The 56,297-nt window shown below is 64.7% G+C and carries 54 protein-coding genes and 4 pseudogenes (2 of these 58 only partly in view); 21 read left to right on the top strand and 37 right to left on the bottom strand.

All coding sequences use genetic code 11. The features are described from left to right. From QP164_RS18410 to QP164_RS18365, 10 genes and pseudogenes are all read right to left on the bottom strand, one after another. Positions 1-2,548, bottom strand: the 5' portion of a protein-coding gene (locus QP164_RS18410; protein WP_333924046.1) for a TonB-dependent receptor. 269 nt of this gene lie to the left of the window's left edge; the window shows 2,548 of its 2,817 coding nt (coding positions 1-2,548); it begins with the start codon at positions 2,546-2,548; its stop codon lies off the left edge, out of view. A gap of 441 nt (positions 2,549-2,989) precedes the next feature. Beyond that, a complete protein-coding gene (locus tag QP164_RS18405) occupies positions 2,990-3,310 on the bottom strand; it encodes a DMT family transporter (protein ID WP_093399741.1) in 321 nt (106 codons plus the stop codon). A 199-nt stretch (positions 3,311-3,509) separates the two neighbouring features. Continuing rightward, positions 3,510-4,082: a F0F1 ATP synthase subunit B family protein gene (locus QP164_RS18400; protein WP_435368373.1), complete on the bottom strand. Its 573-nt coding sequence runs from the start codon at positions 4,080-4,082 to the stop codon at positions 3,510-3,512. A 37-nt stretch (positions 4,083-4,119) separates the two neighbouring features. Further along, positions 4,120-4,614, bottom strand: a complete 495-nt coding sequence (locus QP164_RS18395) for a F0F1 ATP synthase subunit B family protein (protein ID WP_056065115.1) — start codon at positions 4,612-4,614, stop codon at positions 4,120-4,122. Between the two features lie 54 nt (positions 4,615-4,668). Next, a complete protein-coding gene (locus QP164_RS18390) occupies positions 4,669-4,896 on the bottom strand; it encodes a F0F1 ATP synthase subunit C (RefSeq protein ID WP_055873230.1) in 228 nt (75 codons plus the stop codon). Between the two features lie 58 nt (positions 4,897-4,954). After that, positions 4,955-5,711: pseudogene (locus QP164_RS18385) on the bottom strand (F0F1 ATP synthase subunit A). Between the two features lie 70 nt (positions 5,712-5,781). Then, complete coding sequence (locus QP164_RS18380) at positions 5,782-6,108, bottom strand: AtpZ/AtpI family protein (protein WP_056055408.1); 327 nt, start codon at positions 6,106-6,108, stop codon at positions 5,782-5,784. A gap of 286 nt (positions 6,109-6,394) precedes the next feature. Beyond that, positions 6,395-6,775: a YdbL family protein gene (locus QP164_RS18375; protein ID WP_093399745.1), complete on the bottom strand. Its 381-nt coding sequence runs from the start codon at positions 6,773-6,775 to the stop codon at positions 6,395-6,397. Position 6,776: 1 nt separating this feature from the next. Then, positions 6,777-6,953, bottom strand: coding sequence for a YnbE family lipoprotein (locus QP164_RS18370; RefSeq protein WP_132738250.1), 177 nt, complete (start codon positions 6,951-6,953; stop codon positions 6,777-6,779). A gap of 1 nt (position 6,954) precedes the next feature. Further along, positions 6,955-10,179 carry a YdbH domain-containing protein gene (locus QP164_RS18365; RefSeq protein ID WP_333924044.1) on the bottom strand — a complete coding sequence of 1,075 codons (3,225 nt, stop codon included), beginning with the start codon at positions 10,177-10,179 and terminating at the stop codon, positions 6,955-6,957. Positions 10,180-10,265: 86 nt separating this feature from the next. Between QP164_RS18365 and radC the strand changes: the two are divergent. The 3 genes and pseudogenes from radC to QP164_RS18350 all read left to right on the top strand — a co-directional run bounded on the left by radC (position 10,266) and on the right by QP164_RS18350 (position 11,529). Next, a pseudogene (gene radC, locus QP164_RS18360) lies at positions 10,266-10,969 on the top strand (RadC family protein). A 71-nt stretch (positions 10,970-11,040) separates the two neighbouring features. Then, the gene (locus QP164_RS18355) at positions 11,041-11,253 is read left to right on the top strand and encodes a hypothetical protein (protein WP_132737606.1); all 213 of its coding nucleotides are present in this window, start codon (positions 11,041-11,043) and stop codon (positions 11,251-11,253) included. A gap of 150 nt (positions 11,254-11,403) precedes the next feature. Beyond that, positions 11,404-11,529 carry a hypothetical protein gene (locus tag QP164_RS18350; RefSeq protein ID WP_279388895.1) on the top strand — a complete coding sequence of 42 codons (126 nt, stop codon included), beginning with the start codon at positions 11,404-11,406 and terminating at the stop codon, positions 11,527-11,529. A 69-nt stretch (positions 11,530-11,598) separates the two neighbouring features. Here QP164_RS18350 and QP164_RS18345 read toward each other — a convergent pair whose 3' ends face one another. Continuing rightward, complete coding sequence (locus tag QP164_RS18345; RefSeq protein WP_333924043.1) at positions 11,599-12,039, bottom strand: EF-hand domain-containing protein; 441 nt, start codon at positions 12,037-12,039, stop codon at positions 11,599-11,601. Between the two features lie 219 nt (positions 12,040-12,258). On the opposite strand from QP164_RS18345, the gene purB reads away from it, so the two are divergent. Both purB and QP164_RS18335 read left to right on the top strand, forming a co-directional pair. Continuing rightward, positions 12,259-13,557, top strand: a complete 1,299-nt coding sequence (gene purB, locus QP164_RS18340) for an adenylosuccinate lyase (protein ID WP_333924042.1) — start codon at positions 12,259-12,261, stop codon at positions 13,555-13,557. 541 nt (positions 13,558-14,098) lie between these two features. Beyond that, positions 14,099-14,362, top strand: coding sequence for a hypothetical protein (locus QP164_RS18335; protein ID WP_132737596.1), 264 nt, complete (start codon positions 14,099-14,101; stop codon positions 14,360-14,362). A 172-nt stretch (positions 14,363-14,534) separates the two neighbouring features. Here the strand turns inward: QP164_RS18335 and QP164_RS18330 are convergent, their stop codons facing one another. The 3 genes and pseudogenes from QP164_RS18330 to dnaK all read right to left on the bottom strand — a co-directional run bounded on the left by QP164_RS18330 (position 14,535) and on the right by dnaK (position 18,483). Beyond that, positions 14,535-14,990, bottom strand: a complete 456-nt coding sequence (locus tag QP164_RS18330; RefSeq protein ID WP_333924041.1) for a TM2 domain-containing protein — start codon at positions 14,988-14,990, stop codon at positions 14,535-14,537. A 333-nt stretch (positions 14,991-15,323) separates the two neighbouring features. Next, positions 15,324-16,456: pseudogene (gene dnaJ, locus QP164_RS18325) on the bottom strand (molecular chaperone DnaJ). 119 nt (positions 16,457-16,575) lie between these two features. Continuing rightward, positions 16,576-18,483, bottom strand: a complete 1,908-nt coding sequence (gene dnaK, locus QP164_RS18320; RefSeq protein ID WP_056055380.1) for a molecular chaperone DnaK — start codon at positions 18,481-18,483, stop codon at positions 16,576-16,578. 168 nt (positions 18,484-18,651) lie between these two features. Between dnaK and QP164_RS18315 the strand changes: the two genes are divergently transcribed. Together QP164_RS18315 and QP164_RS18310 are read left to right on the top strand one after the other, a co-directional pair. Further along, positions 18,652-19,089, top strand: coding sequence for a copper chaperone PCu(A)C (locus QP164_RS18315; RefSeq protein WP_333924040.1), 438 nt, complete (start codon positions 18,652-18,654; stop codon positions 19,087-19,089). After that, positions 19,086-19,565 carry a vgr related protein gene (locus QP164_RS18310; protein WP_333924039.1) on the top strand — a complete coding sequence of 160 codons (480 nt, stop codon included), beginning with the start codon at positions 19,086-19,088 and terminating at the stop codon, positions 19,563-19,565. Before QP164_RS18315 ends, QP164_RS18310 begins: the two co-directional genes overlap by 4 nt. A 109-nt stretch (positions 19,566-19,674) precedes the next feature. Here QP164_RS18310 and QP164_RS18305 read toward each other — a convergent pair whose 3' ends face one another. The 4 genes from QP164_RS18305 to hrcA all read right to left on the bottom strand — a co-directional run bounded on the left by QP164_RS18305 (position 19,675) and on the right by hrcA (position 23,061). Next, the gene (locus tag QP164_RS18305) at positions 19,675-19,914 is read right to left on the bottom strand and encodes a hypothetical protein (protein WP_093399753.1); all 240 of its coding nucleotides are present in this window, start codon (positions 19,912-19,914) and stop codon (positions 19,675-19,677) included. 106 nt (positions 19,915-20,020) lie between these two features. After that, positions 20,021-21,244 (bottom strand): threonine synthase, encoded by a 1,224-nt coding sequence (locus QP164_RS18300; RefSeq protein ID WP_333924038.1) that lies wholly within the window; start codon positions 21,242-21,244, stop codon positions 20,021-20,023. A gap of 175 nt (positions 21,245-21,419) precedes the next feature. After that, positions 21,420-21,959, bottom strand: a complete 540-nt coding sequence (grpE, locus tag QP164_RS18295; RefSeq protein WP_132896107.1) for a nucleotide exchange factor GrpE — start codon at positions 21,957-21,959, stop codon at positions 21,420-21,422. Positions 21,960-21,984: 25 nt separating this feature from the next. Next, positions 21,985-23,061: a heat-inducible transcriptional repressor HrcA gene (gene hrcA / locus QP164_RS18290; protein WP_333924037.1), complete on the bottom strand. Its 1,077-nt coding sequence runs from the start codon at positions 23,059-23,061 to the stop codon at positions 21,985-21,987. 179 nt (positions 23,062-23,240) lie between these two features. On the opposite strand from hrcA, the gene rph reads away from it, so the two are divergent. Together rph and rdgB are read left to right on the top strand one after the other, a co-directional pair. Continuing rightward, complete coding sequence (rph, locus tag QP164_RS18285; protein ID WP_056055360.1) at positions 23,241-23,957, top strand: ribonuclease PH; 717 nt, start codon at positions 23,241-23,243, stop codon at positions 23,955-23,957. Next, the gene (rdgB, locus tag QP164_RS18280) at positions 23,954-24,589 is read left to right on the top strand and encodes an RdgB/HAM1 family non-canonical purine NTP pyrophosphatase (RefSeq protein ID WP_132896105.1); all 636 of its coding nucleotides are present in this window, start codon (positions 23,954-23,956) and stop codon (positions 24,587-24,589) included. The genes rph and rdgB overlap by 4 nt, the downstream gene beginning before the upstream one ends. A 124-nt stretch (positions 24,590-24,713) precedes the next feature. Here rdgB and QP164_RS18275 read toward each other — a convergent pair whose 3' ends face one another. Then, positions 24,714-25,424, bottom strand: a complete 711-nt coding sequence (locus QP164_RS18275; RefSeq protein ID WP_333924036.1) for an EAL domain-containing protein — start codon at positions 25,422-25,424, stop codon at positions 24,714-24,716. Positions 25,425-25,574: 150 nt separating this feature from the next. Beyond that, positions 25,575-26,132, bottom strand: a complete 558-nt coding sequence (locus QP164_RS18270; RefSeq protein ID WP_132737574.1) for a CAP domain-containing protein — start codon at positions 26,130-26,132, stop codon at positions 25,575-25,577. Positions 26,133-26,175: 43 nt separating this feature from the next. On the opposite strand from QP164_RS18270, the gene hemW reads away from it, so the two are divergent. The 8 genes from hemW (at position 26,176) to QP164_RS18230 (ending at position 35,070) form a co-directional block, all read left to right on the top strand. Further along, a complete protein-coding gene (gene hemW / locus QP164_RS18265) occupies positions 26,176-27,348 on the top strand; it encodes a radical SAM family heme chaperone HemW (RefSeq protein ID WP_333924035.1) in 1,173 nt (390 codons plus the stop codon). Between the two features lie 125 nt (positions 27,349-27,473). After that, positions 27,474-28,214, top strand: a complete 741-nt coding sequence (locus tag QP164_RS18260; protein ID WP_132737569.1) for a peptidylprolyl isomerase — start codon at positions 27,474-27,476, stop codon at positions 28,212-28,214. 7 nt (positions 28,215-28,221) lie between these two features. Further along, a complete protein-coding gene (gene queA / locus QP164_RS18255) occupies positions 28,222-29,247 on the top strand; it encodes a tRNA preQ1(34) S-adenosylmethionine ribosyltransferase-isomerase QueA (RefSeq protein WP_333924034.1) in 1,026 nt (341 codons plus the stop codon). Between the two features lie 8 nt (positions 29,248-29,255). Beyond that, a complete protein-coding gene (locus QP164_RS18250; protein ID WP_333924033.1) occupies positions 29,256-29,711 on the top strand; it encodes an EF-hand domain-containing protein in 456 nt (151 codons plus the stop codon). A gap of 4 nt (positions 29,712-29,715) precedes the next feature. Further along, on the top strand, positions 29,716-30,867 hold the full coding sequence (tgt, locus tag QP164_RS18245; protein ID WP_333924032.1) for a tRNA guanosine(34) transglycosylase Tgt: 1,152 nt from the start codon (positions 29,716-29,718) through the stop codon (positions 30,865-30,867). After that, entirely contained in the window at positions 30,864-31,061 is a 198-nt protein-coding gene (locus QP164_RS18240) for a hypothetical protein (protein WP_197978314.1), read from the top strand. Before tgt ends, QP164_RS18240 begins: the two co-directional genes overlap by 4 nt. Positions 31,062-31,069: 8 nt before the next feature. After that, positions 31,070-33,895, top strand: a complete 2,826-nt coding sequence (locus QP164_RS18235) for a M16 family metallopeptidase (protein ID WP_333924031.1) — start codon at positions 31,070-31,072, stop codon at positions 33,893-33,895. A 212-nt stretch (positions 33,896-34,107) separates the two neighbouring features. Then, positions 34,108-35,070 (top strand): cell wall hydrolase, encoded by a 963-nt coding sequence (locus QP164_RS18230; protein WP_333924030.1) that lies wholly within the window; start codon positions 34,108-34,110, stop codon positions 35,068-35,070. 370 nt (positions 35,071-35,440) lie between these two features. On the opposite strand, the gene QP164_RS18225 is transcribed toward QP164_RS18230, so the two are convergent. The 8 genes from QP164_RS18225 to QP164_RS18190 form a co-directional block, all read right to left on the bottom strand. After that, entirely contained in the window at positions 35,441-35,671 is a 231-nt protein-coding gene (locus QP164_RS18225; protein WP_056060610.1) for a hypothetical protein, read from the bottom strand. A gap of 105 nt (positions 35,672-35,776) precedes the next feature. Then, a complete protein-coding gene (locus tag QP164_RS18220; RefSeq protein WP_031394996.1) occupies positions 35,777-35,989 on the bottom strand; it encodes a cold-shock protein in 213 nt (70 codons plus the stop codon). Between the two features lie 278 nt (positions 35,990-36,267). After that, positions 36,268-36,681, bottom strand: coding sequence for a glycine zipper 2TM domain-containing protein (locus tag QP164_RS18215; RefSeq protein WP_333924029.1), 414 nt, complete (start codon positions 36,679-36,681; stop codon positions 36,268-36,270). Between the two features lie 77 nt (positions 36,682-36,758). Next, a complete protein-coding gene (locus QP164_RS18210) occupies positions 36,759-37,214 on the bottom strand; it encodes a DUF3597 domain-containing protein (protein WP_060524062.1) in 456 nt (151 codons plus the stop codon). Then, positions 37,174-37,983, bottom strand: coding sequence for a hypothetical protein (locus tag QP164_RS18205; protein ID WP_333924028.1), 810 nt, complete (start codon positions 37,981-37,983; stop codon positions 37,174-37,176). Before QP164_RS18205 ends, QP164_RS18210 begins: the two co-directional genes overlap by 41 nt. Continuing rightward, on the bottom strand, positions 37,923-38,702 hold the full coding sequence (locus QP164_RS18200; protein ID WP_333924027.1) for a hypothetical protein: 780 nt from the start codon (positions 38,700-38,702) through the stop codon (positions 37,923-37,925). Before QP164_RS18200 ends, QP164_RS18205 begins: the two co-directional genes overlap by 61 nt. A gap of 26 nt (positions 38,703-38,728) precedes the next feature. Next, complete coding sequence (locus QP164_RS18195) at positions 38,729-38,941, bottom strand: hypothetical protein (RefSeq protein ID WP_333924026.1); 213 nt, start codon at positions 38,939-38,941, stop codon at positions 38,729-38,731. 509 nt (positions 38,942-39,450) lie between these two features. After that, positions 39,451-39,780, bottom strand: a complete 330-nt coding sequence (locus QP164_RS18190; protein ID WP_333924025.1) for a hypothetical protein — start codon at positions 39,778-39,780, stop codon at positions 39,451-39,453. Between the two features lie 317 nt (positions 39,781-40,097). On the opposite strand from QP164_RS18190, the gene QP164_RS19930 reads away from it, so the two are divergent. Then, positions 40,098-40,217, top strand: a complete 120-nt coding sequence (locus QP164_RS19930; RefSeq protein WP_443027462.1) for a hypothetical protein — start codon at positions 40,098-40,100, stop codon at positions 40,215-40,217. Then, entirely contained in the window at positions 40,177-40,473 is a 297-nt protein-coding gene (locus QP164_RS18185; RefSeq protein ID WP_333924024.1) for a BrnA antitoxin family protein, read from the top strand. The genes QP164_RS19930 and QP164_RS18185 overlap by 41 nt, the downstream gene beginning before the upstream one ends. A gap of 523 nt (positions 40,474-40,996) precedes the next feature. Here the strand turns inward: QP164_RS18185 and QP164_RS18180 are convergent. The 3 genes from QP164_RS18180 to uvrA all read right to left on the bottom strand — a co-directional run bounded on the left by QP164_RS18180 (position 40,997) and on the right by uvrA (position 45,148). Then, positions 40,997-41,662 (bottom strand): AIPR family protein, encoded by a 666-nt coding sequence (locus QP164_RS18180; RefSeq protein ID WP_333924023.1) that lies wholly within the window; start codon positions 41,660-41,662, stop codon positions 40,997-40,999. Between the two features lie 149 nt (positions 41,663-41,811). Then, positions 41,812-42,201, bottom strand: coding sequence for a hypothetical protein (locus QP164_RS18175; protein ID WP_333924022.1), 390 nt, complete (start codon positions 42,199-42,201; stop codon positions 41,812-41,814). A gap of 49 nt (positions 42,202-42,250) precedes the next feature. Continuing rightward, positions 42,251-45,148 (bottom strand): excinuclease ABC subunit UvrA, encoded by a 2,898-nt coding sequence (uvrA, locus tag QP164_RS18170; protein WP_333924021.1) that lies wholly within the window; start codon positions 45,146-45,148, stop codon positions 42,251-42,253. Between the two features lie 280 nt (positions 45,149-45,428). On the opposite strand from uvrA, the gene QP164_RS18165 reads away from it, so the two are divergent. Further along, positions 45,429-45,719: a hypothetical protein gene (locus QP164_RS18165; RefSeq protein WP_132737531.1), complete on the top strand. Its 291-nt coding sequence runs from the start codon at positions 45,429-45,431 to the stop codon at positions 45,717-45,719. A gap of 155 nt (positions 45,720-45,874) precedes the next feature. Then, positions 45,875-47,170: a hypothetical protein gene (locus QP164_RS18160; protein ID WP_333924020.1), complete on the top strand. Its 1,296-nt coding sequence runs from the start codon at positions 45,875-45,877 to the stop codon at positions 47,168-47,170. Between the two features lie 827 nt (positions 47,171-47,997). Here the strand turns inward: QP164_RS18160 and QP164_RS18155 are convergent. From QP164_RS18155 to sucD, 6 genes and pseudogenes are all read right to left on the bottom strand, one after another. Further along, positions 47,998-49,143, bottom strand: coding sequence for a GGDEF domain-containing protein (locus tag QP164_RS18155; protein ID WP_333924019.1), 1,146 nt, complete (start codon positions 49,141-49,143; stop codon positions 47,998-48,000). A gap of 772 nt (positions 49,144-49,915) precedes the next feature. After that, positions 49,916-51,310 carry a dihydrolipoyl dehydrogenase gene (gene lpdA, locus QP164_RS18150; protein WP_333924018.1) on the bottom strand — a complete coding sequence of 465 codons (1,395 nt, stop codon included), beginning with the start codon at positions 51,308-51,310 and terminating at the stop codon, positions 49,916-49,918. Then, a complete protein-coding gene (locus QP164_RS18145) occupies positions 51,303-51,563 on the bottom strand; it encodes a DUF433 domain-containing protein (protein ID WP_056050234.1) in 261 nt (86 codons plus the stop codon). The genes lpdA and QP164_RS18145 overlap by 8 nt, the downstream gene beginning before the upstream one ends. Before the next feature lie 178 nt (positions 51,564-51,741). Continuing rightward, positions 51,742-52,998 (bottom strand): 2-oxoglutarate dehydrogenase complex dihydrolipoyllysine-residue succinyltransferase, encoded by a 1,257-nt coding sequence (odhB, locus tag QP164_RS18140; RefSeq protein ID WP_333924017.1) that lies wholly within the window; start codon positions 52,996-52,998, stop codon positions 51,742-51,744. Between the two features lie 126 nt (positions 52,999-53,124). Next, positions 53,125-56,061 carry a 2-oxoglutarate dehydrogenase E1 component gene (locus tag QP164_RS18135; RefSeq protein WP_333924016.1) on the bottom strand — a complete coding sequence of 979 codons (2,937 nt, stop codon included), beginning with the start codon at positions 56,059-56,061 and terminating at the stop codon, positions 53,125-53,127. Positions 56,062-56,218: 157 nt separating this feature from the next. Continuing rightward, positions 56,219-56,297: pseudogene (gene sucD / locus QP164_RS18130) on the bottom strand (succinate--CoA ligase subunit alpha); it runs 805 nt beyond the window's last position.

Genomic DNA, 56,297 nt, shown 5'->3' with positions numbered 1-56,297 from the left:
AGCCCGTGTTGTAGTCGCTCGTCATGCGGCCATCGACGTAGAACAACGCGGTTAGCCCGGTGTGGCCGATATCCGGCGTCCACGCCGTCGACGCGGTCACGGTGTGCTTCGGCGCATTGGACAGGTTGCTGCCCGAGAGCAGGAACAGCGCGGCGTCGAGCGGCTGGCCGCTTTCTGTACCAACCAGATTGTTGCGGAAGCGCGTGTTCGTGTAGGTGTAGCCGAGGTTCACCGAGTAATTCGGCGCCGGGAACAGCCCGGCTTCAAGCTCGAAACCTTGCGAGATCACGCCGTATTTCGTCTTCCCCGTGCAAGCGCCGGTCGTCGAGCTCGCATCCTGGTCCGCACCGTTCAGGCTCGTATCGCAGGTGCTGATGTTCTGGACGATAAAGTTGGTGCCGTTGAAGGTGTTCAGCTGGAAATTCTTGAACTCCTGACGGAAGCCCGCGACGTTGAAGGTGAAATCCTTCGACGTGAACTTCAGGCCGACCTCGTACGCGTTCACGGTCTCGGGATCGAACCGCAAATTGGCGGCGCTGGCGTTGGTCGGCGACGAGAACACGTTGGCCGTCAGATCCGAACGATCGAGATTATAGCCGCCCGCCTTGTAGCCGCGCGAGTAGGACGCATACAGCAACGTGTCGGTACGCGGCTTGTACGAGATCACGCCGGTGCCGGTGAACTCGCCTTCCTTGAAACCGTTGTTGAGATCGAGGCCGTTTAGTGCGGTCGTCGAATTGCCGGTGCAGGTCAGCGTGACGATGCCGCCGACAAGCGTCTTGACCGCCGCCGGGACCGCCGCACTGGCGAGCAGCGGGCTGAGATTGGCTTGCTGGACCGGGCAGACTGCATTGTTGTTGTTGAAGTCGCCGTGGAAATCCTTCGCCTCATGCGTGTAGCGCAGGCCACCGGTGATCGACAGCTTGTCGGTTAGCTTGAAGATATTGTGCGTGAAGAACGCGTAGTTCTCGCTGTCCTGATAATAGGTCGAACGGACGTCGCCGACATTGTTAACGGTGCTGAGGCGATCGATACCGGCGAGCACCGTGTTGGTCAGCGCACCGAAGGCTGGCGTCGTGCCGGGCACCTGGCCCGACAACACCGCGCGACCAGCTGCGCTGAGGCAACCCGGGTTGGCCGGGTTACGCAGTGCCGCAGCAGGATTGATCGTCGCGACGATGCGGCAAGCGGCGAACGCGCCATATTGCGTGCCGAACTTCAGATTGTCGGCAACGACAAGGTCTTCCTTCGAGTAATAGCCACCGACCAGCCAGTCGAGCTTGTCGTTGAACAGCGAGCCGTTCAGGCGGACTTCCTGGCTGAAGGTGTGGAACTGGCGGAAGCTGTTACCGTCGTCGGGGCGATAGGCGATGTCGAGATTGCCGTAGTCGATATCGCCTGCGCCACCCGATTTGTATTCGCGGTATGCCGTGATCGAGGTGAGCGAGGCGCCACCGAGGTTGATGTCGATCTGGCCCGAGCCGCCGTAATCGGTCGTGACGTTCGAATAGGCGCGGCCGGGCGAGTTCGCGATGCGGCGGTTATACGGATCGCCCGCGCTCGGGAAAACCGCACCCATGCTCTGCATGACCTGGACGATGCGGTTGCCCGCGGGATTGATCGCGAAATCGCCGGGGACGCCCGGGGTCGGATCGATCTTTTCCTGCGTGTTGATGTAAACCGCGCCGCAGCACTTCTCGTCGCGGTGCGTGTAGTCGCCGATCAGGCGGACGGTGACGTCGGACGAGGGCTCGAACAGCAGCTGCCCGCGGACGAAATAGCGATTACGATCGTTGTAATCGGTCTTGTTGACGACGTCGTAATAATAGCCGTCGCGCTTGCCGAATACGCCGTCGAGACGAAACGCGAGCTTGTCTGCGATGATCGGACCGGTCAGCCCGCCAGCGATACGGACGTTGTTATAGTTGCCGTAGGTCGCCTCGGCATAGCCACCGAATTTGTACGACGGTAGCTTTGTCAGGATGTTGATCGAACCTGCCGTGGCGTTGCGGCCCGACAACGTACCCTGCGGACCGCGCAGAACCTCGATACGATCGACTTCGCCGAGGTCGTTGAGACCCGAGCCGGTGCGGCTGCGATAGACGCCGTCGATGAATACCGCGACCGAGCTCTCAAGGCCCGGGTTGTCGCCGACGGTGCCGATACCGCGAACGCGGGCGGACGCGTTGGCCTCGCTTCCAGTCGAGGAAATCAGCAGAGAGGGGACAAGCTGGGTGGCCTGACGGATGTCATTCGCGCCGGTATTCTCCAGCGCGGCCGAACCGACCGCGGAAACCGCGATCGGCACGTTCGACAGCCGCTCGGAACGACGGGTGGCGGTGATGACGATGTCGCTGGCGTTACCCGAATAGACTGGCGCCGCGGCGACCGGGGTTTGCCCCGCATCGACCGACCCAGCCGCCGTGCCCGACGTCGTCGTCGCGGTCGCCTGCGCTTCGGGCTGCGAGGTCGGGACGTCCTGCGCGAATGCCGGGGCGACGATCGCCGTGGTTGCTGCGGCGGACAACAGATATGCGATCATACGCATCGGCATTCTCTCCTGAGTGTTCGAATGTTTTCGAACTTATAGTTTGGACGTTAGGTAGAGGCCTTACGCTGTTCGCGTCTAGCAATTTCCGCATACGGAAACCGATTTTTGAACATTGTGTCTCCAAACCGCCACATAGTGGCAGACAGCAAACCCTAGTTTCAAATCGCAACTGTTCAGGTGGATGAGCCGGCATGCGCTGACGGGAAGACCAGGACGTTGATCGCTCTCGAACGGCCGCCCCGGACGAATCTTACGCAGGCCCAGCGCCGAGTCTTGCAGAGAGCATCATCCGACCGCCGCCGCTTCGTTCGGTGGACGCACCTCGTCGAGTCGTGTGGGATAGCCGCAAGGCCGCCTTGCGTACTGCAGTGGCGGCCCCAGACAGATGGACAGGCAGAAGGCCTGTAGGAAGCCCTTCCTGGGCGCTCCCGCGGTGTGTCAGGCCTGCGCGAAAACCTTGGTGCCGACGATGCCGACCACGGTCAGGGCCATGAAGCAGGCTTGGATGCCGCTGACCTTGTCGCCGAACAGGATGACGCCGCCGATGATGACGCCGATCGCGCCCGCGCCGGTCCAGATCGCATAGGCGGTGCCGGCGGGGAGGCCGCGCATGGCAAGCGCGAGCAGGCCCATGTTGACGAAGCTCAGGACGATCGGGACACTGGAGGCCTGCCACGTGGCGATGGTGGCCGCCCATTTGAGGCTGAGCGCCCAACAGATTTCGGTGACGACGGCGACCGCGAGGATGAGCCAGGACATGAATGTTCTCCAACGGGCTCAGATTGGAGACTCGGCCGCCGGAAACCCGGGAAGAGACGGCCGTCAATATTGGAGAGGTTTAGCGCACTAAGCGCTTTTTCCGTTCCCCCGCGGAGGCGGGGTCCAGGATCTCGCAGGATAACGCTTGCAACCCTGGACCCCGCCTTCGCGGGGGAACAGTGTCATGCGTCAGCGGCGCTTAGTTCAGGCGGGCGAGGCCCGAGATCGAGCGGTCGACCATCATGCGGTCGGCGGCGGCATCGTGGTGCTCGGCGATCAAGATGCCGGCAGCCTTCGCCGCAGCATCGGCAGCGCGGGCGCGGACTTCGGCGATCGCGGCGCGTTCGGCGGCGGCGATCTTGTCCTCGGCCATCTTCGCGCGGCGCGTCATCAGGTCTTCTGCGCCCGCTTTCGCCTTGGCGATGATCGCCGCGGCTTCGTGGTGCGCGTGGGCCTTCATGGCTTCGGCTTCGACGTGCGCGGTCTTGGCCTTCGCCTCGTACTCGGTGCGGATCGCTTCGGCTTCGGCACGGAGCGCCTTGGCTTCGTCGAGCTGCGTACGGATGCCGGCGATGCGCGTGTCGAGCATCTTGCCGATCATCCCTGGAACCTTCTTCCAGATCATCAGCAGGATGACGACGATCATCGCCACCGCGACCCAGCCGGTCGAGGTCAGGCCGAGCGCAGTCGGATCTGCGACATGCTCGACGCCGCCGGGCGCGGTCGTGTGACCCTGGAGGCCCTGGTTGTCGATCGCACCTTCGGGCGCCATGCCCTCTTCGTGGATGACCTTTGCGGCCGAATCTGGATTAGCCATGCGCCGTCGTCCTGCGTACCGCGTCGGTCGCCGCGTCCAGGCTGACCTGGAGGCCGGCGACCTTGGCGGCCAATTGCTGTGCTGCTTCGGCGGCGACACCCTGCAAGTTCGAGAGTGCCTCGGCCTTGGCGTTGGCTACCGCCAGATCGTGATGACCCAGACGCTCGGCGAGTTCGGCGTCGGCCGCGTGGACCTGCTGCTCGAACGCGGTCGCCGCACGCTTGGCTGCTGCCGCGGTCTCGGCCTGCGCCGCGACGCGCGCCGCGTCCATTTCGGCCTGCCAGTTCGCCTGGACCGTATCGGCCTGCGTACGAGCAGCGACCGCCGCCGCCAGATCGCCCGCGATTCGGCCTTCGCGCGAGTCCACGTTGGACACTATCTTTGGCACCATTCCCTTGCCGATCCCGAAATACAGGATGCCGAAGGTGAGGAGCAGCCAAAAGATCTGCGAGGCGTAGGTAGCGGCTATCTGGGAAATCTGGGGCATGTCGGTCCTTCGTGAAACGGCCGGGCGCGGTCACCCGGCCAGTTCAGCGAGTTGTTAGGCGACGAACACGAGGATGATCATCGTGACGAATGCGAGCAGACCCAGAAGCTCGGCTGCTGCGAAACCGATGAACAGACGGCCCTGCTGGCTGTCTGCTGCGCCCGGGTTACGGAGGGCGCCGGCGAGGAACTGCGCGAACACGTTGCCCACGCCGAGTGCTGCGAGGCCCATGCCGATCGCTGCGAGGCCGGCACCGATCATCTTTGCTGCTTGTGCGTCCATGGTAAAACTCCCTTGAAAATCAGTTAGGTATTGGAAAACTTGGTGAAGGCTGCCCCACTTAGTGGAGATTGACCGCGTCGTTCAGATAGACCGACGTCAGCAACGCGAACACATAGGCCTGGATCGCGGCGACCAGCAGCTCGAGCAGCGTGATGCCGATCATCAGCAACATGCTCGGCGCGGTCACCAGACCGATATACACGCCGCCCAGATTGAGACCGTTGATCACGAACGCGGCGAGCACCTTGAGCAGGATATGCCCCGCGGTCATCGCCACGAACAGTCGCAGACCGAGCGAGAACGGACGCACCAGGAACGACATCAGCTCGACCACGAAGATCAACGGGATCATCAGTGCGGGCGTGCCGCTCGGCACGAACAGCGAAAAAGTGGAAGCCGTGCTTGCCGAAGCCGACGAGCAGCACGATCGCGAAGCTGATCAGCGCCAACACGCCGGTGACGGTCATGTGGCTGGTCACGGTGAACGGATGCACGCCGGGGACGATGCCGAACGGCAGCAAGCCGATGATGTTCGCGAACAGGATGAACATGAACAGCGAGAAGACATAAGGCACGAAGCGCTTGCCGCCGGGGCCGACATTCTGCTCGAGCATGCCCGAGATGAAGCCGGTGAAGCCTTCGACCGCCATCTGCCAGCGACCGGGCACGAGCTCGCGCTTCATGCCACCGATCATGAACGCCCAAAGTGCGACCAGCGTCACCACCATCCACAATGCGGAGTTGGTGAAGGACAGGTCGTAACCACCTACGATCCAGTGCGAGCCGAACGCCGGCTCGATCAGGAACTGGTGCATCGGATCGATCTTGCCGCCCTGTTCTGCCGCCACGTGGAATCCCTGCCGTCTTGATACGACAAACGCCCGGTTACTCCGGGCGTTCGCCTGAAATTCGAATGATCTGCCTGAACGCGACCGCTATCCCGAGGAACAGCAGCACGATCAGCCCCCAAGGGCCAGTGCCGAACCAATGGTCTATCAACCACCCGATCAGCGCACTGCCGACGAGACTCCCGATCAGAGCGGAAATGACGCGATTGCCTTGCGAGTACCCCCGCTCGGCATCCGCCCCCTTCTGCCCCTTTGCGAGCGTTTCCCGATGCTGCGCCTCTCGCAATCGCTCATCGAGCGCGGAAAGTCGCGGATCTTCAACACCCTGGGGGTCCTGTCCGGGTTCGATCTCCGCCACGCACATTCCTCCACCTGATTTCGCATCGGGGAGGAAGCAAGCAGCGACGAGCGATCCCGCCAAGGCGCGGTCCGTTTAGAAAAGGGGGGTGCAAGTCAACCGGTGTGACACGGGCGTCATTAATGTCGGGTTGGGTTACTGGCGCCAGGTAGCAGGATGGCAACGGATGCCCAGCCCGTCATCCTGACGAAAGTCAGGATCCAGAGCCACAAGCGAACCGTGCTTGGCTCTGGATCCTGGGTCGAGCCCAGGATGACGAACTAGGAAAGCGTCGCACCTTTACCCGAGTTGCTCAAACGCAGCGCGAATCGCGCTCGGGGGCGCCGGCGGTGCGGGTCTTCCAGACACCGTTCGGCGTCTTGTACTTCTCGCCGGGGTTGGTCTGCATGATCAGGTTGCAGCCGCTCGTGAACGCAAGCTGCTCGACCGTCGCACCGCTCGCCTGCGCCTTTGCCGTGTACGCCGACTTGCGCTGGATATTGATGTTGTTGACCAGCGCACGCAGATCGCCGCTCGCCGCACCGACCAGCCCCAGATAGCCGTCGGGCTGCTCGCCGACCTCGCCGCCTGCGCGCGCCGCGGCATAGGCCGGGTCGCGCTGCGCGGTTGCCGCGACAGACAGGCCACCGAGAGCCGCCGCTGCGGCAACCATCATAAGGACCTTGGTCTTCATCTTAGAATATCCCCGGATTCTGCTGGATCAACGATTTCGCCTCGCCATCGAGACGATAGACCACTTCCTGCGTGACGTTGATGTTGAGGTTGATCTCGATCGGCTTGTCGGGCGCCGACACGTTGATGCAGCCCGGCAGGGCGGCCAACAGCCCGATAATCGCGATCGTCCTCGTCATCCTACGCAAGATCGGCCTTTGCTCCGGCTTCTTCAATCCTGTTTCGGTCATGGCACGATCCTGCTTGCGGGGGCTGAATGGTTGGAAGTTTGGGCGTTGGGTTGGGCGGCGGCGGCGCGGCCTGCTGTTGCAGCAAGGCCGGCAGGTTGCGCTGAATCAGCCGCTTCGGATCGTAGAAGCTCTGCGCCGAATCGAGCAGCCCGCGGAACGGCGCCTTGATCCGGATATTGAACACGAACGGGAGTTTCTGAAGCCGCCGGACGATGAAGTTCGACTTCGCCCCCTCGCCCTGGCTGATCCCGGCGAAGCGCACGTCGGTGACCATCTCGCCCGCGAGCGGCCCGTTCATGCCGACGCGCAACGACTGATACCGCAGCGACTTCAGCGCCTGGAACGCGATGTTCGCCCACATGCCGAGATCCTTCTGGCTGAGATCGCCGACATAGGCGAGCGTGCCGCCGCCTTTGCGCACCTGGAGATCGCCACCTTCGATCCTGCCGCCCGTTTCGTCGAAGATCATCGGCAACACGCCGTCGAAGATCCCGGTCGCATCGAGATTCTTGAAATCGAACTGTTGCAGGAACTGGTCGGCGGCCATGTTGACGACGTGGAACGTCATCCGTCGCTCTTTCGGCGCGGAGAAGTCGAGCAAGGTCGGGTCGAGCGTCAGCGATCCGCCCGCGAACGGCCACGACCCGCCCTCGACCTGCACGCGCGCGCCGGGCAGCGTCTGGTAACGGATCGTGCCGTCGGTGACCGGGATGCCGGGGTTGAGCGTGCGGATCGTCGCGATCTGCCCCGGCGCGCTCTGTAGGTTGAGCAGGTCGGTGAAGCGGATCTCGGTGGCGATGCCCGTGACGGGACCAAATGCGGCGGCGAGATCGGTGCCGGCGGTGCGAAATACGCCGGTGCTGGTCACGCCGTCGGGGTTCCAGGCGATGTGCCCCTCGCCGCTGACAGATCCGTTGACGTCGGCGATAACACCGAAGGTCAGTGGGGTCAGTGCGTCGGGTTGCAGACTGTCCTTGGCGAACGCGATCGCGGGGACGGCGAGGTTCGCCTTGCCTGCCCCCGCGCCGAGCGCGTGGGTCAGCGTGACGTCAGCGACCTTGGTGTTGGTGGTCGGCTCGAACAGCGTGCCCGCCGCGGTAATCGTGCCGTTGACGAGCGCGAGCGTAACGCTGCGGGCAGCAAGCGGCTTGAACCGCGGCGTCGGCGCGGCATCGGACACCCCCATCGCGCCGGTGAGGTTGAGCGCGCCTTTGACGAGCGTCCAGTCGCCGGCGGCTTCGCCGAGCAGCAGTGGCACGTTGGCAATATGTCCCGAGCCACCCGTGAACGCGCCCGTCACGCCCTGCCCGGTCATGCTCCCCGTGACGGTGGCGAAATCGAGTCGCGTGACACGTTCCGGCGCGCCGATCCGGGTCTGCACGCCGTCGATCGCAAAGCCGCGATCCGCCAGCCGCACGGTCGCTCCCGCGGTCGCGAGCGTGATCGGGGTCGTGCCGAGTCGCCCACCCAGCTTGGCCGCAGCGATCTTCGCGCCACCGCTGACCCGCGTGCCGTTGATCTGCACCAGTGCACCGTCGAGCGGGCACAAGGTCAACCGCGAAGGATCGAGCACCAACCCGGAGATCGCAAAGCGCTGGACTGCCAAAGGCACGCAACCGGTGTTGACGACCAGCCGCCCGCGACCGTCCCAAAGCGCCGCAACCGGCATCGACAGACCATCGACCCGGTTGGCGGGACCGCCCGCACCGATCGGTCCCGCAACCGTGACGCGCGTCGCGATCGAGGTTGCCCCGCCCGGCGTCGCGCTGAAGGTGACGGGAGTCAGCGCCAGTCGCGCGCCACCGGCCGCATAGGGCGCGATGGTGGCGACGCCGCGGATCGCCGCCCCGGGTTTCGCCTGCGCGAGCGACACTCGTGCCTCGGGCAAGCCGCCGCCGCGCATCGCGAGCACCGTGTCGAGCCGCACCCCGTCATTCGGCCAGCCGAACGCGACGCCGCTCCCGCCGCCGAGCGCCACGCGCGCACCACTGGCGGAGGCCAGCGCGAGACGGGACAGCATCGCCTTGCCGCGTCCGCCATCGATCCGCACGCGAAGGTCGGCGTCCGCGGCAAATCCGCGGCTGGCGTTCTGAATCGCCTGTGTCACCGCACTCACCAACGGCGCTACGGGCGTCGCCGCGGCCGCACCACCGATGCCTGCCAGCCCCGCGAGTCGCTTCTGCGCCACCGCGGCGCCGCTCGCCTGGACGCGCCCGTCGAACGCGATCTGCTGGCCGATCCGGTAGGTGCCCGCGAGCGCAACCCGCCGCGCGCCGCCCTCGGTAGTGCGAACCGTATCAGCGGCGATGTTCGCCTTGCCGCCGGTCGCCGCCGCGCTTCCCGTGAAGTCGATCGTTCCCCCAGCACCGGCCAAAGTCGCACCCGGCGTCCGTGCCGCGCCAGTCTTGAGCGTCGCCTTGCCCTGCCAGCGATCGAGCGCGGCGGAGAGGCCAACGTCGAGATCGGCCACGATCCGCTCCGCCTGCGTCGTACCGCAGGCGAGCCGCGATACGCGCACCGGCCCCGTGACCGTCGGTTTCGCCGCATCGATCCGCAACTTCACCGTCGCCGCGAGCCGATCGATCACGCACCCGCCGACATCGAGCCGCTCGCTGATCGCTGCGAGCGTACCGCGGAACCCGTCGTCGAGCTTGCCGGAGCCGGCCAGCTTCAACCCGACGACCCCTTGTGGAGTCTCCAGCCGCATCCGCCCGTCCGCAACCGCGACGTCAAGCGCGGGCAATGCGAACGGCTTGCCCGACGGCGCTGGCAGCAGCCTGTCGATCGCGCCGAGCGACACTTTCCCGTCCACCAGCCGCCCGCGCAACCGGACCTTCCCTGCGCGTACGCCCTCCAGGTACGGCCCGGACAGCCCGACGCCGGTCCGCGTCTCGACCCAGTCCGCCACGAGATCTGGATGCGCCGGATCGCCGATCACGACATTCGTCAATCGCTGGCCACCCAGTGCGAGGTCGGCGATGTCGTAGCGCGCAGGCACGCCGGCCTTGGCGAGTTCGCGGTCGATGAACCCCTCGGCGATCGGCTTCCGTACCAGCCACAGCACGACCAGCGCGGCGATCAGGAGCAGCGCGATCCCCAGCGCAACGCGGCGGGCAGTCGCAGGACGGCGAGGATGGGCCCCGGGGTCGGCCCCCGTCTCGCTCGTCTCGGTCACCCACTCACTCCGCTACGCTTTCGCGGCCTGCATAGGCGGGAGCGAGGGCGTCATGCAATTGCCCAGGGATGTGCTAGCATCGCAAAATGGCTGATCCGGACGAAGACGCTGACGTCCGGGGGGACGATCTGAAGGGCCACCGCGGCCGCCTCCGCAAACGCCTGTTCGAGGGCGGCAGCGACGCATTGCTCGATCACGAACTCATCGAATATCTGCTCGCGATCGCCATCCCCCGCGGCGACACCAAGGCGCTCGCCAAGGCGCTGATGCGCGAGTTCGGCGGGATCGGCGGCGTGCTGACCGCGGATGCCGAGGCGCTCGGCCGGGTGAAGGGCATGGGCGAGATCTCGACCGCGGCGATCAAGATCGCGCACGCCGCCGCGATCCGTCTGCTGCAATCGCACGTCAGCGACCGCCCGGTGCTCGCCAACTGGCAGGCGCTGCTCGATTATCTCCGGGCCGATATGGCGCACCACGCGATCGAGCGCTTCCGCGTGCTGCATCTCAACACGAAGAACATGCTGATTCGCGACGAGGTGATGAGCAAGGGCTCGATCGACCAAGCCGCGGTGTATGTCCGCGAAGTCATCCGCCGCGCGATCGACCTTGGCTCGGCCTCGATCATCCTCGTCCACAACCACCCGAGCGGAGACCCCTCCCCAGCCGCGCCGACATCGACATCACGCGGACCATTGCCGAGGCGGGCAAGCGGCTCGGCATCACCGTCCATGACCATATCGTGATGGGCACCGGCGGCCATGTCAGCCTGCGTGCCCAGGGATTAATCTGACGCAACTAGATAGTTTCGGGAAAGGCGGGACGTTTCCCCGCGCCTTCGTTGTCCGTCCGAAGGAATTTCATGTGGACAACAAGTTACACGACGAACCCTCGACCGTGACCGCGGAACACGGCCAGGTCCTGGTCGATGGGCCGGACGGCGTTGCGGTATCGCTGACACCTGATGCTGCAGTCGAGACATCCGACCGGCTTCTCGAAGCGGCGGTCGAAGCGCAGGGCCAGATTTTGACGATGACCCTGGCTGACAAGGAACATGCAGCGCGCAAGGCTGGCTGACCGTCGCGTCATCTTCGGGCCAGCGGTCCTATGTCGTACTGAATTACGACATCCAATCCGCTCTGCCATCCTCGTCCAAGGCCAAACAAGGGCCATATCAGTCGGCGTGCGTGGGGATTTTTGTCCAATCAGCCCATTCCCGCTGTCTCGATGGCGCATCGGCGCACGATCGATGCCGTCGATGTCTACGATATCCGGATGCAGCGCCTGATGTCGCGCGCCTCGGATCAGGTCCGCGTGCGGTTCCTGTCGATCATGCGGACCGGCGCGATCTGAGCCCATAAGCGAAAGGCCGCCGGGCGAACCAGGCGGCCTTTTCTATGGCGTAGATCCGGAAGCGAACGATCAGCCCTGCGACAGGAAGCTGGTCAGTTCCGGCTTCGACAGCGACTTGTTCTTGTCGGTATCGGCCTGTGCGAACGCGGCAGCGACCCATTTCTTGGTTTCGGGCGCGGTTGCTTTGGTGGTCGGATCGGTCTTGGTCTTCAGCGCGACCATCCATGCGGCGAACTCAACCGTGCTGAGCTTGCCGTCTTTGTTCGTGTCGTAGGTCGGGAATTCGCTGTCGACGACCTGCGCGACCTGAGTGCCGCTCGCGGGCTGCGTCGCCTCAGCGGTTTGCGCGGGTGCGGAAGTTTGGCTCGGCGCGGTCTGGGCGGGCGACATCGAAGGATCGGCCGAGCCTGGCATGGCGGTCGGCGCAGTCTGCGGCGATGTCGCGGTGGTTTGCGCGAGAGCTGGTGCAGCAATCGTCATCGTCGCTGCGAGCAGAGCATATTTAAGCATTGCCATTCTCCATCGATACTTCGAAGTCTTTACTCGATCATCACCGCCACATCCTCATCGATACTGATCGGATGCTGCAAAACGATGATCGCCGGCAACGGATATAGGCCGAACGCATTGCAGTTTGTACCCCCGTCGATGGCCTGCTAGGCGCTCCGCAGGCGTCTCCCGAGGGGAGCACGCGACGAACCGTGCCATTCACCAGCCCCGAGGAAACCCATGGTCCCCCGCTATTCCCGCCCCGACATGGTCGCGATCTGGACGCCCGAAGCGCGCTTCAAGATCTGGTTCGAGATCGAGGCGCACGCCACCGACGCGCTCGCCGAACTGGGCGTGGTGCCCAAGGAAGCCGCCGCCGCGATCTGGGAAAAGGGCGCGTTCGAGGTCGACCGGATCGACGAGATCGAGCGCGAGACCAAGCACGATGTCATCGCCTTCCTGACCAACGTCGCCGAGCATGTCGGCCCCGAGGCGCGCTTCATGCACCAGGGCATGACCTCGTCGGACGTGCTCGACACCTGCCTCGCGGTACAGCTGGCCAAGGCGAGCGACATCCTGATCGCCGATCTCGACGCGCTGCTGGTGGTGCTCGAACGCCGCGCGCGCGAACACAAGATGACGCCGACGATCGGTCGCAGCCACGGCATCCACGCCGAGCCGGTGACGTTCGGGCTGAAGCTGGCGCAGGCGCATGCCGAGTTCGCGCGCAACCGCGCGCGGCTGGTGTCGGCGCGCGAGGACGTCGCGACCTGCGCGATCTCGGGCGCGGTCGGCACGTTCGCGAACATCGATCCGTTCGTGGAAGAGTATGTTGCAGGCAAGCTCGGCCTGTCGGTCGAGCCGGTCTCGACGCAGGTCATCCCGCGTGATCGCCACGCGATGTTCTTCGCGACGCTGAGCGTGATCGCCAGCTCGATCGAGCGGCTCGCGACCGAAGTGCGCCATCTGCAGCGCACCGAAGTGCTTGAGGCGGAGGAGTTCTTCTCGCCCGGCCAGAAGGGCTCGTCGGCAATGCCGCACAAGCGCAACCCGGTGCTAACCGAGAACCTCACCGGGCTCGCCCGCATGGTCCGCGGCTACGTCACGCCCGCGATGGAGAACGTTGCGCTGTGGCATGAGCGCGACATCTCGCACTCGTCGGTCGAGCGGTACATCGGGCCGGACGCGACGATCACGCTCGACTTCGCGCTCGCACGGCTGACCGGGGTGATGGACAAACTGGTCGTCTATCCCGAGCGGATGTTGAAGAATCTCAACAAGATGGGCGGCCTCGTCCATTCGCAGCGCGTGCTGCTGGCACTGACGCAGGCGGGGGTGAGCCGCGAGGACGCGTATCGCCTCGTCCAGCGCAACGCGATGAAGGTGTGGGACTCGGATGGCGCGCTGTCGCTGCTCGAACTGCTGAAGGCGGATCCCGAAGTAACGCTGTCGGATGCCGAACTCGAGGACAAGTTCGACCTCGGCTATCATCTGAAGCACGTCGACACAATCTTCGCGCGAGTGTTCGGCGCGGCCTGAGGAACACCGGCCTGACCCTAGCCCGTCATCCTGACGAAAGTCAGGATCCAGAGTAATGCAACGTCGTCCTGCTTGGCTCTGGATCCTGACGTTCGTCAGGATGACGAATGAGCTGGACGGTGGGCGACTCCGAGACTGCGCCAACATGCACGCAACGCAATTGCGATTACGTGTTACAAAATTGCGACAACGCGCAACTATAGCCATATCGCCCTTGCCGGATATGTTTCCGGCATCGGAGACCTACCCATGCGCATGTTCGAAACCGTGACCAGCACCATGCTGGCGATCGCGGCTCAAGCGCTGGTGGTCGGGGTGGTCATCACCGCCTTCTGATCCATCGGCCCGCCCGCCCCTAGAGGAGCAGCGCGAGATCCGCCAATATCTGGTGGCCTACCCTGCATTTCGGCTCGCTAGCCTTGTCAGAAATCTGACTATTCCAATTAAATAACGCGATCCCAGGCGCTTAGGTGTTTGGCATCATTAATGCAGTGACACAGTCATGGCGCAGTTCGGCGTCATTTTCTGTGAAAGGCATTCCATGTTCCAGTCCCTCTCGTTCCGCCCTGCCGCTCTTCTGGTAGCGAGCATCGTCATGCTAGGTGGCGCCTCCGCTCCCGCATTCGCGGCCGGTGACAAGCCGATTTCCGTCACCATGCCCGCGAGCGTCTTCAAGGACGACACCAGCCGCGTCTGCATGCCGCGCACTATTCTGGGTCGCAAGGCGGACAAGACGCTGCCCGAGACGATCTGCGAGACCCGGTCCGAGTGGAGCGCACGCGGCGTCGTCATTCGCACCAAGTGATGGCGGCTCTATCGATCCTCCCCCGCACGGGGGAGGTGTCGCCGAAGGTGACGGAGGGGGAGGACACGGAGCCGAGGTTATCGCTTACCTCCCCCTCCGTCCGGCAAGAGCCGGCCACCTCCCCCTGGCGGGGGAGGATCAGACGGCGTCTGATTCACCAGATCGACGGCGGCTACCGCGTGCGCGGATACCGCGCCGCGAATTCCTCGTCGGACATCATCAGATACCGGATCATGTCGATCAGCGCCCAGGGTGCACTGATCACGAGGCCGACCACGGTGATGGTCAGCACCAGCATGATGATCCCCGAGCCCGTCCTGCCGAGGTAGAAGCGGTGGATGCCGAGCGTGCCGATCACGAACGCCATGACTGCAGCAACATATTTGTTGCGGTCGTTTGCCGGGACGACAGCGGCTGGCGGCACCGCGCGACGCGGGCCAGGCGCGGTCGGCATCGGGAAGACGCTGAGCGCACGGTCGTTGGCGGCTTCGAAATCGACTTCGATGCCGATCGCCGGTTCACCGCGATGCGCCCAATCCTCCGGCGCAAACCTGTAGCGTTGCCCGTCCTGCCCCGCAACGAGCCCTTCGCCCGTACGGGGATCGACGCCTAAAACCTGTCCGCGCATGTCATTCCTCGATGTTCGCTTTTCATTCTGGCGGATGCCGCGGATCAGGCAAGCTCGAACTTACGCGTGTCATCCGGCATGAGCCTCAAGGACAATCGCAAGCCAGAGATCTGTGCCCTCTTGCTGGTGACAGTCGGCCATCATATTACTCGACGCGGGACAACTCCCAACGCCCGTCACCCCAGCGAAAACTGGGGTATTTCTGTTGGTACGCGGTACAACACAAACAGTGAGATCCCAGCTTTCGCTGGGATGACGAGAGAGGCGGGATAACTGCGCTAGGCATGCGGCTCGGTACCGTACGGGCCGGCATATCGCCGGCCCGTGGTAGTATCACTCGCCCGCGAACACGCCCTTGAGCTTGGCGAAGAAGCCTTGGCTGGCCGGGCATTCGTCACCCGTCTCGGTCTCGCGGAACATCTCGAGCAATTCCTTCTGCCGGTTGCTGAGACGCGTGGGGGTTTCGACGTCGATCTGGACGACGAGGTCGCCGTGGCCGCGGCCTTGCAGGACGGGCATGCCGGCGCCGCGTTGGCGGAGCTGCTTGCCCGACTGGATGCCGGCGGGGATCTTCACTTCGTGCGTGCGACCGTCGAGGCCGGGGATCGACAGCGATCCGCCGAGCGACGCGACCGTGAAGCTGATCGGTGCGCGCGCGAACAATGTCGTGCCTTCGCGCTCGAACAGATTGTGCTTGGTGACGTGGAGGAAGATGTAGAGGTCGCCGGACGGCGCACCGCGGGCACCCGCCTCACCTTCGCCCGACATGCGGATGCGCGTGCCTTCGTCGACGCCGGGGGGACGTTGATCGAGAGAGTCTTGGTCTTCTCGACGCGACCTTCGCCGCGGCAATCGGGGCACGGGTCCGCGATGACCTCGCCCGCGCCGTTGCAGACCGGGCAGGCGCGCTCGACGACGAAGAAGCCCTGCTGTGCACGGACTTTACCGTGGCCACCGCAATGCTGGCAGGTCTTCGCGCGCGTCCCGGCCTTGGCGCCCGAGCCGTCGCAGGTGTCGCAGAGCGCGGAGACGTCGATCGTGATCTCGGTCGTCTTGCCGTGGAAGGCTTCCTCCAGGCTGACTTCCATGTCGTAGCGCAGGTCCGCGCCGCGCCGTGCCGCCGAACGGCCACCGCCGCGCTGCGCGCCGCCCATGAATTCGCCGAAGACGCTCTCGAAGATGTCACTGAAGCCACCGAAATCCTGCGCGCCGCCACCGTGACCGCCACCGCCGCCGTTCTGGAACGCGGCATGGCCGAAGCGATCATAGGCCGCGCGCTTCTGCGGGTCCTTGAGGCACTCGTACGCCTCGCTGACCGCCTTGAACTGCGCCTCGGAATCCTTGCAGCCGGCATTCTTGTCCGGGTGATACTTCATCGCGAGCTTGCGGTAGGACGACTTGATCGTCCCCGCATCCGCGGTCCGCTCGCATTCGAGCAGTTCGTAATAATCTGTCTGGGTACTCATACTTCGCCCCTCCGGCCCCGCCCGTCATGCCAGCGAAAGCTGGCATCTCGTTCCACGGGAGCGAACCCCTGCGGAAGGAGACCCCAGCTTTCGCTGGGGTGACGGAGGGCGGTCATGGTTTACGCCTTCGGGTTGTCGTCGACTTCCGAGAACTCGGCGTCGACGACGTCGTCGTCCTTCTTCGCCGCGTCACCGTCGGCCGACGGCGATGCGTCCGCCTGGGCCTGCTTCTCGTAGATCGCCTGGCCGAGCTTCATCGCGACCTGGGCGAGCGCGGTGCTCTTCTCGGTCATCGCGTCCGCATCGCCGCTCTCGACCGCAGCCTTGGTCGCGTCGATCGCGGCCTGGATCTCGGTCTTCAGCGACTCGTCGACCTTGTCGCCGTTGTCCGCCAGCTGACGCTCGGTGGTGTGGACCAGCGACTCGGCGTTGTTCTTCGCCTCGGCGCCCGCACGACGCTTCTTGTCCTCCTCGGCGAAGGTCTCGGCGTCACGGACCATCTGGTCGATGTCGTTGTCCGAAAGACCACCCGACGCCTGGATGCGGATCTGCTGCTCCTTGCCGGTGCCCTTGTCCTTGGCCGAAACGCTGACGAGGCCGTTGGCATCGATGTCGAATGTGACTTCGATCTGCGGCACGCCGCGCGGTGCGGGCGGGATGCCGACGAGATCGAAATTGCCGAGCATCTTGTTGTCGGCCGCCATCTCGCGCTCGCCCTGGAACACGCGGATCGTCACCGCGCCCTGGTTGTCGTCGGCGGTCGAATAGGTCTGCGACTTCTTGGTCGGGATCGTCGTGTTGCGATCGATCATGCGGGTGAACACGCCACCCAGCGTCTCGATGCCGAGCGACAGCGGCGTCACGTCGAGCAGCAGCACGTCCTTGACGTCGCCCTGCAGCACGCCGGCCTGGATTGCGGCACCCATCGCGACGACCTCGTCCGGGTTGACGCCGGTGTGCGGCTCCTTGCCGAAGAACTGCTTCACGACTTCACGGACGCGCGGCATGCGCGTCATGCCGCCGACCAGCACGACTTCCGAAATGTCCTCGGGCTTCAGGCCGCCATCGGCGAGCGCCTTGCGGCAAGGCTCGAGCGTGCGCTTGACCAAATCCTCGACCATCCGCTCCAGGTCGGCGCGGGTGATCGACTTCACCAGATGCTTCGGGCCATTCTGGTCCGCGGTGATGAAGGGCAGGTTGACCTCGGTCGACTGTGCCGAGCTGAGCTCGATCTTCGCCTTCTCGGCCGCTTCCTTCAGACGCTGCAGCGCCAGCTTGTCCTTGGCGAGGTCGATGCCCTCGGCCTTCTTGAACTCGTCGGCGAGATACTGGACGATCTTGTTGTCGAAATCCTCACCGCCGAGGAAGGTGTCGCCGTTGGTGGCCTTCACCTCGAACACGCCGTCGCCGATCTCGAGCACCGAGATGTCGAACGTGCCGCCGCCGAGATCGTAAACCGCGATCGTCTTGCCGTCCTGTTTGTCGAGGCCGTAGGCCAGCGCCGCCGCGGTCGGCTCGTTGATGATGCGCAGCACTTCGAGGCCGGCGATCTGGCCGGCGTCCTTGGTCGCCTGGCGCTGGGCGTCGTTGAAGTAGGCCGGCACGGTGATGACCGCCTGCGTGACCGTCTCGCCGAGATACGACTCAGCGGTTTCCTTCATCTTCTGCAGCGTGAACGCCGAGATCTGCGACGGCGAGTAATCCTTGCCGCCGGCCGAGACCCATGCGTCGCCGTTCGGCCCGCGCGAGATCTTGTACGGGACCAGCTCGGTGTCCTTCTTGGTGATCGGATCGTCGAAGCGACGGCCGATCAGGCGCTTCACCGCGAAGATGGTGTTGTCGCCGTTCGTCACTGCCTGGCGCTTGGCCGGCTGGCCGACCAGTCGCTCGCCATCCTTGGCGAACGCGACGATCGACGGCGTGGTGCGCGCGCCCTCGGAATTCTCGATGACCTTGGGCTTGCCGCCTTCCATGACGGAAACGCAGCTGTTGGTCGTGCCGAGATCGATACCGATTACTTTAGCCATGAGTTCTGATTAGCCCCTCACTTGAAACGAAAATACGAAACCGGTTCCACCCCGTTACGGCAGTGGAACCTTTCTGATGATGGGCGCGATATAGGTGGCCTCGCGCTTGCCGCAAGATTGTACCGGTCATAGGATGCGCAAGTGGTCGGGCCCGGAGAAAAGTAACCTATGCGTATCGTTTTCGGACTGGGTGTTGCCGCGATGGCACTGGCGTCGTGCTCGCAGCCGAAGGAACTGTCCGTCGACGGGGCCTGGGTGCGGCTCGGCGCGGTGACGGGACGACCGGCGGCGGCGTACTTCATTGTGCATGGGGGGCCGGTGCCGACGACCTTGATCTCTGCCACGACCGACGTGGCGATCCGGTCTGAGATGCACGAGACGATGGACAAGGGCGGCATGTCGACGATGACGCCGCTGACCCGCGTGGAAATTCCGGCGAACACGGACGTGGCGTTCGCACCGGGTGGGCGGCACGTGATGCTGTTCGACATGAACTCGGGGATCAAGCCCGCCGATCGCGTGACGCTCACGTTTGCGTTCGCAGATGGGACGCGCATCATAAACAACGCGACCGTGGTCGCGGCGGGGACTCCGGTCGGGAAGTGACCCAAGCAGGCTCAAGGCGCACGCTGACCGAGGGGGAGACGGCGCTCGCAGCATCGGTGTTCGGGGGCGCGATCGATTACTCTTCGGTAAGTTTAGCCCGCAGCAAATGGGCGTTCTTCCAGCCGCGCGATACGGTGATGGCACCCCGTGGGTGTATTCACTTCCACCCCAAGGGCGATCTGTGGTGCGACGACTTCGCGCACGCGAACCTGACGTTGCAGGGGCTTTTCGTCCACGAGATGACGCACATCTGGCAACACCAGCGCGGCGTGTTCCTGCCTTTGGCGCGGCATCCCTGGTGTCGGTACGACTATGCGTTCCGGCCGGGCGTGGCGCTGCACCGCTACGGCATCGAGCAACAGGGCGAAATCGTGCGCCACGCCTTCCTGCTGCGTGCGGGGGCAACGGTGGCGGGCGCCCCGCCGCTCGAGCAATACGAGACGGTGCTGCCTTTCACGCCGTTAGCGTCGACCTGACGTCCACCATCCCGCCTTCCCCCGTCATCCCAGCGAAAGCTGGGATCTCAAGCGGCAAGGGTGCGCGCTATTACGGGGAGATCCCAGCTTTCGCTGGGATGACGGTGGGTCAGAGCCAGCTACGACCATCCGGACCACCACACCCGTAAGGCGGCAACTGCCCCGGGAACCGCGCCTGCATCTTGTGGCAGCCCCAGGCACGCATCGGCCCCGGCGCATAGCCGTTCAGCGCGATGCCGACCTCGTCATACGGGCTCGAGCCGCGCGCGACGTACATGTACCAGCGACCGCCGAACATCACCGCCGCCGCGATGAGCACGACGCAAACGACCTGGACGATTTTCTGCATTGGGGACCCCTTTTTAAATAAGGGCGCCCCGTTGCAGCCAACATGGATCAATTTCAACCACCGATCTAGTAGATCGCGATCCACCCTATCGGCAGAAATCCGCCGTTTACAACGTGTCGAAATCGATAGGTCGTGTTCTATCAAGCGCTTGCGGCGCCTCAGGCATCGGATATTTCAGTCCGGTCGCGCAGTTGAAAAGAACGACCTTGTCGTCCTCGTCGACCAACCCGGTGTTCAGCGCCTGATGATAGGCCGCAAGCGTCGCGCCGCCCTCGGGGCATAGCAGCAGGCCGTCCTGCTTCGCCGCCGCATCGACCGCCTTCAGGATCGCCGGATCGCCGACCGCCAATGCCTGCCCGCCGCTCTCGCGAACCGCGCGGAGGATCAGGAAATCGCCGACCGCCTTCGGCACGCGAATGCCCGCCGCGACCGTGCTCGCATCCTCCCAACGCTCGGCATGCTCCTCGCCCGCTTCGAACGCGCGGACGATCGGCGCGCAGCCGCTCGCCTGCACCGCGAACATCTTGGGGCGCTGGGAGCCGATCCAGCCGAGCTTCTCGAGTTCGTCGAACGCCTTCCACATCCCGATCAGCCCGGTGCCGCCACCGGTCGGATAGAAGATCGCGTCGGGCAGCTTCCACCCGAACTGAGCGGCGAGTTCGAGCCCCATCGTCTTCTTGCCCTCGATTCTGTAGGGCTCCTTCAACGTCGAGAAATCGAACCAGCGGCCTTCAGCGGCGCCCTTACCCACGATCGCGCCGCAATCGTCGATCAGGCCATTGACCCGCCAGACACGCGCCCCCTGCATCGCGATCTCGCGGACGTTGATCTCGGGGGTGTCGTCGGGACAGAACACGATCGTCTCGATCCCGCAGCGGGTGGCGTACGCCGCGAGCGCTGCGCCCGCATTGCCGTTGGTCGGCATCGCGATTTTCTTGACCCCAAGCTCCTTCGCCATCGCCACGGCCATGACGAGGCCTCGGGCCTTGAAGCTACCGGTCGGGAGGCGGCCTTCGTCCTTGACGAGCACGTTGGGGCCGCCGGACTTGGTCAGCGGCACCAGCGGCGTCTCGATCTCGCCCAGGCTGACGATGTTGGAAGTATGGCGTACGGGGAGCAGCTCGCGCCACCGCCACAGGTCCGTCGGCCGCGTCTCGATCGTGTCGCGCGAAACCGCAGACCGCACCGCGTCGAGGTCGTAGCGGACGAGCAACGGTCGCCCGGCGCGCGACAGCCCATGAAGCTGATCCGCCTCATACCGCTCGCCGGTTATCGAGCATTCGAGATGCGTGACGAAGGTCTGGCGATCGGCGGTGAGGTTCTGGTTCATGAACTGACTTTCAAATCCTCCCTGCAAGGGGAGGGGGACCAGCGCAGCTGGTGGAGGGGCGTGCCGCGTTCGTAACGCTCGACGCAGGCCCCCGGCCGCAGATGGTACGCGGGAGGTGAGCCCCATCCACCACCACGCAAGCGCGTGGCGGTCCCCCTCCCCGTTCCGGGAGGATTCAGCCGGCCTTGGCGACGCCGACCATTGCGGGACGCAGCAGGCGGTCCTTGATCATGTAGCCCGCCTGCATCTCCTGGACGATCGTCCCGGCAGGCTGGTCGCTCGGGACCTCGAGCATCGCCTGGTGCTTGTTCGGATCGAGCATCTGGCCCTCCGCGGCGATCTTGGTGATGCCGTGGCGCTGAAACACGCTTTCGAGCTCGCGACCGGTCGCCTCCAGCCCGGTGACAAGGCCTTTCATCTTGTCATCAGCGCGGAGGTCGGCCGGGATTGCCGACAGCCCGCGCGAGAGATTGTCCGCAACCGACAGCACGTCGCGCGCGAACGCCGTCGCGGCATAGGCACGCGCGTCCTGGGCTTCCTTTTCGGCGCGGCGGCGGACGTTCTGGATCTCGGCCTGCGCGTAGAGGACGTTCTGCCTGGCTTCGGCGAGCTGGTTCTCGAGCTCGGCGACGCGGTCGTTCGAGGCCACTTCGGGGGCGGCTTCAGCGGTCTCTTCGCGCAGGTCTGCAGGCGTGTTCTGATCGATGTCGGACATGGTTTTCCCTATAAATTGGGCCGGCTCAACCCATCAACCGGGCGAGCGTTGCAGCCGTGAAATCCACCATGGGCACGACGCGCGCATAGTTCAACCGCGTCGGGCCTATGACACCGACCACGCCGACCACCCGCCCGTCCAATCCGCGGAACGGGCGGGCGATGACCGAAGACCCTGACAACGCGAACAATTTGGTCTCCGCGCCAATGAAAATCCGCGTCGAATCACCGGCGCGCGCGCTGTCCAGGAGCGATGCGACTTCCTGCTTTCCCTCGAGATCGTCGAGCAGGTCGCGGACCCGGTCGAGATCGGCGGCGGCGGCGGCATCGATCAACCGCCCCTGCCCGCGCACGATCAGTACCGGGCGACGATCCGCATCCTCGCTCCACACCGCGATGCCGCGCTCGACCAGCGTCCGCGCCGCGCCATCAAGCGCCGCCTGCCCGTCCGCCAGTTCACGCTCGATCCGGCCGCGCGCTTCGGCAAGCGTCAGGCCGCCGAGCGTCGCCGACATGTAGTTGCCCGCCTCGATCAGCGCAGACGGCGACATGCCCTTGGGCAGTGCGATCACGCGATTCTCGACCGAGCCGTCCTCGCTGACCAGCACCGCCAGCGCCTGTTCGGGCGACAGCGCGACGAACGCGATCTGGCGGAGTTTCAGCTCGCGCTTCGGCACCATCACCAGGCCCGCGCACGCCGACAGCCCCGACAGCGCGAGCGTGGTCGCAGCGAGCGCCTCCTCGACCGGACCACCGACACCGGCACGTGCCTCGATCGTCTGGCGCTCCTCGAACGACGGCTCCATCGCCTGCATCATGCCGTCGACGAACAGCCGCAAGCCCCGGTCGGTCGGCATGCGGCCGGCGCTGGTATGCGGGCTGGCGAGCAAACCGAGGCCTTCCAACTCGCCCATCACGCCGCGAATCGAGGCGGGGGAGAGGCTGAGGCCGGTGAGTTGCGCGATCGTCTTCGACCCGACCGGCGTGCCGCTGGCGAGATAGCTGTCGACGACGGCACGAAAAATGTCGCGCGCGCGATCGGTCAGTTCGGTGACGGGGGCGTGGCCATCGCTTTGATCTAGGGCGGATCCGGCGTCGTACAAAGGGGAATGCGCACCCCGACCACTCCGTCATCCTGACGAAAGTCAGGATCCAGAGCCACGGAGGACGGAACTCGGTTACTCTGGATCCTGACTTTCGTCAGGATGACGGGGAAGGCTGGCGAGCACGGAAACGAAAGGCTAGGCAGCGGGCAACCACTCACTTCCGTTAGGATAAGACTATGCGCCCATCCGGCCGCGCCCCAGACCAGATGCGTGCGATCACGATCGAGCCGCGCTTCACCAAGCATGCCGAAGGCTCCGTCCTGATCGGCTTCGGCGACACGAAAGTCCTCGTCACCGCCAGCGTCGAGGAGAAGGTGCCGCCGTTCATGCGCGGCAAGGGCGAAGGCTGGGTAACCGCCGAATACGGCATGCTCCCGCGCGCCACCAACACGCGCAACAACCGCGAGGCCGCCAAGGGCAAGCAGTCGGGGCGCACGCAGGAAATCCAGCGGCTGATCGGGCGTAGCCTTCGCGCGGTGGTCGACCTCAAGCTGCTCGGCGAGCGCCAGATCGTGATCGATTGCGACGTGATCCAGGCGGATGGCGGCACGCGCACCGCGTCGATTTCGGGCGGTTGGGTCGCACTGCGGCTCGCGATCGACGGCTTGCTGGCGAGCGGCAAGCTCACCGCCGACCCGCTGACGCAGAAGGTCGCGGCGATCAGCTGCGGCATCTACCAGGGCAATCCGGTGCTCGACCTCGACTATATCGAGGATTCGGGTGCGGATGCGGATGCGAACTTCGTGCTGCTCGAAAACGGCAACATCGCCGAGGCGCAGGCGACCGCCGAGGGCGCAACGTACGACGAGGAGGCGCTGCTTCGCCTGCTGCGTCTCGCACGGATCGGTTGCACGGACATCTTCGCGGCGCAGGCGAAAGCGGTCGCCAAGTGAGCGGCGAAGGCGAGGTGCCGCAGGCGATCCGCAAGCTCGCCCCCGGCAAGCTGGTCATCGCCAGCCACAACAAGGGGAAGGTTCGCGAGATTGCGGCGTTGCTCGAAGGGCGTGGGTTGGAAGTCGTCTCGGCCGCCGAGCTCGACCTGCCCGAGCCGATCGAGACGGGTACGACCTTCTTCGCGAACGCCGAATTGAAGGCGCGCTCGGCCGCTGATCTGTCGGGCTATCCCGCGCTCGCGGACGATAGCGGGCTATGCGTCGATGCGCTCGGCGGCGATCCGGGCGTCTACACGGCGGATTGGGCGGAAACCCCGAACGGTCGCGACTGGAACATGGCGATGCAGAAGGTCGAGGACGCGGTCGTCGCCAAGGGCCCGGACGCAACGCGCGGCGCGCACTTCGTCAGCGTGCTGGCGTTGGCATGGCCCGATGGTCACGTGGAATGGTTCGAAGGCCGTGCCGAGGGCACGCTGACCTGGCCGCCGCGCGGCAATGTCGGGTTCGGCTACGACCCGGTGTTCGTGCCGCTCGGCTACGACCAGACCTACGCCGAACTCCCGCACGAAACGAAGAACGCGATCAGCCACCGCACCGAGGCGTTCAAGCTGCTGGAAGCCGCGGTGTTCTGAGCGGCCCGGCGGGGAAGCCCTCGCCGTCCCGTCATCCTGACGAAAGTCAGGATCCAGAGCCATCAAGGGCACCGCCAGTTACTCTTGATCCTGACTTTCGTCAGGATGACGGTGGAGATGTGGTTCAGACTGCTAACGCCTGCTTCACCGGCCACGTCACCGCGGGCAGCGCCTCGAACGCCGGTTTTGCCAGCAGGTATCCCTGTATGTACCGCACGCCGAGACCCCGCAGCGCCTCGAACTCGCCGAGCGTCTCGACCCCCTCGGCGATCACCGTGATTCCCAGCGCCGTGCACATCCGCAGCATCCCCTCGACGATCATCCGCCGTGGCAAGCTCGTGTCGATGTCGCGGATCAGCTCCATGTCGAGCTTGATGATGTCCGGCTGGAACCGCGCGAGCAGGTTCAGCCCCGCATGCCCCGCACCGAAATCGTCGAGCGCGGTGCCGAACCCCATCTTCTTATACGTCGCGATGATGTTCGCAACGTGCGCGGGATCGAGCATCTCCTCGTTCTCGGTGAACTCGAAGATCAGCCGGTCGGTCGGCATCCCAACCGCGCCCGCGGTCTTGAGCGTCAACTGGATACAGGCCGCCGGCGAATAGACCGCGTTCGGCAGGAAATTGATCGACAGCCGTGCAGGCGTGTCGAGCAGCCCGGCCTTCACCGAGGCCTCGATAGCGCGCACCCGGCATTGCTGGTCGAACGCGTACAGGTTCTGCCCGTCGACCTGGCCCAGGACGCTCGCCGCCGACTGCCCCTCGGGCCCGCGCACCAGCGCCTCGTAGGCGAAGACCGTCTCCGTCTCGACATCGACGATCGGTTGGAACGCCATCGAGAAGGCGAACGACAGGCCAGCGCCATCACGACATCCGACGCAACCGATACGGGGAACATCGGGTTGGGGTAGTGGTTTCATTAAAGCAGGTTAGCCGAAACCACTTAATAAAATACCACCGCTCCAGAACTACCAGCTTGCTTCAGATCAATAAGCGCGCTCGCCGAACACGTTGCCGGGCGGGGAGTAACGGCACACCAGATAGTCGTCGGTCTTGTTGCTCGCCATCGCGCAGCCGACCTGGGTGGATCCACGCCACACGATCTGCGTATAGTGCGCGACGTCCTCGAATTTGCCGGTGCGGCTGAATCCGGGCGTAGGCATGTTGATGAAATCACGCTTCTCGGCGACCCAGTGTCCCATCATCTCCGTGTACGCATAGGCGTAGCGCGTGCCGGTCCACAAATTCTCGCCTTCGCGCGTCATGCCCTGCGGTTGCGGCGCGTGCGCGAATTTCCGCGTGCGCGCCATCTCCTCGGCATAGGCGCGCGCAGTGGTCGCCAGCGTGTCGCTCCAGGTCAGCGGCGCCACGCCGACAGCAGCGCGTGCGGCGTTGTGGCCGTCCATCATCGCGGTCTTGAGCAGGCTCGCCCCGCGCGATGCCGGCGCCATCGATTCGCGCGGCTCGACGACTCGCTCGGGCCCCTGCGCACAGCCTGCCAGCAACAACGCCCCGACGATCGCCAAACCCATCCGTGCCGTCATTGCGCTTCCTTCGACCGCTCCGTGCGACCATATGCGCGAGATAATGCCCGTCTTCGAAACACCAAGCCCCCGCTCTGATTCCCCGGGCGACCTCGCGCTCTACGTCCACTGGCCGTTCTGCGTGTCGAAATGCCCGTATTGCGACTTCAACAGCCATGTTCGCGAAGAGGTGGACCAGGCGGCGTGGCGGGATGCGCTGCTCACCGACCTCGCGCATGAAGCGCGGGTGTTGCCGGGGCGCAAGTTGCAGTCGATCTTCTTCGGCGGTGGCACGCCCTCGCTGATGCCGCCCTCGACCGTGGCTGCCGTGCTGAATGCAGCGGAGAAGGCTTGGGGGTTCGCCGACGGGATCGAGATCACCCTGGAGGCAAACCCGTCTTCGGTCGAGGCAGCGCGATTTGCGGACCTGGCGCACGCTGGCGTGAACCGAGTGTCGCTCGGGCTACAATCGCTCGACGATCAAGCGCTGAAATTCCTCGGCCGCGCGCATGACGTGAACGAGGGCCAAGCCGCGCTCGCTACCGCGCAGAGCGTATTCCCGCGCGTGAGTTTCGACCTGATCTACGCGCTCCCCGGCCAGCGGCTCGACGATTGGCGCGCTGAACTGGCGCGCGCGCTCAGCCTGGGGACGGAGCATCTCTCGCTGTATCAGCTGACGATCGAAGCCGGCACGCGATTCGCCACCGAGGCGCTCGCGGGACGGATCGTGATCCCGGACGGCGACTCGGCGGCGGATCTGTTCGAGGCAACGCGTGCCGATACCGCAGCGGCAGGCTTGCCTGCGTACGAGACGTCGAACCATGCGCGACCGGGAGCGGAGAGCCGTCACAATCTCGCATACTGGCGTTACCAGGATTATGCCGGGATCGGGCCGGGTGCGCATGGCCGGCGCGGCGGGCTGGCGACGGTGCGGCGCAAGAAGCCGGAGAACTGGCTGGCCGCGATCGAGCGCAATGGTCACGGCATGGAAGTCGAGGATCCGCTGACTCCATCGACGCGCGCTACCGAGGCTTTGCTCATGGGATTGCGGCTCGCGGAAGGCGTTGATCTCGACCGCATCACCGCGCTCAACGACAGCATCGTGCCGGTGGATATCGCCGCAGTGGCACGGCTCGAGGCTCTTGGCTTGATCGTGCATACCCCCGGTCGACTGCGCGTCACCGACGCGGGCGCGTTGCTGCTCGACGCGATCCTGCCCGAGATCGTCACCGCCTGACCCGTCACCTTCGAACCTGCCTCGTCGGCGTCCGAGACGCGGTCACGTTCAGATTGGCGCAAGCGGGGATTTGCTCTAAGTGGCGGCAGCCCGGTTGCGCCGGGCCTCTTGCGAGTGGGAATTTGATGCGCTTTTTCGTCGGAATGTTCGCGTTGCTCGGGTGCCTGGTCACGGTGCCGGTCGCGGCGCAGAAGAAGGAAGTCGTGGCGCCTGCCGTTCGCGCGACGCCGCCGCTGACCACGGATACGCAGAATCTGCTGCTGCTCGACCTGTCGACGGGTGGGCGCGTGACGATCTGGCTGCGGCCCGATGTCGCACCGCTGATGGTCGAGCGGATCAAGACGCTGACCCGCCAGCATTTCTATGACGGCCTCGCGTTTCACCGCGTGATCGACGGCTTCATGGCGCAGGGCGGCGATCCCAAGGGCGACGGCACCGGTGGCTCGACGCTCCCCGATCTCAAGGCCGAGTTCAACTACCTGCCGCATGTCCGCGGCGCAGTGTCGGCGGCACGGTCGGACAAGGAGGACAGTGCGAACAGCCAGTTCTTCATCGTCTTCCAGCCGCGCCTCAGCCTCGACAAGAAGTACACCGTGTTCGGTCGCGTGATCGATGGGATGCAGTATGTCGACGCTATCCAGCGCGGCGAGCCGCCGGCGAACCCGTCGCGGATCGTCCATGCGTATATCGCGGCGGACAATCCTCCGGCGTATGTCGCCGGCCCACCTGCCCCTGCGCTGGGTGCGCCGGTGACGTTGCCGGGAACGGCGTCTGGTCCGAACGCGGCAGCGCCCAAGCTCGCGCCAGCTGCTCGCAAGGCGCCCACTGCCAAGCCTGCGGCCAAGAAGGCCCCCGCCAAGAAGTGAGACTCCGTTGAACGTCGACCTATTCGACTTCGACCTGCCGACCGACAACATCGCGCTACGCCCCGCGGCGCCGCGCGATGCTGCGCGGATGCTGGTGCTCGAAGGTGACGCGACCCGCGATGCGGGCGTGTCCGACCTGCCGTCGCTGTTGCGGCGCGGCGACATGCTCGTGTTCAACGATACGCGTGTGATCCCGGCGCAGCTGGACGGGCGGCGCGGCGACGCGAAGATCGGCGCGACCTTGCACAAGCGCGAGGGGCCGCGGCGATGGCGCGCGTTCATCCGCAACGCGCGGCGGCTGCGCGATGGCGATGTGATCGACTTCGGCAACGGCGTCAGCGCAGCGGCGGTCGATCGCGAGGACGATGGCAGCTACGCGCTGGTGTTCGCGGGCGACGAGCCGGTCGAGCTGTTGCTGGAACGCGCGGGCCATATGCCCCTGCCCCCGTATATCGCCGGCAAACGCCCGACCGACGAACGCGATGCGGACGATTACCAGACGATGTTCGCGTCCGAGCCGGGAGCTGTCGCCGCACCGACGGCGGCGCTGCATTTCACGCCGAAGCTGATGGCGGCGCTTGAGGCGGCGGGAATCGAGCATGCGACGCTGACCCTGCATGTCGGCGCGGGCACATTCCTCCCCGTGAAGGCGACCGACACGACCGAGCACAAGATGCACGCGGAATGGGGTCGGATCGATGCCGCGACCGCCGATCGGCTCAACGCGGTTCGCGCGAACGGTGGTCGTGTGATCGCGGTCGGGACGACGTCGCTGCGGCTGATCGAGAGCGCGACCGGCGAGGACGACGTCATTCGCCCGTTCGATGGCGACACCGCGATCTTCATCACGCCCGGATACCGGTTTCGTGGCATCGATGGCTTGATGACCAATTTCCACCTGCCGCGCTCGACGTTGTTCATGCTGGTGTCGGCATTGATGGGACGCGAGCGGATGCAAGCGGCGTATGCGCATGCGATCGCTGAAAAGTATCGTTTCTACAGCTATGGCGACGCCTCGCTTCTGCTGCCATGACGGGCGGCATGCTGCTCGCCCTCGCTCTGCTCCAGGCTATCGTCGCCGCACCGCCGCCCGCCGGCACGCCGCAACCGCCCGCGACGATCTTCGCCGAGCCCGCCGCAATGTTGATCGCCGCGTGCGATGCGAATGGCGATGGGCGCGTGACGCAAGGAGAGCTGACTGCGGGCGTCGCGCGGAGCTATGCCACTGCCGAGGGTGCTGCGTCGGGGTCGATCGGGTATATCGCCTATGCCGATTGGGCGCAGGCGTGGCTGGGCGACCGCAACGCGCTGCCGAGCCCGTTCGAAGTCGATCGCGACGGCGACAACCGAATCACGCTCGCCGAACTCCAGGCGCGGTTCGCGCAGTTCTTCACGCGGTTCGACCGCGACAAGGACGGCGTGCTGACCCGCGCCGAACTCATCACAATCCGCGGCGCGCCGGTCGGCGATCGCTACGGCATCCGCAAGAAAAACTGAGTCCATGACCACCCGTCCCCGCTTCGACTTCACCATATCCGCCACCGACGGCAAGGCGCGCACCGGCGTCATCGCGATGCAGCGCGGCGACATCCGCACGCCCGCGTTCATGCCGGTCGGCACTGCGGCCACCGTCAAGGGCATGAAGCCCGCCGACGTGGTGGGCGCGGGCGCGGACATCATCCTTGGCAACACCTATCATTTGATGCTGCGGCCGGGTGCGGAGCGGGTTGCCAAGCTGGGCGGACTGCACGCGTTCTCGGGGTGGTCGAAGCCGATCCTGACCGATTCCGGTGGCTATCAGGTGATGAGTCTCGCCGACCTGACCAAGCGCTCCGAGGAGGGCGTGTCGTTCAAGTCGCACCTCGACGGCACGCGGCATCTGCTCAGCCCCGAGCGCTCGATCGAGATCCAGCGGCTGCTCGGCTCGAACATCGTCATGGCGTTCGACGAACTTGTGCCGACGACCTCGACGCGCGAGGTGCAGGCCGCGGCGATGGAGCGATCGATGCGCTGGGCCAAGCGGTCGCGCGCAGCGTTCGACAGCGGCGAAGAGCACGCCGAGAACAACGCGATCTTCGGGATCCAACAGGGTGCGCTGAACGAGGGCTTCCGGAAGTCATCGGCGGATGCGCTGATCGATATCGGCTTCGATGGCTATGCGGTCGGCGGGCTGGCGGTCGGCGAGGGGCAAGAGGCGATGTTCGGCTGTCTCGACTTCGCGCCGGACCAGTTGCCGGTGGACAAACCGCGCTACCTGATGGGCGTCGGCAAGCCCGACGACATCGTCGGTGCGGTCGAGCGCGGGATCGACATGTTCGACTGCGTGATGCCGACTAGGTCCGGGCGGACCGGCCAGGCGTTCACGCGGACCGGGCCGATCAACATCCGCAATGCGAAGTTCGCCGAGGACATGGGGCCGCTCGACCCCGCCTGCCCCTGCCCGGTTTGCGCGACCTGGGGTCGGGCGTATCTGCATCACCTCGTCCGGTCGGGCGAAATGCTTGGCGCAATGCTCATGACGGAGCATAACATCTGGTTCTACGAAACGCTGATGGCGGATCTGCGGGCGGCGATCGCCTCGGGGACGCTGACGCAGTTCGCGAATGATTTCCGTGGCGTGTATGCCCGGAAGAGTGAAGGAGAGCCCAAGTGACCATCAAGATCGACAGCGACACCCCGAACGAGATCCTCGCCGCCGCGAAGGAGGCGAAGTTGCAGGCCGAAGCCGCCGCGCACAACGCCGCGGAGAAGGCGAAGAGCTGGCCGCTCGCGAAGATCGGTCTGGGCGTCGGCATCGGCTCGGCGGCGATCGCGGGCGCTGTGCTGTTCGCGAACCGCAACAAGTAAGGATCTTTATGCGCCTCCTCCGCTCCGCGTTGCTGCTTACCGCAGCATGTTTCCCCGTAGCGGCGGTGGCGCAGACCGCACCTTCCCAGGTCTCCGTAAAGCCGATTGCCTATACTGAGCGCACCTTGCCGAACGGCCTGCGCGTCTATGCGATCCGTGACACGGGCACACCGAACGTGTCGGTGCAGGTCTGGTACGACGTCGGATCGAAGGACGATCCCAAGGGCAAGTCCGGGTTCGCACACATGTTCGAACACCTGATGTTCAAGTCGACGCGCAACCTCGTGTCGGAGCAGATGGACCGGCTGACCGAGGATGTCGGCGGCTACAACAACGCGTCGACCAACGACGACTATACCAATTATTACGAGGCCATTCCGGCCAACCACCTCCAGCGGCTGTTGTTCGCGGAGGCCGACCGGATGGCGAGCCTCGTCGTCGAGCCCAAGAGCTTCGGGTCGGAGCGCGACGTGGTGAAGGAGGAACTACGCCAGCGGACGCTCGCCCAGCCTTACGGCAAGCTGTTCTCGATCTATTATCCCGAGCTCGCCTATCAGGTTCACCCGTATGCGCGACCAGGGATCGGCAGCCTGGAGAATCTGGAAGCCGCCGGGATCGACGACGTCCGCGCCTTCCATGCGACCTATTATCGGCCGGACAATGCGATCCTCGTCGTGTCCGGCAATTTCGATCCGGCGCAGCTCAACGGCTGGGTCGACCAGTATTTCGCGGGCATCAAGAAGCCGACCGCGGCGATCCCGCGCGTGACGGTGGCGGAGCCGGCGCGGACAAAGGCCATCACGCGGACGGTGTACGAGCCGAACACGCCGTTGCCCGCGGTGCTGGTCAGCTATCACCTGCCGCCGGATCGCGACGCCGACATTCCCGCGCTGATGGTCCTGAAGGCCGTGCTGGCAACGGGCGAGAGCTCGCGGTTGTACGAGAGCGTCGTGTACCGCGATCAGCTCGCGCAGTCGGCCGAGGCCTTCCTCGATACCAAGCAGGCGACCGGCAACATGGTCGTCTACGCCATCCTCGCCGGCGGCAAGACGGTCGAGGCGGGCGAAACCGCGTTGAAGCGGGAGATCGCGCGGTTCCGCGATACGCCGGTGACTGCCGCCGAACTGGCCGAGGCGAAGAACGAGATCCTGACCCAGTCGATCCAGTCGCGCGAGACCGCCGAGGGGAAAGCGAGTACGCTGGCGTCGGCGGTACTGGTCGACGGTGATCCGCAAGCAGCGGACAAGCAGCTCGCGGCGATTGCGCGGGTAACGGCGGCGGATATCCAGCGCGTGGCGCGGAAGTATCTGGGCGAGAACCAGTCGGCGACGATCCGGTACATGCCGCTTGCCGCCAAGCCCGCGGCCGGCGTTACCGATACGATCGCGATAGCGCCGACCGTGCAGGTTGCCGACCTGAAGGCGCCTGCGAACATCGCAATCGTGACGCCCGCGCCTGAGGGGCAGCGCGTCCAGCCGCCCGCACCGAGCGCGTCGGTTTCCCCGACGATCCCGCAGCCGGTGGAGACGCGGCTCAGGAACGGCATGCGGCTGGTGACGGTCGAGCGGCACGACCTGCCGATCGTCACCGCGTATCTGGTGACCGCCGGTGGTGCGGCGACCGATCCGGCGAACCGCGCGGGCGTCAGCAGCCTGTCGGCGGAATTGCTCACCAAGGGTACGAAGACGCGCTCGGCCACGCAGATCGCGCGCGCGGTCGAGGGGCTTGGCGGCTCGATCGGCAGTTCGGCGGGGAGCGATGGCGCAGCGGTCGACGTGACCGTGAAGTCGGACCAGCTCGCACCGGCGATGGCGATCCTCGCGGATGTCGCGATCAACCCGGCGTTTGCGTCCGAGGAAATTGAACGCGCGCGGACGCAACAGATCGACGCGGTAACGCTGACGTTGAAGGATCCGGCGCAGGTCGCAGGGCTCGTCGCGGACCGGGCCGTCCTCGGCGCGTCGCCTTATGGCGCACCGAACGGAGGCACCCCGCTGTCGCTCAAGGCGATGACGCGAAACGACATTACCGCGGCGTATGCGCGGAGTTTCCAGCCGGGTCAGGCGACGCTGATCATGGTCGGCGACGTCACCGCGGCGCAAGCGAAGACGTTTGCCGAGGCACAGTTCGGCGGGTGGAGATCGGGCGGCGCCGTGGCGGCCGCCGCGCCCCAGGTCACCTACCCGAAGCCTCGCGTGATCGTCGTCGACATGCCCGAAGCGGGTCAGGCGGGCGTCGTGGTGGCGCGGCCGGCAATCGCGCGGAACGATCCGCGCTATTATCCTCTGGCGGTCGGCAACACAGTGCTCGGCGGCGGCTTCTCGTCGCGGTTGAACCAGGAAATCCGGATCAAGCGCGGGCTGGCCTATGGCGCGGGCAGCGGGCTCGATGCGGGCAAGACGCAGGGCACCGTCGCGGCGCGGACGCAGACCAAGAACCCGACCGCCGCCGAGGTGGTGACGCTGATCGCCGCCGAGATGACGCGAATGGGGTCCGCCCCCGTCCCTGCCGCTGAACTCGACACGCGCAAGGCGGTGCTGGTCGGCAATTTCGGGCGCGGAATCGAGACCACGTCGGGGGTTGCCGGGATCCTCGGGGCGTATGTCCAGAACGGCGTGCCGCTGGGCGAACTGCAACGCTACACCGGTGCGGTCGGTGCGGTCGATCCGGCGTCGGTGCAGGCCGCTGCGGTCGCGTTGCTAGACCCGAAAGCGGCCAGTATTGTCGTCGTCGGCGATGCCAAACAGTTCATCGAGCCCTTGCGCAAGGCCTATCCGAACGTCGAGGTGATCCCCGAGGCTGCCTTGAAACTCGATACCGCAACCTTGCGCTGACGATCTTCGCCTGAACGCACCGCCTCGTGTAGCATTCCGCTGCCGATTGGGACGATCGTCCCGCGGTGGGACGGACGGAATCGGCGGGCGATCCTGCGCGCGATATCGGTTACACGGAATCTTCATGCTCGTCGGGGCATTTCCCCCGTGGACAGATTTCGAGGTGGCAGGGTGCGCGTTCGGGTGCAGACGGTTCGGGCGATGCATCGCATATGGTTGGCGATGGTCGCCACGGTGCTGGTGATCGGCGCCGGCATGTCTGCGCACGCCGCGCTGCGCGGAATCTCTGCCCGGAATGCCGCGCGGGACCGGACGATGGTCGCGACGGCGACGCCCATTCCGGTGTCGGCCCCCTCCCCGATCAGGAAATCGCGGCACCTGCGAGCGGTGTCACCGGCACGATCGACCTGCCCGCCTTGCCGATTCCAGCCGGGGCGGCGCTCGATGCCGGCGTGGTCCCGGCGCGGCCCTTCTCGATGGCGGGCGCGTCGGCGATCGACCGCGACCGCGCGATCCAGTGCCTGACCGCCGCAATCTACTACGAAGCCGCCTCCGAACCCGATTCAGGGCAGCAGGCGGTGGCGCAGGTCATCCTCAACCGCGCGCGCCATCCTGCCTTTCCAGGGACGGTATGCGGCGTGGTGTACCAAGGCTCCGAGCATGCCGGCTGCCAGTTCAGCTTCGCCTGCGACGGGGCGATGGCGCGTATGCCGGCGCGGGCCGCGTGGCTACGCGCGGCACGGGCGGCGGGCATGGCGCTCGCGGGCTATGTCTACGCGCCGGTCGGGCTGGCGACGCATTACCACACCTATGCGGTGACGCCGGCGTGGAACCGCAGCATGGTGATGACCGACGTGGTCGGCGCGCATTTCTTCCATCGCTGGAAGGGGTATTGGGGCACTTCGGCGGCGTTCACCCAGCGCTATGCCGGTGGCGAACCGCTCCCGGGACCGCACATGATGGTGCAGCCGATCACTCCCTCGACGCCGACGCCGCAAATGATCGCCGCGGCAACGGCGGCGGCAGTTGCGGTCTCGGCATCGTCTGCACCGGTGGTGGTTGCGGACGCCAAGCCCGCCTACGCCAAGACGACTGCCGCCGTTGCCGCTGACATGCTGCCACCTGAATCGCAAATCCTCGACCGGTGGAAAGACTCCGGTAAGCCGCTGAAATAGCGGCGGCGTCGATCTTCACCTGACTAGGGCATTCTGAACGCCCCTCAACCTTGCTGCCGAGCTTCGCTGCGGGCGCTCCTCCCCCTGTTGAGATAGGGAGAATGCTCGTTCAGCTTCCGGTGGTCACCGCAGTGCCAGAAGATTGACTCGCACGGACGCGCGGAGGACGCTGAGGTGGTTCGCTCGGGGTGATGGAGCTGGTTTTACCAGAGTTTTGAGAACCTCCGGTTCGACTGGGAACCTCCGCGCTCTCTGCGCCTCTGCGCGAACCCATTCTCCCTTCAGCTTTTTACTTCCGGACTAGGAAAGCAAAACCCGAGCGCATCGCTGCACCCGGGTTCAATTTACCTCAACCGAGATCCGTACGCACTTATTCAGCGGGGACCATCGACGGGGTGCCGATCATCATGCGTTCCCCACCGGGAGGGGCAGCTTCGCGCGCCGCGCGGAGGATTTGGGTACGCTCGGCGCGTGAGGCCATGTCGTCCCAAGCCTTTTCGGCGCGGCGGCAGCGATCCCGGACGTTGTCGAGGAGGGCGGCATCGCCGTTGCGACGCTCTTCATCAGCGCGGGCCCGGTAAAATTCTGGATTATCGGCCATGCTGGTGCGCTCCTGCGGGAAATTTCAAAGGGGTGATGCGGCGACCATGATGGCCGCCGCATCGCAACCGAGATCAGGTTGGCGGACCGTAATCCGCCAGCGAGATCAATCGGCTGGCTGGAGGTTCACGGCCGACTGCTTGCCACGCTTGTCGGGCTCGAGCTCGTAGGTGACGCGCTGGTTCTGGTTCAGCGTCGGCATGCCGGCGCGCTCAACCGCGGTGATGTGCACGAATGCATCGTTGCCACCGCCATCCGGCGCGATGAAGCCATAGCCCTTGTCGGCGTTGAAAAACTTGACGGTTCCGGTGATAGCCATGAAGTGGCTCCTTCTTAGTAGAGAGTAACCCGACGTTCGGGCGACCCGTGCCGCGGAGCAGGGAAAGAAGGAGAAAGGTGCCGCAAAGCGCCAAGAACCGTCGATATGCGACTGTAGCTGAACGCTATATGGGCCAAGACCGCCCGAATTGCAAATCTTGCCGGTAAAATGGGTCAAGAACTGCGTCGATTACCGCACATAATATTTTTGCACGCAACGCCATCAACGGCGAGAATTTAGAACGACCGGCGCCGATATTTCGGCGCCGGTCGAGGGATTTAACGGCAGCGGGTGTCGTTGCTGGAGCGATCCACCGCGCGTCCGGCGAGCGCACCGCCGGCAGCACCGAGAACGGTGCCGAGCAGGCCCGAGCCACCGGGAGCGATGACGTTGCCGAGCACGCCGCCCGCGACTCCGCCAACGATCAAGCCAGTGGTGCCGTCGTTGCGGCGGCAATAATACCGGCCGTCATTGCCGCGATAGACGCGGTCGTTGCGCGACAGACGGCGCTCGCGGTAGCGGCGGTCGTCGCGGTAATAGCGACCGGCATCGTAGCCGCCGTACGCTGGGTCGACGCGGTTATAGTCGTAGGAGCGATAGCGCGGGTCGACGCCGTAGCGGCTGCCTCCATCGCCGACGCAGCCGGCAACAAGGGTGGAGGCGGCCAGCAGGCCCAGCATCGCAACGCGCATGTCGTGTCCTTTCAGGGGGTTGATACTGAAGGCGTAATGATCAGCGCCGGGGTTTGGTTGCCGGCGCCAATCGCAGCTCAGTCCTTGAGGTTGGCGGGCACGGTGCCGCCGTTCTTCTCCAGCTCGCGCATCACGGCCTTGATCAGCCACATGTTCATCTCGGCGCTGCCGTCCTTGGCCCCGGTATAGCCGAGCTCGGTGGCGAGCTCCTTGCGGTTGTCGAGGCTCGAATCGAGATCGAGCAGCTTCATCAGATCGACGATCGAGGTGCGCCAGTTGAGATCGGACCCCTTCTTGGAGGCGATACCCGAGAGAACGGCCTCGACATCGACCGACTGGGCGGGCGCGGCGGGCGCCGCCTGCGGAGTCGGGGCGGCAGTCGTCGGCGTTGGCGTCGGCGCGGGCTGGGCTGCGGTGGTCTGCGGCGCGGGCGCTGGAGCCGGTGCGTCGGCCTTGGGCGTGCCGAAATGGCCGCTGCCGAGCGGGCCGTGCTCACCGAAGATGGCGGACTTGATCTTGCTGAAGATGCTCATGGGGATCCCTGTCGTATAAGAGTCTGACGGCGGGAGAACGCCCGGTGGAGGATTTGGGTGCAGGCGCCGCGACCGGGGGCGACGGAACGTCCAGGCGCTGCGGCTGGCCGGGATCGAGACCCGCGCGCGCGCCGGGCGCCGGTGCGACCGGTTCGTCGCAGCCAAGCGGATCGAAACTCGCCGCCAACGTGGTGATGCGATCCGTATCGGTGGCGCCGGCCGCCTCGGCGCCCGCTTCGTCGACGAGACCGCCGTCGATCGCATAGGCGACGAACCATGTATCGCGGTCGACGCCCTCGGTGATCGTCCGCTCGGCGACCTCGCGGTCGCGTGGCGTGTCGAGGATGATCGCCTCCTCGTCCGACCACTCGCGGCTGTACGTGTCTTCGCCGAACAGGCCGTCTTCGGTATTGAAAAACGGATCCGGCGGCGGAAAACAGGTCCGCCAGCCCTGCGATATGGAGTCGAACCAGACCGGATGAACGCCGTCGCGACCATCCTGGTCAAAGTGAAGTACAGGAAGTGCAGACGCTGGCGCGCTTTCGACAGCGGGCTTCAGGTCGGGATCGAGCGCCGGATCGGGTGCCGGTTCGGGAGCGGGGTCCGGCGCCAATTGCAGCAGGCCGGCGGCTTCGGTGCGCGACCATTGCGCGGCCGTCCAGTCGGCGCGGGCGGCGGGATCGAGATCGCTGACGTCGATCCCGGAGGCTACGCCGGCGGCGCTGCGCAACCAGCGGTCGGCACGGGCGAGCGCGAGGATCGGCGCCATCGCTGCTTCGGCTGCGCTCGGCGCTGATCCCGTTCCTGGCCCCGCCCCCGCCTGTATGGCGTCGGCGTCGAGGCGTTCGCCGAGGAACAGGCCGGCGCGGGCGGGGCCGGCGTCGCGCGCGATGATGTCGAGGAAGGCGTCGAATTCGGCGGCGACCATGCGGGTGGCGGCGTTGGCGGTCTCGGTGGCGTCGGCCCATTCGCAGTATCGCTGCGAGCAGCAAGGGGACGATCGAGGCGGTTGAGCAAGGACATGGCGAGGCGGTTGTCGTAGCGGTGGCGCTCGATCACTTCACCGTCGGGCCTGGTGACGCGCTCGGTCTGGCCGGCGATCGCGCGGAGGAACAGCGTTTCGGCGACGATCGGCCGCGCGACCAGCTTGGCGGCGTCCCAGCCTAGCGCGAATGCCGCGCCCGCCGCGCGGCGTCGCAGCGTGTAGGCGGCACCGGGCGAGAGGCCGACGCTGGCGCTCGCTTCGTCGACGGTGGCGCCCTCGGCGATGCGTTCGAGGAAGCCGCGCTGGCGATCCGGGGTCCAGCCGTCGCTGCGCTGGGTGTAGCGGGTCGGGGTGGCTGGGATGTAGGCGCGCGGGGCGTTGTCGGCTTGCGCCTCGGCTTGCGGGGGTACGGGGTGATCGGGGGCGGTTTGCGAGGGGGCTGCGGGTTGGCCGGCTTGCTCGGTGGCTTGATCGATGCCGGGCTCCTGGAGAGCGGCGGTCACTTGCGCATGGTCCGGGCGAGCGCGGTTCAGCGGTCGCGGTTGGCGGCGATCTCGGGCGATACGGGGATGCGGGTGCCGATGCGGCCGGCGTCGACATGTGCTTGCCAGGCCATGACGTGGCGGACCGCGTCTGGGAGATGGTCGGGGATCGGGGGTTCGTAGCGTGGCCTGGGGGCGGGCGCGGCGCGCGTTGCGATGTAGCATGACGGCGGGTCGGCCGGGGTGGGTGCGTTCGCCATGATCGATCCTCGTTGCGGAGAGGACCGATCAGGTATGCCGGATCGGGGTGTGTAGGACAGCGGTTTCGGGGGGCGGGACGCGTCGGCGGTTGGAGCTGCTGCCTTGTTCCCCCGCGAACGCGGGGGCCCAGGAGCCACGATCGCTGTCCTGCTTGATCCTGGGCTCCTGCCTTCGCAGGAGAACAAGGATGGGGGTTATGCCCTCCCCCGTCATGTCGGACCCTTCGGCTTTGGTCAGGAGAGCCTTGGTTCGGTATCCACCGTTCCGCACATCGCCGCTATCGAGTTCGCGGGGCCGTGGACGCCGGAACCGGTCCAGGGTGTCGGAGCAAGGGTGGTGGCGTCGGAATCAGCTTCGACCGTCGGGCCATTCTGATCCTCCCCCGCCAGGGGGAGGTGGCACCGCAGGTGACGGAGGGGAGGACACGGAACCCGGGTAGTCGCCCCTCCCCCTCCGTCTGGCAAGCGCCAGCCACCTCCCCCTTGCGGGGGAGGATCAGGAAAGCGCGTCAGCCGAGCGTCGAACCGCGATCCGCGGCGAACGACGGGGCCGGGCCGGTCGCGGGGCGGAGCGACTCGCGCTCGGCCTTGGTGGGGACCGCGGTGGGATCGGGGCGGAAGGCGTCAGGCGCGCGATCGGTCGCACCCGGGCGGGGTTTGTCGAGCGCGAGATCGGGCGCGGCATGCTCGGCGGGGTTGGCCTTCGAGCGCAGGAACACCACCAGCAACGCACCCCCGAGACCGATCGCCGCGGCCCCGATCGACAGCGCGTTGATGCCGAACGTCTTGGCGTTTGGCTTGGGGCTGGGGGCGGGCTTGTGCGGGTGAGGCTTGGTCATGGGAATGTCCTTTGATGCAGCCTCGGAAACGGACGGTCGGTGGCAGGGGTTCCGCTTTGCGCTGGCGACCGAGATGCGTCCGTTACCGATGCGATTACCCTTACTGACTGTGATGCCACGCTATGCTCTCATTGCCGGCGGCATTATTGTAGTTACATAAAGGGTCGGATGTGGAGATCAGCTTCGACCCGGTAAAACGCGCGTGGACGCTGGCGGAGCGAGGGCTCGATTTCGCCGATGCGGGCAAGGTGTTTGCGGGGACGGAGTTCGAGGACTAGCGCGTCGCGTATTCCGAGCGGCGCTATTCGACGATCGGCATGCTCGAAGATCGCATGGTCGTGGTAATATGGGTCGACGCCGAAGACGGTAGGCGCGTCATATCGATGAGGAACGCCAATGCCCGAGAACGCACGCGATTTGAACGCTACCTCGCTTGATCCGAACGACGACGCGCCGGAGTGGACGGACGAGATGTTCGAACACGCCGAGTTGGCGGTCAACGGCAAGGTGATACGGCCGGCGACGGGCTATCTGGGGCCGAACGGCGTCGTGAAGGGCCGCCCTCCCCTGCGCGACCGGGCTAAGCAACAGGTGACGTTGCGGCACGACCCGGACGTGCTGGCGAAGTTTCGCGAGGGCGGGCCGGGGTGGCAGGGGCGGATCAATGCGGCGTTGCGAAAGGCGGCGGGTTAAACTCAAACGTTTTGCGCCGCCGCCTTGTAAATCATGAATCAAATAGCCGTTCGACGAAACGCCGGTCTTGGTGAGCGTTCCGGCTATCGAAAGATTCCCCTTCTAGTCTAACCGCTTCGGCTAGTCTAATCTCAGCTTCTAAAACTTCTTTCATAAACGCGGTGCGATCACGACACGCGGTTATTAAATTCTCGGCATAAGTCCGCTGCGCATTGTCATTAGTTAGATGAGGGACCGCGCCAAATTTTCGACGGATCATTAACGCTATAATAAAGCGAAACTTGTAAAGTACGGGACGCGCTTTTCCAACGCAAAGCTTTTCAAGCTCACGGAGGAGTACGGCGGCAGCAAGGTAAGGCCACAACGAATGACCATCAACATACATCGTGTCTTCGTATTTGTTTAACAACACGCCATAGTAGTCATTCGCATCAACGGGTCGCTCCAGAATACAACTCACAAAAGCGTTAGTCAAAAACGTAAGAGTTACAATATTCTGAGTGGTATACGTCGTGTCGGCGTATTATCGCTTACGTCTCTCATAAACTAGCTTCTGGTCAGGCAGTGCCTCTGAACTAAAAAAGAAGCGTTCTATCTTTTTATGAAAGTCACTTAAAACCGCGAACGCCTCGTCCTTTACCTCTGTCTGCCTGTTTGTTGCTCTAACAATTTCGTTAATAAGATCCCGTTCCTCAGCCTCGATAAGCTTCACAGGCAAAGAGGTTTCCGCATCAATCTGGTCCTGATACTCAAAAACCAGGTGACTAGTTTGGCAGCCATTCACAATTTGGTAATCGCTAAGCGTGAAATCCTTACCCACGATCTTTATATTTCGAGCAACAATAGTAACGCCATTATTGAGCGCCGCCAACCGTCCCTGCTTTTCTTTTGAAGTTAATGTCTGAGCTATCTCATCATTAACCGGATTTCGACTGAGAAAATCACGAACGTTTTCATTAAATAAAGCCTTGTGAAGCTTTCCGTCAGAGTTCGATAGCAATTTCACAAGTTCTGAGCAGGGCAAAACGCCTAGATACGCCTGTCGTATGCCTTTAATAGCAGGAAGTGACGCATACTCATTTATGCGAACCTCCTTTTCGACGCGAAGATTTATTTCCTGGTAACGACTTTGCAGTTTATCAGCGTCGACAAATTCGAACGATACGCTCGAAAAAAGATTGAACGACATTAGGTCATCTCGACCTGATTCTACACGAGCCCGAATAACTGGATCATTTTTGAAATTACCCGCATAGCAATAATATAGACTAAGGGCAGGCTTAGATCTCATTTTTACACTATTTACAAATATATGATCCGATAAAAACCTCTTAGAAGCTATACTATCGTTTGCTGGCTGATATCTCGGGCCAAAAACTCTCTTACGCCCTGAAAAAAGCTACCAATTTCTGCTGCATTCAGTTTTTTAGACGTCTTTGCTTGTATGAAAGCAAAGTCCGCATCGATCCTTTGACGACCAACGATCTCATCCACCTGTGCCGGAGTCACGACCGGGATATCGTTTAAGTAAACACCGACTGCATCGATGGCGGTATCTAAGCCACCCGCTACAACAACATCTTCGAGCACCGTATGGTCGGAAAAATCGCGCAAGAATACGCAATAGCTCGAAAAGTATTCAAAAACATCCGCTTCTTTATGACTTTCCAAGTTATAGTTTTTTGAAAAGTCCTGCAGGTAAGACTGAAGTATGGGGTCGTCGATCATATCCACTCCTTGTTTCGAGCCTTGTACCTCGAAATTAGCGGCGCACAACCTAACCTCCTATCGCCACCCGCTTCTCCAGCAACGGCGCCAGATACTTCCCCGTAAAGCTGCCCTTGGCCTTTGCCACCTTCTCCGGCGTGCCTTCGGCGACGATCTCGCCGCCCTTGACGCCGCCTTCGGGGCCCAGGTCGAGCACCCAGTCGGCGGTCTTGATGACGTCGAGATTGTGTTCGATCACGACGACCGTGTTGCCTTGCTCGACCAGCGCGTGGAGCACTTCGAGCAATTTCCGCACGTCCTCGAAGTGGAGCCCGGTGGTGGGTTCGTCGAGGATGTAGAGCGTGTTGCCGGTGGCGCGGCGCGAGAGTTCCTTGGCGAGCTTGACGCGTTGCGCTTCGCCGCCCGAGAGCGTCGTCGCCTGCTGGCCGACCTTGACGTAGCCGAGGCCGACCTCGACCAGCATCGCCATCTTGTCGCGGATCGGGGGAACCGCCTTGAAGAACTCGGCGGCGTCCTCGACCGTCATGTCGAGCACGTCGGCGATCGAATGACCCTTGAACTTCACCTCGAGCGTCTCGCGATTGTAGCGCGCGCCGTGGCAGACGTCGCAGGTGACGTAGACGTCGGGGAGGAAGTGCATCTCGATCTTGAGCACGCCGTCGCCCTGGCACGCCTCGCAGCGGCCGCCCTTGACGTTGAAGCTGAAGCGGCCGGGCTTGTAGCCGCGCGCCTGCGATTCCGGCAGGCCGGCGAACCAGTCGCGGATCTGCGTGAAGCTGCCGGTGTAGGTAGCGGGGTTGCTGCGCGGGGTGCGGCCGATCGGCGACTGGTCGATGTCGATGACCTTGTCGAGATACTGGAGGCCGGTGATCTTGTCGTGCTTGCCCTGGACGATGCGCGCGCCGTTCAGCTCGCGTGCGGCGGCGGCGTAGAGCGTGTCGATCGTGAAGCTCGACTTGCCCGAACCGGAGACGCCGGTGATGCAGGTGAAGGTGCCGAGCGGGAGACTTGCGGTGACGCCGCGCAGGTTGTTCGCGACCGCGTTGTGGACGGTGAGCTTCTTGCCGTTGCCTTTACGACGCGTCGCGGGGACGGGGACCTCGCGCGTGCCGTTGAGATAGTCGGCGGTGATGCTGCCCTTGGACTTGAGGATCTGCTTCAGCGTGCCCTGCGCGACGACCTGGCCGCCGCGGACGCCCGCGCCCGGGCCCATGTCGATGATGTAGTCGGCGGTGCGGATCGCGTCCTCGTCATGCTCGACGACGAGCACGGTGTTGCCGAGATCGCGCAGACGGCGGAGCGTCTTGAGGAGCATGTCGTTGTCGCGCTGGTGCAGGCCGATCGAGGGCTCGTCGAGGACGTAGAGCACGCCGGACAGGCCGCTGCCGATCTGCGACGCGAGGCGAATGCGCTGGCTCTCGCCGCCTGAGAGCGTGCCGCTGGTGCGGTCGAGGTTGAGGTAGTCGAGGCCGACATTGTTGAGGAAGCCCAGCCGCTCGACGATCTCCTTGAGGATGCGTTCGGCGATCGCGTTCTGCTGGTCGCCGAGATGCTGCGGCATGTCGGTGAAGAACTGGAGCGCGTCGACCACGGACAGGTGCGTGGCGTAGGAGATGTCCTTCATCGCGATCTTGACCGCGAGTGCTTCGGGTTTCAGGCGCGCGCCGCCGCAGACTTCGCAGGGGGCGGCGGACTGGTACTTGCTGAGCTCCTCGCGCATCCAGGCGGAGTCGGTCTGGAGCATGCGGCGGTTGAGGTTGCCGATGACGCCTTCGAACGGCTTGGAGACGTCGTATTTCTTCTTGCCGTCGATGAAGGTGAGCGTGACGGGCTTGCCCTTCGAGCCGTGCAGGATGGTGCTCTGGACCTCCGGCGGAAGGTCGGACCAGGGCGTCTCGATGTCGAACTTGAACTCGCGCGCGAGGCTGCCGAGGACCTGCATGTAATAGGGCGATGGCGGGTTGGATTTCGCCCAGGGGACGACCGCGCCCTTCTTGATGCTGAGCATGTGGTTGGGGACGACGAGATCTTCGTCGAACAGCAGCTTCTCGCCGAGCCCGTCGCAGGCCGGGCACGCGCCTTGCGGGGCGTTGAACGAGAACAGGCGCGGCTCGATCTCGGAGATGGTGAAGCCGCTGACCGGGCAGGCGAACTTTTCGCTGAAGACGATGCGGCCGTCGGGGGCGTTGTTGCCGAGGATTTCGGACTTGGGGGTGTGCGGTTCGACCGGGTCGGCGGGGTCGACATAGGCGAGCCCGTCAGCGAGTTTCAGCGCGGTTTCGAAGCTCTCGGCCAGGCGCGTGGCGATTTCGCCGCCGACGACCAGGCGGTCGACGACGACTTCGATGTCGTGCTTGTACTTCTTGTCGAGCGCGGGGGCTTCGTCGATGTCGTGGATCGTGCCGTCGATGCGGACGCGCGCGAAGCCCGCCTTCTGCCACTCGGCGAGTTCCTTGCGGTACTCACCCTTGCGGCCGCGGACGACGGGGGCGAGCAGGTACAGGCGCGTGCCCTCGGGGAGCGCCATGACGCGGTCGACCATTTGGCTGACGGTCTGCGCCGCAATGGGTTCGCCGGTGGCGGGCGAGTACGGGATGCCGACGCGCGCCCAGAGCAGGCGCATATAGTCGTAGATTTCGGTGACGGTGGCGACGGTCGAGCGCGGGTTGCGGCTCGTGGTCTTCTGCTCGATCGAGATCGCCGGCGACAGGCCCTCGATGTGGTCGACGTCGGGCTTCTGCATCAGTTCGAGGAACTGGCGGGCGTAGGCGCTGAGGCTCTCGACGTAGCGACGCTGGCCCTCGGCGTAGATCGTGTCGAAGGCGAGGCTCGACTTGCCCGACCCCGACAGGCCGGTGATCACCGTGAGCGTGTCGCGGGGGATGTCGATGTCGACGTCCTTGAGGTTGTGCTCGCGCGCGCCGCGTACGGAAATCTTGGTCAGCATAAGGTGAGTTCTACTTCTGTTCTTGGCCGGATGCCAGTGCGGGAGATAGGAACGGCAACGGGATTCCGCCAGCGCACCACGTCGGTTCGCGTTCGATGCCAAATCCCCGAAACGGACCTATCTCGCCGCTGTGATTGGCGGTGAATAGGGTATCCACGGGTCAACGCTCCACAGGGCGTCCAGTTCGTAGCGTGCCGCGTGTATTTTACCGGCCGACCCTCGACCCACCGCACACTCGACGCGGTCCTCGCCCGTTCGGCCCTACAGGGGCAGTATTTTCATGGCTGATCTGCGCATAGTCCTCGAGATCGTAGTGTCGCATCTGAACGGCATCGCCGATTATGGCTTTGCCTTCGACGGGCAACCCGTCGCGACGAGTGGCGGTAAAGGTATCTTCAAGGCCGTACCTGACCGCAAGAAATTGCTCGAATGGGTGATGATCGGTGATCCCGGTGCCACCATGAAGGTCGAAATCCTGCGCAACGGCGCGGCGATCTATACCCGCGATGCATCGACGATCCCGCCCCCACTCGGGAAGGCCTATGATGCTTTCCTGATCGACGTGCGCTGATGCTGCCGGTCCGGATGCGTGCGATCAATGCTCTCGCTTTCGCCATTGGCCTGGCGGGACATGGCGATGCCTGGGCACAGTCTTCGCCTCCCACACCCGCGACGTTACCCGCTGAGGCCGGCGCTATATCGGCCGGGCCTGTCACGGCGCCGACGATGGCAGATTACCACCGCGCACTCGCCGCAGTTGAGCGCGCGGCGCAGGCGGCGACGCGAGCCGCCGGGGCTGCCGAGGCGGCGGCGCGGGACCTGCGCCTGATCGCCAGCGGCATGACGGCCGATGCATCGTCGGTAACGTCTGGGGCCGTGGGTAAGGTCGTGCCGGGGGCCGATGCGCCCGTCGTCACGGGAGCCAACGCGCAGGGCAAGCGATCGACAATTGGAAACATGATCGTCGATCATATCGCGGACAACAGGCTTCTGGCTTTGGAAGCGGTCGAATCCGGCTCCGCAAACGGGCCCAATGACCGCTTCCTTAAATCCAGCCCAACGCCCGATCTGCAATTCATCGCATCAAGCGAGGACAAGATCGCGAGCCTGTCCTGGACGCTCGACATCAGCGGTGTGCAGACCGGGAAGCGGCTGGCAGCCGATCATCTGACGATCACCGCCGCGAGCGATCTCGATTCGAGCCATGAAGCGAAGATATTAGGTTTGGACGGGTTTTCGGGCGGCACCGAGATCGCCCTATCCTATATCCATTATTCAACCGAGGCGGACTTGAATGGTACGGAAAAGCCAGAGGTCGAGCGCGCGCGGGAGAGTTGCCTGAACGCGAATGGCGACAAGGACGACGTGGCCCAGCTGTGCGATCCCTATAGCTTTCCGACCGGCGTATCGATGTTCGTCTTACGCTATTATCCGCAAGGGCTGCGCTCGATGATCAAGGCCGCGTTGCCCGGAAACGTCGATTTTTATGGTGTGCGAGTGGCGGCGAGCCAGATCGATTTTACCTATCTCGATCGCGCCGCATTCACGACCCGCGACCAGTCCAGGCTCGGCTTCAAGGCGACCGCGTTCGGCGGTGTCCTACTCGGACTGGGCCAATCCGCGCTGACCGGGTCCTTCACCTATGGCCGCCGCTATGCCGAAAACGATCCGGTGACGCTCTGCCAACCGATCACGACACCACAGACGCAGTGCCTGACGAACGCGGACGGCGCCCCGGTGCGGAAGGACAAGGCCATCGTCGCGGTCGAAGCGCGGCATGGCTTTGGCGCAGCGGTCGGACAGTTCGCGACGCTGGCGATCGCGCCGCAGGTCAGCGTCGATCTGAAGTCCAAGGCCTTTTCGCTGGACGTGCCCGTGTATTTCGTCGGCGACGGCACCGGCAAGCTGCGCGGCGGCGTACGCGGTGTCTATCTGAACCGTCGCGACGGCACCGGCGGCCGCGACGACGATTTCACGCTTGGCCTGTTCGTCGGCGTCCCGTTCAGCGTGTTCGGATCGTAACGCCCGATCGGATTTACTAATGAACGCCCTGCGCCCGCAATCGCAGGAGCATCGACGGAGCCGATCCGCTGAGCGCGTGTGTTGCACTCTAGGTCCGGTGTCTTATCTATATCAGACACAGCGTGAGAGACTGATATGGCAAAGACGAAGACAGCCAGGATTCCCAAGCGGATCGGCGGCGTGAAGATCCCGAAAGACCTTCGAAAGACGGGAAACACGCTGATCGAAAGCATGGCTAGTCCGGTAGGACGGGATATCGTTCTAGGCGTGCTGGCCAAGGGCGCTGGGCGTCAGGTCCTCGCCGCTGGGCTCATGGCGGCGGCCGCGGCGATCGCCAGCAAGGGTACGCGATCGACGGGAGAGCGGCCTGCTTCGCCAGGGTCGGACCAGGCATGTGGAGGCAGATCTCCATCGCAAGCTGGATCGTCGCCCCCGCGCACACTGCAACTGGCGCGAGCGAAGACGTCGCTGCATCTCATCGTGACAAGTCGTCTCCTGGGCAGGGATCGGGTCATGCTGACTCCGTCAAGCAAGGATCGCCCGAACCGAAGCCTGCAGCAGCAGAAGCAAATGCAGGATCCGGCCCGTTCGCAGGCGACACCCCCGAACCGCCCCGCAGCGATGCACCTGCGCTGTCGCCCGAGATGGCAAAGGTCCTCGACAGCGTCGCTGGTGGACTCGAACGGCTATTTGCCGGGTTCGCAAGTCGGGCAGGCGCCATGCCGGACAAGGAAACGCCGCCTTCCCGCTGATCATAGCCCATCCTGCGGCCCGATATTGCTGGCGCCGTCACAATCAGACTGCGGCTTGGTCAAGCCGCAGTGTCGTCAGGCAGCCTTCTCGTACCCGAACGGTGTGCGACGATCCGCGCGTTTGGCACGATACATTGCGGCGTCGGCGCGTGAGATCAGGTCGGCAATCTGGCCACCCCAAACGCCGTCGATGGTGCCGATACTGACACCGATCACACCCGCCGCCGGTGCATCACGTTGCATAGCCAAGGCAAACTCCGCGGCGATGGCATCGCCCAACGTGATGGCCTGATCGACAGCGGTATCGGGCAGTAGGCAGACGAACTCGTCGCCACCCCATCGAACCAGATGACCGTTCCGACCGAGCGCCACCCTCACAATGTCCGCCAACGTGCACAACGCCGCGTCGCCTGCGGCATGGCCCAGCGTATCGTTCAATGCTTTGAACCGATCGATATCCAACATCATGACTGCGAGCGGTGTCTGCGGGTCAAACGTCCGGCTGACGCGGTCGAGGCCTACGCGATTGAGTGCACCGGTAAGCTGATCGCGCTCCATCTGGTCGCGCAGGGCGGTCTGGCCGCGCTCCGCTTGCAGGATCAGCAGCGAGAAGGTGCGGAAGATGATGAAGGCGATCTGGCCCGCGGCGAGCCAGGCGCCAAGACCGTTGTGCATGCCGGTCAGTTGCGTGCCGATCCGGTCGTGATAGGCGAGCCAGGCGCGGCCGAGAAAGAGCGGCACGGTGATCGCGAACAGCGTCGCCACGATCCAGCCGGTCTGGAGTGATTCACGCCGCGCCAGGCGGAGTGCAGCAATGACGACGACGACATCGAAGCTCGCGCGAACGACGCTGAGATAGGCGACGCGGAGGTGAAAATGTGCGGGATCGTCACTGAACACCAATGGTGCGGCCAAAATGGCGGCAATTCCCAAAAGCGGCGTCAGGCGAGCCTCGGGCCGAGCGAACCGTAGCACGGCACCGGCGATCAGCGCATACCCAATCACCGCGGCGGGATTGCCAGTATTCGGCGCCCAGGCGATGCCGATACTGTCGTTCAGCACCGCCATCATCGTGCCGAACCCGACGACGAGATGGCCTGCGCCCCATAGCAGCGCCCATGTGCCGAACCGCCCCGTCGCCACCGGCACGAGGTGGACGAACCCCGCCACCAGCATGCCAAGCGCGGCAACCACGTAAAGGGTAGTGAGATCGAGCGCCACGGACACCTGCTTGTTCGTTCGTTAGGCGGCTAATAGGCTGGCTTTGCTAAGGATTCGTTTGGGTTGGGTGGAGCGGCGGACGTTTAGAGATTGGGAGTCGGAGTGTTCGGGGGTGCGCGGGGTGCGCGCGCGGTATGGCTTGGGCGAGAGGTCGTTAGCGCGACGCGCCTCGTCAGGCATACGCCCTCCGCTTTCGCCGCGCTTTCCTCCCCGTCATCCCGGCGAACGCCGGGACCCATGGTAGCGGACCAGGTCTTGGCAGCACGGTACGCCAGGTTCGCCGTAACCGGGGGTTCCCAGCGTTCGCCGAGATGACGGATCGGAGGGCGCAACGGGGGACGCTGGGCGTCGTGATAGGCCAGGCCCATCATTATCCACCCGAGTTCGCGTCCCTTTAATGGGGCTTCACCATTCATCACTCCTCCCGTCATCCCGGCGGACGCCGGGACCCATGGTCGCGAACAGGGGCATGGCAGCACGTATCGCCGGGTCCGCCGTAACCGTGGGTCGCGGCGTTCGCCGGAATGACGGATTGGGGGTGCGTGTCGGATGGGTTTTGAGGAACGTACGGGGCTTCGGGCAAACTGCGGTTCAATCCGGTGCCGACCTTTCCCCTTGCTCTGTAGACGCAGAAAGGGCGTCGGTGGATTACCACCGACGCCCTTTCTAAATTCAGTTTAGGCCTGGCTTGGCCGGACAGGGGCAAAGCCCCTGTCGTCGGACGGCGCTGGAGCGCCGCCGGCCGGGCAAGCCCATCCATATCTAGCTATTGCTAGATATGGATGGGCTTGCCTTGCACCGCCATCGCGGCTTCCTTGATCGCCTCGGCGTGCGTGGGATGCGCATGGCAGGTATAGGCGATGTCTTCGCTGGTCGCGCCGAATTCCATCGCAATGGCGGCTTCGGCGATCAGCGTGCCGGCGAGGCTCGAGACGATCCAGACGCCGAGGACGCGGTCGGTCTTGGCGTCGGCGATGATCTTCACGAAGCCGTCGGTGTCGCGGTTGGTCTTGGCGCGGCTGTTCGCGGCGAACGGGAACTTGCCGACCTTGATCTCGGTCTTTTCCTTCGCCGCTTCCTCGGTGAGGCCGACGCCGGCGATCTCGGGCATCGTGTAGACGACGCTCGGGATGACGTCCTCGTTGACGATACCGGTCTGGCCGGCGATGTTTTCCGCGACCGCGACGCCCTCGTCCTCGGCCTTGTGCGCGAGCATCAGGCCGGGGATGCAGTCGCCGATCGCCCAGACGCCGTCGACCTTGGTGCGGAAGCTGTGGTCGGTCTCGATCTGGCCACGCTTGTTGAGTTCGAGGCCGATGGCGTCGAGGTTGAGGCCGTCGACGTTGGCCTTGCGCCCGATCGAGACGAGCACCGCGTCGGCGGTCAGCGTCTCGGATGCGCCGCCGGCGGCGGGCTCGACGGTGACAGTCGCGACGCCGTCGGCGACGGTCACGCCGGTGACCTTGGTCGAGAGCTTGAGCTCCATGCCCTGCTTCTTGAAGAGCTTGGCGGTCTCGCGGCGGACTTCGCCGTCGAAGCCGGGGAGGATCTGGTCAACGAACTCGACGACCGTGACCTTCGCGCCGAGACGACGCCAGACCGAGCCGAGTTCGAGGCCGATCACGCCGCCGCCGATCACGACCATGTGCTCGGGGACCTTCGGCAGTGCGAGTGCGCCGGTGCTGTCGACGACGGTCGTCTGGTCGACCTCGACGCCGGGGAGCGGCATGACGCTGGAGCCGGTGGCGATGACGATGTTCTTCGCGGTGACCTTCTGGCCGTTCACATCAACGGTGTGTGCGTCCTGGAACGCGGCCTTGCCCTTGAGCCAGGTGACCTTGTTCTTCTTGAACAGGAATTCGACGCCGCCGGTCAGTTCCTTGACGGCCTTGGCCTTCTCGGCGTGCATCTGGTCGAGGTTCAGCGTGACGCCCTGGAAGTCGATGCCGAACTTGGTAAGGTGGCCGCCCTTGGCCTCCTCGTAGATCTCGGAAGCGTGGAGCAGCGCCTTGGACGGGATGCAGCCGACGTTGAGGCAGGTGCCGCCGAGCGTCTCGCGCGATTCGGCACAAGCGGTGCGCAGGCCGAGCTGCGCTGCACGGATCGCTGCGACGTAACCGCCGGGGCCCGCACCGATCACGAGGACGTCATAGTCGTAGTCAGCCATGCCTCAACTCACCTTTTAACTTATTGCGCTTCGCCGCAACGAGATCGCGCGTGAACCCGAGTGCAGCTTGCAACTGTGCCCGAGTGATATGGGAATAATCCGCGAGATAGCTATCGATCGAACCACCATACTCGATGAACTCAAGGAGGTGATCGACGTACATTCGGGTGCCGGCGATGCGAACCTTGCCGAAGCAAACATCTGGGTCGGTCACGATGATACCGTCCCATGGCGTTCGATCTGGTGCCGTCATCTCGACCTCCGTTTGCCCACGGTACTTTCCGTCATCCTGGGCTCGACCCAGGATCCAGAGCAACGAGCGGTTCCGTCCGTTACTCTGGATCCTGACTTTCGTCAGGATGACGGTTTAAGTCATGCGATACCTTTGGTGTACCTTCTTTTCGTTCAGAACGTACCGTCGTTCATCGACCTCAGAGGTCGATCAGGATACGCGTTGGGTCCTCGATCGCGTTCTTGAGCGCGACCAGGAACGTCACGGCTTCGCGGCCGTCGATCAGGCGGTGGTCGTAGCTGAGCGCGAGGTACATCATCGGGCGGATGACGATCTGGCCATTCACGACGACCGGACGTTCTTCGATGCGGTGGAGGCCCAGCACCGCCGACTGCGGCGGGTTGATGATCGGGGTCGACATCAGCGAGCCGAACACGCCGCCGTTGGAGATCGTGAAGGTGCCGCCCTTCATCTCGTCCATCTTGAGCGCGCCTTCCTTGGCGCGCTTGCCGAAGTCGCCGATCGTCTTCTCGATCGTCGCGACCGACATCTGGTCGGCATCGCGGATCACCGGGACGACGAGGCCGCCCGGCGACGAGACCGCGACCGAGATGTCGGCATAGTCGTGATAGACGATGTCGTCGCCGTCGATCGACGCGTTGACCGACGGGATGTCGCGCAGCGCCATCGTCGCGGCCTTCACGAAGAAGCCCATAAAGCCAAGGCGGACGCCGTGCTTCTTCTCGAACAGGTCCTTGTACTTGGCGCGCGCCTCGATCACCGCGGTCATGTCGACGTCGTTGAACGTCGTCAGCATGGCCGCCGTGTTCTGCGCTTCCTTGAGGCGCTTGGCGATCGTCTGGCGGAGGCGCGTCATGCGCACGCGCTCTTCGCCACGACCCGATGCGGCGGCGGGGGCTGCCGCCGGAGCGGGCGCTGCGGCGGGAGCAGGCGCGGGCTTGCTCGACGCGGCGGCGGTCACGTCTTCCTTGGTGATGCGACCGTCGCGGCCGGTGCCCTTGACGGTGCCGGGGTCGACGCCATGCTCGAGCACCGCGCGGCGGACCGACGGGGAGAGGGCTGCGGGCGAGTCGCTGGTGCCGGCACCGGGCTGGTCGCCATAGCCTGCGCCGGACTCGTCCTTGGCGGGTGCGGAAGGGGCTGCGGCGGGCTCGGGCGCCTTTGCGGTAGCGGGGGCGGGCGCAGCGGCGGCGCCGTCACCGGAGTCGATCGTGGCAAGCATCGCGCCGACCTGCACGGTGTCGCCGACGGCGACCGCGTGCTGGCCCATGACGCCGGCGACCGGCGACGGGACCTCGACCGAGACCTTGTCGGTCTCGAGGCTGGCGATCGGCTCGTCGACCGCGACGGGCTCGCCGGGCTGCTTCAGCCACTCGCCGAGGGTGGCTTCGGTGATCGATTCACCCAGGACGGGGACGGTGACTTCGGTTGCCATTTTTTCGGTTCCTCCACCCCGGCGTAGGCCGGGGTCCAGTTACAAAACGCTGAGTGGCCGGCGTTTCGCTCAATTACATCTACCATCCCAATTGGGCCCCGGCCTACGCCGGGGTGGTAGAAAGGTTCAATTTGCGCGGGTGCGGCGGATTTCGTCGCGGACGGAGTGGCCGAGCGCGTCGGCGACGAGCGCGCCCTGTTCGGCCTGGTGACGCTTCATCAAGCCGGTCGCGGGCGATGCCGAGGCGTTGCGCCCGGCGTAGCGCGCGCGCTTCACCGGTGAGTCGACCGTTGCCAGCGCCTCCTCGATCAGCGGCTCGACGAAGAACCAGTAGCCGTTGTTCTTCGGCTCTTCCTGCGCCCAGACGATCTCTTCCAGGTTCGGCATCCGTGCGACGCGCTCGGCGATCGGGTTGCCGGGGAAGGGATAGAGCTGTTCGACGCGGACGATCTGCGTGTCGGTGTCGCCCGCCGCGTCGCGTGCCTCGATCAGGTCGTACGCGACCTTGCCGGTGCACAGGACCAGACGCTTCGTATCGACGTCGGCGGCCGGATTGGTATCCGACAACAGGCGGCGGAAGTGGCTGTCGCCCTGGAAATCCTCCGCGTTCGACACCGCCAGCTTGTGCCGCAGCAACGACTTCGGCGTCATCACGATCAGCGGCTTGCGGAAGTTGCGGTGCATCTGGCGGCGGAGCAGGTGGAAATAGTTCGCCGGGCTGGTGCAGTTCGCGACCTGGATATTGTCGTCGGCGCAGGATTGCAGGAAGCGCTCGGGACGCGCCGAGCTATGCTCAGGCCCCTGCCCTTCATAGCCGTGCGGCAGCAGCATCACGAGGCCGTTGGCGCGGAGCCACTTCGACTCGCCGGACGTGATGAACTGATCGATCATGATCTGCGCGCCGTTGACGAAATCGCCGAACTGCGCCTCCCAGAGGACCAAGGTCTTCGGGTCGGCAAGCGCATAGCCATATTCGAACCCGAGCACGCCGTATTCGCTGAGTGGGCTGTCGAGCACTTCGAAGCGGCCGTGCTCGATCTCCTGCAGCGGCACGTACTTGTGCTCGTCGGTCTGGTCGACCCAGACGGCATGGCGCTGCGAGAAGGTGCCGCGGCCCGAATCCTGGCCGGACAGGCGGACGCCGTACCCTTCCGAGAGCAGGCCGCCGAAGGCGAGCGCCTCGCCCGTCGCCCAGTCGAAGCCCTTGCCCGACTTGAACATCTCGCGCTTGGCATCGATCACGCGGTTCAGCGTCTTGTGGATCTTCACGCTGTCCGGAATCGTCGTCAGCGTGCGGCCGAGCGAGTCGAACAGCTTCGTGCTGAGGCCGGTCTCGACGTTGCGACGTGCAGACGCACCATCCGTGGGCGCGCTCAGGCCGGTCCAGCGACCGCCGAACCAGTCGGCCTTGTTGGGCTTGTACGACGACCCGGCTTCGAACTCGCCCTCGAGACGGAGCGTGAACTGCTTCACGTTCTCGTCGATCCAGGGCTGGTCGATCACGCCTTCCTTGATCAGGCGATCGCCGTACACCGAGCTGACGCCCGGGTGCTTGCGGATGATGTCGTACATCAGCGGCTGCGTGAAGGACGGCTCGTCGCCTTCGTTGTGGCCGAAGCGGCGATAGCACCACATGTCGATAACGATGTCGCGGTGGAACTTCTGGCGGAATTCCATCGCCATCTTGGTCGCGAAGGTGACCGCCTCGGGATCGTCGCCGTTGACGTGGAAGACCGGCGCCTGGACGCCCTTGGCGACGTCAGACGGGTAAGGCGACGAGCGCGCGAACTGCGGCGAGGTCGTGAAGCCGACCTGGTTGTTGATGATGAAGTGGACGCAGCCGCCGGTGTTGTAGCCGCGGATGCCCGAGAAGCCGAGGCACTCCCAGACGATCCCCTGCCCCGCGAACGCCGCGTCGCCGTGGATCAGCACGGGCAGGCTGGCGACGTGATCTTTGAGGTCGTTGTTGAGCGTCTGGATCGCGCGCGTCTTGCCGAGCACGACGGGGTCGGCGGCTTCGAGATGCGACGGATTGGCGACCAGGCTCATGTGAACCTTGTGGCCGTCGAACTCGCGATCGGTGCTGGTGCCGAGGTGATACTTCACGTCGCCCGAACCGCCGATGTCGTCGGGGTTGGCCGAACCGCCGGCGAATTCGTGGAAGATCACGCGCAACGGCTTGGCCATCACGTTCGCCAGCACGTTCAGACGGCCACGATGCGCCATGCCGATGACGAGCTCGCGCACGCCCATCTGACCGCCATACTTGATGACGGACTCAAGCGCGGGGATCATCGATTCGCCGCCGTCGAGGCCGAAGCGCTTCGTGCCGACATACTTCTTGCCGAGGAACTTCTCCCACTGCTCGGCCTGGATCACCTTGGTGAGGATCGCCTTCTTGCCGTCGGTGGAGAATTCGATCGCCTTGTCCTGGCCCTCCATGCGCTCCTGGAGGAAACGGCGCTCCTCGACGTCGGAGATGTGCATGTATTCGAGGCCGACATTGCCGCAGTAATTCTTGCGCAACGTGTCGACGAGCTCGCGGATCGAGACCCATTCGAAGCCCATCGTGCCGCCGAGATAGACCTTCCGGTCGATATCGGCGTCGGAGAAGCCGTGATATTCGGTCTTCAAATCCTCGGGCATCTCACGCTTCGAGAGGCCGAGCGGATCGAGGTTCGCGGCGAGATGGCCGCGGACACGGTAGGTGCGGACGAGCAGCTGCGCGCGGATCGCGTCGGCGGCGGCCTTGGCGATCTCTTCCTTCGAGACGGGCGGGGGCGCTGCTGCGGCAGGAGCGGGCTTGCCGCCCTTTGCGGGCTTTGGCGCGGGCTCCATCTGGGTCGGATCGAGCGCTGCGGTCAGGTCGTCCGTGGTGGTGAGCGGCCAGCGGGCGCTCTCCCAGCTCGGGCCCTGTGCGGAACCTTCGAGACCCTCGAAGAACGCGCGCCAACCGGATTCGACCGAGGCCGGGTCCGCGTTGAACTTGGCGTAGAGCGTCTCCACGAACGCCGGGCTGACGCCGGCTGCGATATCGCTGAAATCCTGGCCTTCGTAGCCCATCGTTCTCGTCCTCAGTGTCCCTCTCCCCGCGGGGGAGAGGGAGGGGCCCGCCCGCACTTGCGGGTGGGAGGGTGAGGGCACGGGCGGTCACGTGCCCTCACCCTTCCGCTGCCAAGAGGCAGCTCCTCCCCTCTCCCCGAAGGGAGAGGGGTAGTATTTAGCCCTTCAACACGCTCAGCAGCGTCTCGCCGAGCAGGCTGGGGCTTTCCGAGACCTTGATCCCGGCAGCTTCCATC

This window comes from Sphingomonas sp. LR59 (assembly GCF_036855945.1).
GTDB lineage: Bacteria > Pseudomonadota > Alphaproteobacteria > Sphingomonadales > Sphingomonadaceae > Sphingomonas.
This window is presented reverse-complemented; position numbering and strand designations above follow the sequence as displayed.

What these genes read in the sequence shown, in the direction of transcription:
- QP164_RS18305 (WP_093399753.1), bottom strand. Translation starts at nt 19,914, where the DNA reads ATGCAGAAAATCGTCCAGGTCGTTTGCGTCGTGCTCATCGCGGCGGCG.
- purB (WP_333924042.1), top strand. Translation starts at nt 12,259, where the DNA reads ATGGTCCCCCGCTATTCCCGCCCCGACATGGTCGCGATCTGGACGCCC.
- QP164_RS18185 (WP_333924024.1), top strand. Translation starts at nt 40,177, where the DNA reads ATGCCCGAGAACGCACGCGATTTGAACGCTACCTCGCTTGATCCGAAC.
- lpdA (WP_333924018.1), bottom strand. Translation starts at nt 51,310, where the DNA reads ATGGCTGACTACGACTATGACGTCCTCGTGATCGGTGCGGGCCCCGGC.
- QP164_RS18375 (WP_093399745.1), bottom strand. Translation starts at nt 6,775, where the DNA reads ATGAAGACCAAGGTCCTTATGATGGTTGCCGCAGCGGCGGCTCTCGGT.
- QP164_RS18395 (WP_056065115.1), bottom strand. Translation starts at nt 4,614, where the DNA reads ATGCCCCAGATTTCCCAGATAGCCGCTACCTACGCCTCGCAGATCTTT.
- grpE (WP_132896107.1), bottom strand. Translation starts at nt 21,959, where the DNA reads ATGTCCGACATCGATCAGAACACGCCTGCAGACCTGCGCGAAGAGACC.
- uvrA (WP_333924021.1), bottom strand. Translation starts at nt 45,148, where the DNA reads ATGCTGACCAAGATTTCCGTACGCGGCGCGCGCGAGCACAACCTCAAG.
- hemW (WP_333924035.1), top strand. Translation starts at nt 26,176, where the DNA reads ATGCCCGTCTTCGAAACACCAAGCCCCCGCTCTGATTCCCCGGGCGAC.
- QP164_RS18405 (WP_093399741.1), bottom strand. Translation starts at nt 3,310, where the DNA reads ATGTCCTGGCTCATCCTCGCGGTCGCCGTCGTCACCGAAATCTGTTGG.
- QP164_RS18390 (WP_055873230.1), bottom strand. Translation starts at nt 4,896, where the DNA reads ATGGACGCACAAGCAGCAAAGATGATCGGTGCCGGCCTCGCAGCGATC.
- QP164_RS18250 (WP_333924033.1), top strand. Translation starts at nt 29,256, where the DNA reads ATGCTGCTCGCCCTCGCTCTGCTCCAGGCTATCGTCGCCGCACCGCCG.
- odhB (WP_333924017.1), bottom strand. Translation starts at nt 52,998, where the DNA reads ATGGCAACCGAAGTCACCGTCCCCGTCCTGGGTGAATCGATCACCGAA.
- tgt (WP_333924032.1), top strand. Translation starts at nt 29,716, where the DNA reads ATGACCACCCGTCCCCGCTTCGACTTCACCATATCCGCCACCGACGGC.
- QP164_RS18145 (WP_056050234.1), bottom strand. Translation starts at nt 51,563, where the DNA reads ATGACGGCACCAGATCGAACGCCATGGGACGGTATCATCGTGACCGAC.
- QP164_RS18225 (WP_056060610.1), bottom strand. Translation starts at nt 35,671, where the DNA reads ATGGCCGATAATCCAGAATTTTACCGGGCCCGCGCTGATGAAGAGCGT.
- QP164_RS18195 (WP_333924026.1), bottom strand. Translation starts at nt 38,941, where the DNA reads ATGGCGAACGCACCCACCCCGGCCGACCCGCCGTCATGCTACATCGCA.
- QP164_RS18315 (WP_333924040.1), top strand. Translation starts at nt 18,652, where the DNA reads ATGCGTATCGTTTTCGGACTGGGTGTTGCCGCGATGGCACTGGCGTCG.
- QP164_RS18160 (WP_333924020.1), top strand. Translation starts at nt 45,875, where the DNA reads ATGGCAGATTACCACCGCGCACTCGCCGCAGTTGAGCGCGCGGCGCAG.
- QP164_RS18345 (WP_333924043.1), bottom strand. Translation starts at nt 12,039, where the DNA reads ATGCTTAAATATGCTCTGCTCGCAGCGACGATGACGATTGCTGCACCA.
- QP164_RS18205 (WP_333924028.1), bottom strand. Translation starts at nt 37,983, where the DNA reads ATGGCGCCGATCCTCGCGCTCGCCCGTGCCGACCGCTGGTTGCGCAGC.
- QP164_RS18380 (WP_056055408.1), bottom strand. Translation starts at nt 6,108, where the DNA reads ATGTGCGTGGCGGAGATCGAACCCGGACAGGACCCCCAGGGTGTTGAA.
- QP164_RS18335 (WP_132737596.1), top strand. Translation starts at nt 14,099, where the DNA reads ATGTTCCAGTCCCTCTCGTTCCGCCCTGCCGCTCTTCTGGTAGCGAGC.
- QP164_RS18175 (WP_333924022.1), bottom strand. Translation starts at nt 42,201, where the DNA reads ATGATCGACGACCCCATACTTCAGTCTTACCTGCAGGACTTTTCAAAA.
- QP164_RS18215 (WP_333924029.1), bottom strand. Translation starts at nt 36,681, where the DNA reads ATGCGCGTTGCGATGCTGGGCCTGCTGGCCGCCTCCACCCTTGTTGCC.
- QP164_RS18330 (WP_333924041.1), bottom strand. Translation starts at nt 14,990, where the DNA reads ATGCGCGGACAGGTTTTAGGCGTCGATCCCCGTACGGGCGAAGGGCTC.
- QP164_RS18220 (WP_031394996.1), bottom strand. Translation starts at nt 35,989, where the DNA reads ATGGCTATCACCGGAACCGTCAAGTTTTTCAACGCCGACAAGGGCTAT.
- QP164_RS18370 (WP_132738250.1), bottom strand. Translation starts at nt 6,953, where the DNA reads ATGACGAGGACGATCGCGATTATCGGGCTGTTGGCCGCCCTGCCGGGC.
- QP164_RS18165 (WP_132737531.1), top strand. Translation starts at nt 45,429, where the DNA reads ATGGCTGATCTGCGCATAGTCCTCGAGATCGTAGTGTCGCATCTGAAC.
- QP164_RS18270 (WP_132737574.1), bottom strand. Translation starts at nt 26,132, where the DNA reads ATGACGGCACGGATGGGTTTGGCGATCGTCGGGGCGTTGTTGCTGGCA.
- QP164_RS18230 (WP_333924030.1), top strand. Translation starts at nt 34,108, where the DNA reads ATGGTTGGCGATGGTCGCCACGGTGCTGGTGATCGGCGCCGGCATGTC.
- QP164_RS18210 (WP_060524062.1), bottom strand. Translation starts at nt 37,214, where the DNA reads ATGAGCATCTTCAGCAAGATCAAGTCCGCCATCTTCGGTGAGCACGGC.
- rph (WP_056055360.1), top strand. Translation starts at nt 23,241, where the DNA reads ATGCGCCCATCCGGCCGCGCCCCAGACCAGATGCGTGCGATCACGATC.
- QP164_RS18135 (WP_333924016.1), bottom strand. Translation starts at nt 56,061, where the DNA reads ATGGGCTACGAAGGCCAGGATTTCAGCGATATCGCAGCCGGCGTCAGC.
- QP164_RS18350 (WP_279388895.1), top strand. Translation starts at nt 11,404, where the DNA reads ATGGCGCATCGGCGCACGATCGATGCCGTCGATGTCTACGATATCCGG.
- dnaK (WP_056055380.1), bottom strand. Translation starts at nt 18,483, where the DNA reads ATGGCTAAAGTAATCGGTATCGATCTCGGCACGACCAACAGCTGCGTT.
- QP164_RS18260 (WP_132737569.1), top strand. Translation starts at nt 27,474, where the DNA reads ATGCGCTTTTTCGTCGGAATGTTCGCGTTGCTCGGGTGCCTGGTCACG.
- QP164_RS19930 (WP_443027462.1), top strand. Translation starts at nt 40,098, where the DNA reads ATGCTCGAAGATCGCATGGTCGTGGTAATATGGGTCGACGCCGAAGAC.
- QP164_RS18190 (WP_333924025.1), bottom strand. Translation starts at nt 39,780, where the DNA reads ATGACCAAGCCTCACCCGCACAAGCCCGCCCCCAGCCCCAAGCCAAAC.
- QP164_RS18400 (WP_435368373.1), bottom strand. Translation starts at nt 4,082, where the DNA reads ATGGCGCCCGAAGGTGCGATCGACAACCAGGGCCTCCAGGGTCACACG.
- QP164_RS18235 (WP_333924031.1), top strand. Translation starts at nt 31,070, where the DNA reads ATGCGCCTCCTCCGCTCCGCGTTGCTGCTTACCGCAGCATGTTTCCCC.
- QP164_RS18180 (WP_333924023.1), bottom strand. Translation starts at nt 41,662, where the DNA reads ATGTCGTTCAATCTTTTTTCGAGCGTATCGTTCGAATTTGTCGACGCT.
- QP164_RS18300 (WP_333924038.1), bottom strand. Translation starts at nt 21,244, where the DNA reads ATGAACCAGAACCTCACCGCCGATCGCCAGACCTTCGTCACGCATCTC.
- QP164_RS18275 (WP_333924036.1), bottom strand. Translation starts at nt 25,424, where the DNA reads ATGGCGTTCCAACCGATCGTCGATGTCGAGACGGAGACGGTCTTCGCC.